57 protein-coding genes and 1 pseudogene are annotated in these 51,093 nt (G+C 60.2%); 31 read left to right on the top strand and 27 right to left on the bottom strand.

Annotation, left to right across the window (positions count from 1 at the left end):
* From ACLTXB_RS09345 to ACLTXB_RS09325, 5 genes are all read right to left on the bottom strand, one after another.
* Window positions 1–196 (bottom strand): hypothetical protein (locus ACLTXB_RS09345; protein ID WP_428226769.1); only part of this gene is annotated, 196 nt, incomplete at its 3' end.
* A 280-nt stretch (window positions 197–476) separates the two neighbouring features.
* Entirely contained in the window at window positions 477–1,679 is a 1,203-nt protein-coding gene (locus tag ACLTXB_RS09340) for a zinc-ribbon domain-containing protein (RefSeq protein ID WP_428226768.1), read from the bottom strand.
* Window positions 1,680–1,895: 216 nt separating this feature from the next.
* Window positions 1,896–2,687 carry a tyrosine-type recombinase/integrase gene (locus ACLTXB_RS09335; protein WP_428226771.1) on the bottom strand — a complete coding sequence of 264 codons (792 nt, stop codon included), beginning with the start codon at window positions 2,685–2,687 and terminating at the stop codon, window positions 1,896–1,898.
* A complete protein-coding gene (locus tag ACLTXB_RS09330) occupies window positions 2,614–2,889 on the bottom strand; it encodes a hypothetical protein (protein ID WP_298734076.1) in 276 nt (91 codons plus the stop codon). Before ACLTXB_RS09330 ends, ACLTXB_RS09335 begins: the two co-directional genes overlap by 74 nt.
* A gap of 434 nt (window positions 2,890–3,323) precedes the next feature.
* Window positions 3,324–3,563: a hypothetical protein gene (locus tag ACLTXB_RS09325; RefSeq protein ID WP_298734070.1), complete on the bottom strand. Its 240-nt coding sequence runs from the start codon at window positions 3,561–3,563 to the stop codon at window positions 3,324–3,326.
* A gap of 362 nt (window positions 3,564–3,925) precedes the next feature.
* Here ACLTXB_RS09325 and ACLTXB_RS09320 point away from each other — a divergent pair, with 362 nt between their 5' ends.
* Window positions 3,926–4,168 carry a hypothetical protein gene (locus ACLTXB_RS09320; protein WP_428226767.1) on the top strand — a complete coding sequence of 81 codons (243 nt, stop codon included), beginning with the start codon at window positions 3,926–3,928 and terminating at the stop codon, window positions 4,166–4,168.
* Window positions 4,169–4,176: 8 nt separating this feature from the next.
* Here the strand turns inward: ACLTXB_RS09320 and ACLTXB_RS09315 are convergent, their stop codons facing one another.
* From ACLTXB_RS09315 to ACLTXB_RS09280, 8 genes are all read right to left on the bottom strand, one after another.
* Window positions 4,177–4,494 carry a YbjQ family protein gene (locus tag ACLTXB_RS09315; RefSeq protein WP_110441905.1) on the bottom strand — a complete coding sequence of 106 codons (318 nt, stop codon included), beginning with the start codon at window positions 4,492–4,494 and terminating at the stop codon, window positions 4,177–4,179.
* Window positions 4,475–4,741, bottom strand: coding sequence for a hypothetical protein (locus ACLTXB_RS09310; RefSeq protein WP_428226766.1), 267 nt, complete (start codon window positions 4,739–4,741; stop codon window positions 4,475–4,477). Before ACLTXB_RS09310 ends, ACLTXB_RS09315 begins: the two co-directional genes overlap by 20 nt.
* The gene (locus tag ACLTXB_RS09305) at window positions 4,722–4,970 is read right to left on the bottom strand and encodes a hypothetical protein (RefSeq protein WP_428226765.1); all 249 of its coding nucleotides are present in this window, start codon (window positions 4,968–4,970) and stop codon (window positions 4,722–4,724) included. Before ACLTXB_RS09305 ends, ACLTXB_RS09310 begins: the two co-directional genes overlap by 20 nt.
* The gene (locus ACLTXB_RS09300; RefSeq protein WP_428226764.1) at window positions 4,954–5,607 is read right to left on the bottom strand and encodes a MerR family transcriptional regulator; all 654 of its coding nucleotides are present in this window, start codon (window positions 5,605–5,607) and stop codon (window positions 4,954–4,956) included. The genes ACLTXB_RS09305 and ACLTXB_RS09300 overlap by 17 nt, the downstream gene beginning before the upstream one ends.
* Before the next feature lie 115 nt (window positions 5,608–5,722).
* A complete protein-coding gene (locus ACLTXB_RS09295; RefSeq protein WP_428226763.1) occupies window positions 5,723–6,415 on the bottom strand; it encodes a hypothetical protein in 693 nt (230 codons plus the stop codon).
* A 39-nt stretch (window positions 6,416–6,454) separates the two neighbouring features.
* The gene (locus ACLTXB_RS09290; protein ID WP_428226762.1) at window positions 6,455–6,655 is read right to left on the bottom strand and encodes a helix-turn-helix transcriptional regulator; all 201 of its coding nucleotides are present in this window, start codon (window positions 6,653–6,655) and stop codon (window positions 6,455–6,457) included.
* Between the two features lie 121 nt (window positions 6,656–6,776).
* On the bottom strand, window positions 6,777–7,781 hold the full coding sequence (locus ACLTXB_RS09285) for an ATP-binding protein (RefSeq protein ID WP_428226761.1): 1,005 nt from the start codon (window positions 7,779–7,781) through the stop codon (window positions 6,777–6,779).
* A gap of 3 nt (window positions 7,782–7,784) precedes the next feature.
* A complete protein-coding gene (locus ACLTXB_RS09280) occupies window positions 7,785–8,729 on the bottom strand; it encodes a DnaD domain protein (RefSeq protein WP_428226760.1) in 945 nt (314 codons plus the stop codon).
* A 355-nt stretch (window positions 8,730–9,084) separates the two neighbouring features.
* Between ACLTXB_RS09280 and ACLTXB_RS09275 the strand changes: the two genes are divergently transcribed.
* From ACLTXB_RS09275 to ACLTXB_RS09255, 5 genes are all read left to right on the top strand, one after another.
* On the top strand, window positions 9,085–10,260 hold the full coding sequence (locus tag ACLTXB_RS09275) for a DEAD/DEAH box helicase (RefSeq protein WP_428226759.1): 1,176 nt from the start codon (window positions 9,085–9,087) through the stop codon (window positions 10,258–10,260).
* A 100-nt stretch (window positions 10,261–10,360) separates the two neighbouring features.
* Window positions 10,361–10,567: a PspC domain-containing protein gene (locus ACLTXB_RS09270; protein WP_008981260.1), complete on the top strand. Its 207-nt coding sequence runs from the start codon at window positions 10,361–10,363 to the stop codon at window positions 10,565–10,567.
* Between the two features lie 74 nt (window positions 10,568–10,641).
* Window positions 10,642–11,499: a GNAT family N-acetyltransferase gene (locus ACLTXB_RS09265; RefSeq protein WP_428226758.1), complete on the top strand. Its 858-nt coding sequence runs from the start codon at window positions 10,642–10,644 to the stop codon at window positions 11,497–11,499.
* Between the two features lie 338 nt (window positions 11,500–11,837).
* Complete coding sequence (gene gdhA / locus ACLTXB_RS09260; RefSeq protein WP_008981262.1) at window positions 11,838–13,190, top strand: NADP-specific glutamate dehydrogenase; 1,353 nt, start codon at window positions 11,838–11,840, stop codon at window positions 13,188–13,190.
* Window positions 13,191–13,430: 240 nt separating this feature from the next.
* Window positions 13,431–13,766 (top strand): DUF6465 family protein, encoded by a 336-nt coding sequence (locus tag ACLTXB_RS09255; RefSeq protein WP_008981263.1) that lies wholly within the window; start codon window positions 13,431–13,433, stop codon window positions 13,764–13,766.
* Between the two features lie 82 nt (window positions 13,767–13,848).
* Here the strand turns inward: ACLTXB_RS09255 and ACLTXB_RS09250 are convergent, their stop codons facing one another.
* The 14 genes and pseudogenes from ACLTXB_RS09250 to rpoN form a co-directional block, all read right to left on the bottom strand.
* Complete coding sequence (locus ACLTXB_RS09250) at window positions 13,849–14,658, bottom strand: Mrp/NBP35 family ATP-binding protein (protein WP_110441913.1); 810 nt, start codon at window positions 14,656–14,658, stop codon at window positions 13,849–13,851.
* A gap of 88 nt (window positions 14,659–14,746) precedes the next feature.
* Window positions 14,747–17,032, bottom strand: coding sequence for a penicillin-binding transpeptidase domain-containing protein (locus tag ACLTXB_RS09245; protein WP_428226757.1), 2,286 nt, complete (start codon window positions 17,030–17,032; stop codon window positions 14,747–14,749).
* A gap of 24 nt (window positions 17,033–17,056) precedes the next feature.
* Window positions 17,057–17,569 carry a rod shape-determining protein MreD gene (mreD, locus tag ACLTXB_RS09240; RefSeq protein WP_428226756.1) on the bottom strand — a complete coding sequence of 171 codons (513 nt, stop codon included), beginning with the start codon at window positions 17,567–17,569 and terminating at the stop codon, window positions 17,057–17,059.
* A 33-nt stretch (window positions 17,570–17,602) separates the two neighbouring features.
* Window positions 17,603–18,445, bottom strand: coding sequence for a rod shape-determining protein MreC (mreC, locus tag ACLTXB_RS09235; protein ID WP_428226755.1), 843 nt, complete (start codon window positions 18,443–18,445; stop codon window positions 17,603–17,605).
* Window positions 18,446–18,461: 16 nt separating this feature from the next.
* Entirely contained in the window at window positions 18,462–19,043 is a 582-nt protein-coding gene (locus ACLTXB_RS09230) for a Maf family protein (RefSeq protein ID WP_374736578.1), read from the bottom strand.
* Between the two features lie 15 nt (window positions 19,044–19,058).
* On the bottom strand, window positions 19,059–19,508 hold the full coding sequence (gene dut / locus ACLTXB_RS09225) for a dUTP diphosphatase (RefSeq protein WP_428226754.1): 450 nt from the start codon (window positions 19,506–19,508) through the stop codon (window positions 19,059–19,061).
* Between the two features lie 168 nt (window positions 19,509–19,676).
* Window positions 19,677–20,894: a DUF3656 domain-containing U32 family peptidase gene (locus tag ACLTXB_RS09220; protein ID WP_428226770.1), complete on the bottom strand. Its 1,218-nt coding sequence runs from the start codon at window positions 20,892–20,894 to the stop codon at window positions 19,677–19,679.
* 69 nt (window positions 20,895–20,963) lie between these two features.
* Window positions 20,964–21,505, bottom strand: a pseudogene (locus tag ACLTXB_RS09215) (peptidase U32 family protein); the annotation flags it as partial.
* 318 nt (window positions 21,506–21,823) lie between these two features.
* Window positions 21,824–22,144, bottom strand: a complete 321-nt coding sequence (locus tag ACLTXB_RS09210; protein ID WP_008981272.1) for a cell division protein ZapA — start codon at window positions 22,142–22,144, stop codon at window positions 21,824–21,826.
* Between the two features lie 266 nt (window positions 22,145–22,410).
* Window positions 22,411–23,043, bottom strand: a complete 633-nt coding sequence (locus ACLTXB_RS09205; RefSeq protein WP_428226753.1) for a DUF4230 domain-containing protein — start codon at window positions 23,041–23,043, stop codon at window positions 22,411–22,413.
* Between the two features lie 15 nt (window positions 23,044–23,058).
* Window positions 23,059–24,429: a magnesium transporter gene (gene mgtE / locus ACLTXB_RS09200; protein ID WP_110441918.1), complete on the bottom strand. Its 1,371-nt coding sequence runs from the start codon at window positions 24,427–24,429 to the stop codon at window positions 23,059–23,061.
* A 307-nt stretch (window positions 24,430–24,736) separates the two neighbouring features.
* Window positions 24,737–25,711, bottom strand: coding sequence for a tRNA dihydrouridine synthase (locus ACLTXB_RS09195; RefSeq protein ID WP_428226752.1), 975 nt, complete (start codon window positions 25,709–25,711; stop codon window positions 24,737–24,739).
* Window positions 25,708–26,367 carry an HAD family hydrolase gene (locus tag ACLTXB_RS09190; RefSeq protein WP_428226751.1) on the bottom strand — a complete coding sequence of 220 codons (660 nt, stop codon included), beginning with the start codon at window positions 26,365–26,367 and terminating at the stop codon, window positions 25,708–25,710. Before ACLTXB_RS09190 ends, ACLTXB_RS09195 begins: the two co-directional genes overlap by 4 nt.
* Window positions 26,368–26,376: 9 nt before the next feature.
* Window positions 26,377–27,723 (bottom strand): RNA polymerase factor sigma-54, encoded by a 1,347-nt coding sequence (rpoN, locus tag ACLTXB_RS09185; RefSeq protein ID WP_428226750.1) that lies wholly within the window; start codon window positions 27,721–27,723, stop codon window positions 26,377–26,379.
* Window positions 27,724–28,029: 306 nt separating this feature from the next.
* Between rpoN and ACLTXB_RS09180 the strand changes: the two genes are divergently transcribed.
* The 25 genes from ACLTXB_RS09180 to ACLTXB_RS09060 form a co-directional block, all read left to right on the top strand.
* Window positions 28,030–28,422, top strand: a complete 393-nt coding sequence (locus ACLTXB_RS09180; protein WP_008981279.1) for a zinc ribbon domain-containing protein — start codon at window positions 28,030–28,032, stop codon at window positions 28,420–28,422.
* Between the two features lie 10 nt (window positions 28,423–28,432).
* Window positions 28,433–29,257 carry a purine-nucleoside phosphorylase gene (locus ACLTXB_RS09175; RefSeq protein ID WP_110441921.1) on the top strand — a complete coding sequence of 275 codons (825 nt, stop codon included), beginning with the start codon at window positions 28,433–28,435 and terminating at the stop codon, window positions 29,255–29,257.
* A 33-nt stretch (window positions 29,258–29,290) separates the two neighbouring features.
* The gene (locus ACLTXB_RS09170) at window positions 29,291–30,598 is read left to right on the top strand and encodes an amidohydrolase family protein (protein WP_428226749.1); all 1,308 of its coding nucleotides are present in this window, start codon (window positions 29,291–29,293) and stop codon (window positions 30,596–30,598) included.
* Window positions 30,599–30,654: 56 nt separating this feature from the next.
* The gene (locus ACLTXB_RS09165; RefSeq protein WP_428226748.1) at window positions 30,655–32,457 is read left to right on the top strand and encodes a putative polysaccharide biosynthesis protein; all 1,803 of its coding nucleotides are present in this window, start codon (window positions 30,655–30,657) and stop codon (window positions 32,455–32,457) included.
* Between the two features lie 66 nt (window positions 32,458–32,523).
* Complete coding sequence (gene mazG / locus ACLTXB_RS09160) at window positions 32,524–33,285, top strand: nucleoside triphosphate pyrophosphohydrolase (RefSeq protein ID WP_428226747.1); 762 nt, start codon at window positions 32,524–32,526, stop codon at window positions 33,283–33,285.
* A 42-nt stretch (window positions 33,286–33,327) separates the two neighbouring features.
* Window positions 33,328–33,624, top strand: coding sequence for an HU family DNA-binding protein (locus ACLTXB_RS09155; RefSeq protein WP_289519162.1), 297 nt, complete (start codon window positions 33,328–33,330; stop codon window positions 33,622–33,624).
* 89 nt (window positions 33,625–33,713) lie between these two features.
* Window positions 33,714–33,956 (top strand): RNA-binding S4 domain-containing protein, encoded by a 243-nt coding sequence (locus ACLTXB_RS09150; RefSeq protein WP_008981285.1) that lies wholly within the window; start codon window positions 33,714–33,716, stop codon window positions 33,954–33,956.
* Window positions 33,953–35,002 (top strand): FAD:protein FMN transferase, encoded by a 1,050-nt coding sequence (locus ACLTXB_RS09145; protein WP_428226746.1) that lies wholly within the window; start codon window positions 33,953–33,955, stop codon window positions 35,000–35,002. Before ACLTXB_RS09150 ends, ACLTXB_RS09145 begins: the two co-directional genes overlap by 4 nt.
* On the top strand, window positions 34,999–35,379 hold the full coding sequence (locus ACLTXB_RS09140; RefSeq protein ID WP_428226745.1) for a NusG domain II-containing protein: 381 nt from the start codon (window positions 34,999–35,001) through the stop codon (window positions 35,377–35,379). Before ACLTXB_RS09145 ends, ACLTXB_RS09140 begins: the two co-directional genes overlap by 4 nt.
* Complete coding sequence (locus tag ACLTXB_RS09135) at window positions 35,360–35,911, top strand: Gx transporter family protein (protein ID WP_428226744.1); 552 nt, start codon at window positions 35,360–35,362, stop codon at window positions 35,909–35,911. Before ACLTXB_RS09140 ends, ACLTXB_RS09135 begins: the two co-directional genes overlap by 20 nt.
* Window positions 35,892–36,098, top strand: a complete 207-nt coding sequence (locus ACLTXB_RS09130; RefSeq protein WP_428226743.1) for a DUF896 domain-containing protein — start codon at window positions 35,892–35,894, stop codon at window positions 36,096–36,098. The genes ACLTXB_RS09135 and ACLTXB_RS09130 overlap by 20 nt, the downstream gene beginning before the upstream one ends.
* A 105-nt stretch (window positions 36,099–36,203) precedes the next feature.
* Window positions 36,204–37,070, top strand: coding sequence for a DegV family protein (locus tag ACLTXB_RS09125; RefSeq protein ID WP_428226742.1), 867 nt, complete (start codon window positions 36,204–36,206; stop codon window positions 37,068–37,070).
* Between the two features lie 81 nt (window positions 37,071–37,151).
* Window positions 37,152–38,312: a sporulation integral membrane protein YtvI gene (gene ytvI / locus ACLTXB_RS09120; RefSeq protein WP_428226741.1), complete on the top strand. Its 1,161-nt coding sequence runs from the start codon at window positions 37,152–37,154 to the stop codon at window positions 38,310–38,312.
* 142 nt (window positions 38,313–38,454) lie between these two features.
* Entirely contained in the window at window positions 38,455–39,831 is a 1,377-nt protein-coding gene (locus ACLTXB_RS09115; RefSeq protein ID WP_428226740.1) for a S1C family serine protease, read from the top strand.
* Window positions 39,832–40,268: 437 nt separating this feature from the next.
* Window positions 40,269–41,285 carry a 3-deoxy-7-phosphoheptulonate synthase gene (gene aroF, locus ACLTXB_RS09110; protein ID WP_020989816.1) on the top strand — a complete coding sequence of 339 codons (1,017 nt, stop codon included), beginning with the start codon at window positions 40,269–40,271 and terminating at the stop codon, window positions 41,283–41,285.
* A gap of 10 nt (window positions 41,286–41,295) precedes the next feature.
* Complete coding sequence (locus ACLTXB_RS09105) at window positions 41,296–42,129, top strand: prephenate dehydrogenase (RefSeq protein WP_008981294.1); 834 nt, start codon at window positions 41,296–41,298, stop codon at window positions 42,127–42,129.
* On the top strand, window positions 42,126–43,211 hold the full coding sequence (gene aroB / locus ACLTXB_RS09100) for a 3-dehydroquinate synthase (RefSeq protein ID WP_428226739.1): 1,086 nt from the start codon (window positions 42,126–42,128) through the stop codon (window positions 43,209–43,211). The genes ACLTXB_RS09105 and aroB overlap by 4 nt, the downstream gene beginning before the upstream one ends.
* A 1-nt stretch (window position 43,212) precedes the next feature.
* Window positions 43,213–44,397 carry a 3-phosphoshikimate 1-carboxyvinyltransferase gene (locus ACLTXB_RS09095; protein ID WP_428226738.1) on the top strand — a complete coding sequence of 395 codons (1,185 nt, stop codon included), beginning with the start codon at window positions 43,213–43,215 and terminating at the stop codon, window positions 44,395–44,397.
* Window positions 44,378–45,463: a chorismate synthase gene (gene aroC / locus ACLTXB_RS09090; protein ID WP_428226737.1), complete on the top strand. Its 1,086-nt coding sequence runs from the start codon at window positions 44,378–44,380 to the stop codon at window positions 45,461–45,463. The genes ACLTXB_RS09095 and aroC overlap by 20 nt, the downstream gene beginning before the upstream one ends.
* A gap of 263 nt (window positions 45,464–45,726) precedes the next feature.
* On the top strand, window positions 45,727–46,875 hold the full coding sequence (gene pheA / locus ACLTXB_RS09085) for a prephenate dehydratase (protein ID WP_428226736.1): 1,149 nt from the start codon (window positions 45,727–45,729) through the stop codon (window positions 46,873–46,875).
* Window positions 46,875–48,098, top strand: coding sequence for a shikimate kinase (locus ACLTXB_RS09080; protein ID WP_428226735.1), 1,224 nt, complete (start codon window positions 46,875–46,877; stop codon window positions 48,096–48,098). The genes pheA and ACLTXB_RS09080 overlap by 1 nt, the downstream gene beginning before the upstream one ends.
* On the top strand, window positions 48,095–48,526 hold the full coding sequence (gene aroQ, locus ACLTXB_RS09075; RefSeq protein ID WP_428226734.1) for a type II 3-dehydroquinate dehydratase: 432 nt from the start codon (window positions 48,095–48,097) through the stop codon (window positions 48,524–48,526). The genes ACLTXB_RS09080 and aroQ overlap by 4 nt, the downstream gene beginning before the upstream one ends.
* Window positions 48,527–48,694: 168 nt before the next feature.
* Window positions 48,695–49,756, top strand: a complete 1,062-nt coding sequence (gene hrcA, locus ACLTXB_RS09070) for a heat-inducible transcriptional repressor HrcA (protein ID WP_428226733.1) — start codon at window positions 48,695–48,697, stop codon at window positions 49,754–49,756.
* 15 nt (window positions 49,757–49,771) lie between these two features.
* Complete coding sequence (gene grpE / locus ACLTXB_RS09065; protein WP_008981302.1) at window positions 49,772–50,356, top strand: nucleotide exchange factor GrpE; 585 nt, start codon at window positions 49,772–49,774, stop codon at window positions 50,354–50,356.
* 196 nt (window positions 50,357–50,552) lie between these two features.
* Window positions 50,553–51,093 (top strand): Hsp70 family protein (locus tag ACLTXB_RS09060; RefSeq protein ID WP_428226732.1); only part of this gene is annotated, 541 nt, incomplete at its 3' end.

Below are 51,093 nucleotides of genomic sequence, written 5' to 3'. Positions count from 1 at the left end.
GGTTCTCGATGTCGTAGATGTTCAGGGTGATTTCCTTGGTCGCGGCGACAGGCTTCACGCCGACATACACATAACCATCAGGGTGGAACTCAGTGTCGTTGACACGCCGTGCTTCCGGTGCGGCAAACGCCGACGCAGGCATCAGTCCGATGACCAGGCAGAGCATCAGCAAAACTGCTGACAATCTTCTTTTCATCAATGTTTCCTCCTTTATAGAATTACGCTTACGCGCGCACGGAAACCCTCGGGCGGCTCTCTCAAACCTGGTACATGGAGATCCGCAGTCCTTGCGCTTCCGCAAATTTGCCATACGCCGGAGTAAACGCTCCTGACCCCACGGCGTTTCACCTTGCTGCAGGTGGCCTGTCCTGTCTGGCCGACAGAGGCAGGGCTGGATATGTTCCTGTACCTCCTCACCCTTTCCTGTTTCATTTGATATACAGATATATGATGCCCTGCTGATCGCAGGGCAGGGGTCACAATACGGGTCGTCCCGCGCCTTGATGAAGGGGCTTTGACGCGGGCAATTCCAGGTTCGCATGCCGCCGTTTTGCCACACCGGCGCAGACGGGGCAGCCGCATTTTTGCGATCCTGCCCGGGCATAAACGACGGCTTTCCACACATGGCCATAATCACACTGCCACCACGCTCTCCGGTGAGAACCGGTCGTGACCATCTGAGGAGTCAAGGCGCCATTGAGATTAGGATGCCATTGAGCGGCAACTTTTGGTTCCAGGGTCGCCAGATCGTTGAATCCTGGCAGCACCTTTTTTCCGGTACAATACGGACATTCGCTTCCACGGGTACGCGCTGCTACAGCAGCCTCATAATCATGGCCCTTTTCACACCGCCACCAGACTTTACGGTTGGAATTTGGCGTGACCTGTTGTGGTGATAGCTTGCCGTTTTTTTCCGAATTCCACTGGGCCGCAATAACAGGAAATTGACTTGCCAAATCATTTTCACCCGGCAGCACTGTTTTTCCGCTGCACACCGGGCAACCGCTTCCGGATACCCGGGATGCTACCGTAGCCTGCCACTTATGGCCTTTCTTACAGATCCACCACACCTTTCGTCTGGTACCCGGCACGACGGAATCAGGAGTAAGGTTTCCGTTTTTATCCATATCCCACTGAGCAGCGAGCACGGGGTACTGTGATGCCAGATCGTTTTCATTGGAGTGGATCTCTCGGTTCGCACACACCGGGCAACCACAGCCGACCACACGGGATTTGACCTGTGCTCGCCACTCGTGTCCCTTTTCGCATATCCACCAGACCATCCGATGGCTGCCGGGCAAAACCCGGGCTGGATCAATGTTACTGTTTCGCGTTGGGTGCCACTGGCAAATCAGGTCAGGAAATAGTGTGGCCATATCGTTTTCTCCTGACTGCGCAACCTTACCGGTGCAGACCGGACAGCCGGTTCCGCCGCCCGTTCTGGTGTATACTGCGGCCTGCCAGCGATGGCCTTTTTCGCACTGCCACCAGACTTTGCGTTTGCTGCCGCGGCAGATGCAGGTCGGCGTGATGGGCAAATTTGTATCTACTACCCATTGCTCCAGCAGTTCTTGCCGTCTTTCCCGTATGCAGAAGTCGTACAGGCTCTCACGCATGGCCAGTCCCCCTTTTAGGCAGAATCGACATTCTGAATAGTTCCTTGCGTCTTTTCGCTTCAAATAAAAAGATGGGCACAAAAAATTGCCCGTCTTTCTCGTAGAAAGCGGGCAAAAGAACGCAGAAATCCAGGCCGCAAATGCAAATTATGCCTGCGACCTATATTTTTGTGCTCAAAATCTTGAATATACCTTGCTTTTGATTTTCACACCTGCTATAATAACGGCGTATATATTCCGGTATGTAGTCGACAGTGGGACAGAATGTCGATTCTGTGACTATGACACCAGCCCCAGTCGGTCAATCTGTTGCCGATGCTCCACGCCAGAGGAAACTAGGTAGATGCGTGTGGTTTCGATGTTGCTGTGGCCCAGCAGGTCGGCCAGCTTGGCAATATCCCGGCAGGCACGGTAGAAAACTGTGGCAAACAGGTGCCGCAGGTTATGAGGGAATACTTTTCCCGGCTCCACACCCGCATACTTGCACAGCCCTTTCAGTTCCGCCCATATCTGTCGGCGGCCAAGTTCTTTTCCGCTTTTGGTGCGAAAGATTGCGCCGGAAGCGGTTTTCTGTTTTTTCGCGTACTTCAGCAGTTTGCGGCAGAGTTTTCCGGGGAGCAGGATGGTGCGGATCTTACCTTTGAGGGCGATTTCTGCCTTGCCCTGTTGAACAGCTTCCACCGTGATATATGGTACTTCGCTGACCCGGATACCGGTGGCTCCAATGGTTTCCACCAGAAGGCCCAGCCGTTCCCGCCCTAATTGATAGGCCGTGTTCAAAAGTCGCTGGTAGTCTTCCTTCGTCAGTTCACGGTTGGCATCCCGAAACAGGCGGCGCTGTATTTTCAGGAACTTTACCCGGCACTCCTGCAGGTCGAGAAACTCCAGTAAACTGTTCAGGGCAGAGAGCATAGCATTGACTGTGGTCGGGGCATAGTCTTGAGACACAAGGTGGGACTTCCACTCTGAGGCTAACTCCTTGCTGATATCACGACCATCAAGCCAGCAGGCAAATGACCGGATGTCCCGGAGATATTTCTCCACGGTTGCGCCGCTCTTTTCCTCCGCCAGAAGGTAATGAGCATACGCTTGGATTTGATGTTGCGTTAACTGATAATTTTTCATAGCGATCCTCCCATTGTATACTGCTATTGTACAGGAAGCCGTGGATAACAAAGCCCACAGCGGCAAATATCGCTGTGGGCTTTGCACACCATATTGATAGGATTGCCACTGGCACAGGAAAGATATGCGCTTCCGATACTTTCTTCATCGCATTCCCTCCTCCTGCACTCTAAGGTTATCTTCTTACTTGTGGGAAACGGTGAGGTTCTGCTACACACTGGTACAGTACCGCTCCGCAGCGGCGGCAAATCAGGTATTTCAAGCGATTTCCCAGAAGTCCGTGATACTTGAATGTAACCAGGGCTACACTGTGCTGCCAGCCTTCACCGATATCCTGTGATCCGCAGTACTGGCATCTGGTAACGGGAACTTGTGCCATAGTGTTCTTCTCCTCTCTGTTTTGTTGGCTGTAAACACACAATACCGAGAGACGATCCAGAAGTCCAGAGAATGTTGCTGCTCAAAATGGAGAAGATCAGAGATGAAAAAAAGGCAATACGCCCAAAAGCATTGTACGCCTGACCGCATAAAAATCAGGCATCTCTCTCCGCTTCTTCCGCTGGAAAGAGATGCCTGTCCGTTTCAAAGTGATTCAGTTCGTATGCCAATTCCCATGCCAATTTGACCCACAGAAGAAACTATCCACGGAGATCTCTTCGCAATCAAGCTCAGGGCATCCATGATCCGCAGCACCAGTTTTCTCTCTGATTTTTCCAATTGCTCGATGAACTGCTTGTGACAAGCTTTAATTTCCTGCTCAGCTTCCACCATAGGCAGTGGCGTGTAAAATCTGTTGTAGAGCTGTTTCAGAGCGTCGTTCATGTGTCCTACCTCCTTGCAGCAAGACACCATACCACAGGTCATCTGAAAAGCCACTACAATATTTGCTTTTTTGTCATTATCCAAACTCGAAGCTTTGTTCGTTATCTAAAAATGCATTATGAGCAAAAAACAGGGGATGTGGTGTTCCACATCCCCTGTTTTCCCCATACACAGCATTAAGCCCCATAGGTCCACATTGTGTACCTATGGGGCTTATCAGTTGGCAGTCTCCTTTTTTCTTCTCAACAAAGTGACAAGCACTTTGTTGAGAAAATTGCACCCAAGACAGGCCTCGATTCCTTGCGGAAAAGTCAGCCTGCCTTGGGCGAGAAGTATCATTTCCGAGGTACACGCCCCCGGAAATGATGGGATTTTATTTTATTCCGCCGCTGCGGCGGCGGAACTCCTTGCAGGAGGGCTGGGGCAGTATCAACGAGGCGAAACGAAGTTTCGCAGGAAGTTCTTTGCCAAGCTTTCTTTCAAGAAAGCGGCAGTATCAACGGGGCAAAACGAAGTTTCGCGGGAAGTTCTTTGCCAAGCTTTCTTTCAAGAAAGCGGCAGTATCAACGGGGCGAAACGAAGTTTCGCAGGAAGTTCTTTGCTAAGCTTTCTTTCAAGAAAGCGTGTAACGGACGGCGGTGCCGTAGGCGATGACCTCGGCGGCGCCCTGCATCACAGAAGAGGAGCCGTAGCGGATGTTAATGATAGCGTCAGCACCCAGGGCCTCGGCCTCATCCACCATGCGCTTGACCGCGATCTGACGGGCCTCGTTGAGCATTTCAGTGTAGCCGGTAATCTCGCCGCCCACCAAGGTTTTCATGCCAGCCATGAAGTCTTTGCCAAAGTTCTTGGACTGGACCACGGTGCCCTTTACAATACCAAGCACCTCGAATTCCTTTCCGGGAATGTAATCAATATTTACCAGCAGCATCTAATTCTCCTCCTTCGATTTCTTTGAATCTGCTTTTTAACACAAACAGGGCGGGGATAATCAGGGCCAGACACAGGATGGCCAGGACCAGACACAATATGATGGCCCACCGGGGCATGCCGGGAATAAAGCACAGAGAGGCGCAGGCTACCGAGGTAATGATCTGCAGCATGGCAAAAAACAAGATCCCACGCACCGCGTCCCGCTTGCGCCGGGCCTGACGGGCCTCAGTACTTTCGCGCTTCATCTTCCTCGCCTCCTTGAATCTCCCGCAGACGCTGCACCATGGCGTACAGCACACCCGCTACAATGGCCACGGCCAGCAGGCCGTACACGACCATGATCCCGATGACAGCGGGGATGGGTTCCTCCTCCAGCATGACCCAGAGAAGGGAGCCGAAAAACAGCAGCGCCACCACAACGGTTCCCAACGCCGCGACAATGACCGGGCCGCGGCCCTTAGTACTTTTTCGCATCGTCCACCTCTCCTTTCTCAATTTCCTGCACCCGCTGGATGAGAGCCAGCAGGACGCCCAGAATGATCACGCCGGGAATAGCCACCAGAACTACCACCAGGGGCAGGGGCGGAGCTTCCTCCGCGTCAATGGTAAAGCCCCAGATCATCAGGGCCATAAGCCCTGCCATCAGAGCCACCGTGAGTACCGTGACTACCGCCGGGGCGATATACCGCAGACGCTTGGTGTCCTCCACCTGTTTGTTGAGGAAGGTGGTGCCCTCCCGCTCCAGACGGTCCATCTGTTCCAGCAGCGCGGCGGCGTCCAGGTCGTCCAGCCGCTCGTTCCGGTCGCTGAGAGTGCGGCAGAGCTGGATGGACTGCTCCAGATTTTTCTTATCCCGCTCCAAGGTGACCAGATGGCGGCGCATGCCATCGCCCACGGTGTGGGTACCCGACTGCATCTTCCGAATCTCCTCCAGAGGGACGCCCAGCTTGCGCAGCAGCTTTACCTGCCGCAGCTGGTCCACCTCCCGAGGGCCGTACTCCCGGTAGCCATTTTCGCTGTTGCGCCGGGGGGCGATGAGTCCCTGCTCCTCGTAGAAGCGAATGTTCTTTTTGGTGATGCCCACCTGGGCTTCCACCTCATTGATTTTCACAGGTTGTTCCCCCTTTGCTCCTTCAGTGTATACCTTCCACAAGGGGGAAGGTCAAGATTTTTTTGCGTTTTTTCAGAAAAAGGAAGCCCTCCACCTGGTGGAGGGCTTCCTGCCTTTATTCTTCTTCATCCCCATTATCCATGAGATGGCTGACCAGGGCACACAGCACTCCGGCGATAGGGTAGACGATCCAGCCCCAGCGCCAGCCGAGGTAGTTTTTATAATCGTTGACCAGGGCCATCCAACCAAAACCGACGGCCAGAAAGAGAATGGTGGCTACCAGCATAATGGCCCCGCAGATTCGGTCAATTTTCTTACGCCGGGCCTTGGCCTGGGGCCTGGGGTCATGCTCCCGGTTCCAGTTTTCAATCTCATACTTCTCCATGCGCATGCCTGCCCATACCAGCACCGAGACAGACAGGGCAAGGTCCAGCAGGAAGACAGAGACCAAGGCGGCCTCCCGGCGGTCGCCGCCCGCCTCGGCCCAGGAGGAGAGAAGCATCAGCCACACCACACCGATGATAATAGCGGCAATGGGCAGGGCTATGAGGTAGGGAAAGCGGCGGGCGTAGACCTCCCACTGGGCGGGGGTATAGATCTGGGGCAGGGTGGGATGCTGCTGGGCAAAGTGGTCGTGATTTATAAAGGCCACCACCAGGATAGCCACTGCCACGGCAATGGCGGACAGGATTACTGCCCCGCACCAGGTATCGGGTATGCCAGCCAAACCATATAGACTCAGAGCCGCGGCGACCCCCAGGAGAATCAACCCTACTCCTATGGCCACTGCATTGGAAAAGGCATTCATGTGTCGGTCGTAGCCGACGGTGTCCTCCTGGCATGCCGCCTAAGCGTCTCCCCGCACCAGGGTGTCCAGATCGGTCTGGAATAGGCTGCATAGGGTCATCAGCTTCTCCATTTCGGGAAAGCTGGTATTAGATTCCCACTTGCTCACTGACTGGCGGGATACCTCCAGCCGCTCGGCTAGCTCCTCCTGGGTCAGGCCCTCCCGGGCGCGGTAGAATTGCAGGTTTTCACCAAAGCTCATGGCGAGATCCTCCTTTCAAGGTGGCTCCAGCTTACCAGAACAGCGGCGCAACCGGAACCAAATTGAGGTTGCATTTGCCGATCTCGTCGTAAACTTTCGGTTGCATGGAGGTTTTTGGGCCTTAAAACTGGTTTTTCTTCAGCAGACGGATGTCATCGCCGAAGAAGTGGAGTACGTGGTACTCTCCCATCAGGCGGGATGCGATCTGGGGGGAGTAGCGCCGGGCGGCCTCCTCCATAGTGAGGTTGGAGGAGATGACGGTATGCTTCTCGCCCACCAGGCGGGTGTTGAGCAGCTCGTAGAGAGCGGACTGGACAAACTGGGTGGTGAGCTCGCTGCCCAGGTCGTCCAAAATCAGCAGGTCGCAGGTGAGGTAGCGCCGGGTCTCGTCCCGGGCCTCCTGCACCCCCTGGGTGTCCCGCTGGAACTTGCGGGTCTCAAACTGGGAAAAGATATTGCCCGCCGTGTCGTAGACCACCGAGAACCCCTGCTCCGAGACGCTGCGGGCGATGCAGGCGGACAGGAAGGTCTTGCCCAGGCCGGGCGCTCCGGTGAGAAACAGGTTTTTGATGGCAAAGCGGCCAAACTTCTGAGCGTAGTTGAGACAGACCTCGTATACCAAATCCATGTTGGAACGGGGAGAGGTGCCCCGACCGGGCCAGGGGGTCTGGCTGTAATAGTCCAGACGGAAGGTGTCAAAGGACTGCTCCCCCAGGTCCAGCAGTTTGGACAGCTCCTGGATCTGCTCCTGGGTGCACAGCTCCTTTAAGCACTGGCACATCTGTGCTCCACGCCAGCCGGTGTCATTGCACAAAGGACAGGCGGGCTTGGGGTCCAGGGCGTCCTCGGGCAGGCCCATAGCGCCCAGCAGGACCGCCCGCTCCTGCTGGATGTCCAGGTTTTTGTCCCGGATGGCCCGCACCGCAGCTCCCGCGTCCTCTCCCTTGCGTAAAGAGGCGGCCACCAGCTGGGCCATGGTGCCCTGGAGCTGGCGGTCCAGCTTGGCCAGACGGGGCTCACGGGCGTAGAGCTGCTGCCGCAGCTGCTCCCGCTGGTCCTCCCGGCGGCGCTTGTTCTCCTCCAGCCGGGCGGTGGCCCGGTGCAGCACGTTGGCGTCGTATGCCATTTACTAGCCCTCCTTTTTCATCTGCTCCATCAGGCGGCGCATGCGCTCCATGTCCTCCCGGGCCTGCTGGGCCTCCCGGTCGGCCTGAGCCGGGGAGGGAGCGGGAGCGGCCTGCACCGGCCGGGGATCCCGGTCTCCCGCCTGGATGGCGGCCAGGGTGTGCAGCCCCTTCTCGTGCCAGCGGCGAAGGATACCGTTCATGTAGCTCCAGTCCATGGACTGCTTTTTCATGATGGTGCGCTCGTAGGCCGCACGCAGAGCGCCGTCGTCGAAGCCCATGGCGTCCCAGGCGGCGATGTAGTTCTTCTCCCGCTCCACCAGAGGCCGGGGCGGGATGTCCAGCAGCCGCAGTACCTCGGCGCCGCGGCCGCGAAGCCGGGCCAGGGTCTGGAGGTGACGCTCGGCGGCCTCCACCGTGTCGATGCCCTGCCGGGCCCAGGCAAACCCCTCTTTGCGGATCTGGGAGAGGAAGGGGCGGCGGCCGGGGCCGTACTTGCGCTCCATCTCCTCAATGCACCAGCCCACCAGCAGGAAGATGACCTCGGTGGGCAGGGCCAGATAGTCGTAGAGGGTGTAGAGGATTTTCAGATCGTTGGCGGTGAGCTTCTTGCCCAGCCGCCGCTCCACCTCGTCGCACAGGGCGGGGAAGGTGGAGGCCTTGTCGCTGAGAGCGGTGGTGATGTCCTCCAGGGCGTACTCCGGGGGCGCGGGCTCGGGGATGGGAGCGGCGGGGACGGAGGAGAGTTCCCGGGGGGCCATGCCCTGACTTTGAAGAGCCTCCAGGGCGGCCTGTTTGCGCTCCACCGGCCAGGGGAGCCCCTCCAGGCCGTTGCGGCGCAGCAGATGTAAGTACAGCAGGGCGGCGTCGCCGTTATCCAATTTGATCAGTCGCTGGACCGCCTGGTCGGGCAGGGCCAGCACACTGCCGGGCAGCAGGCTCTGAGTCATGGGTGCTCCTCCTCTCCCGGCCCTGCAGGGCCGTTTTACGTAGCTTACATTGTACCGCAAAACGCTCCGGGAGTAAAGAAGACAGTTGTGGAACGAAAGGATTTCCTGTGGAAAGTAGGAAAATTGGGGATAAGCGGGTGTATTTGGGTAAAATATTGGTGGACAAGGGGGAAAAGGGCGACTATAATAAAATGTAATGCCGCTTCTTAAGGGAAGCGGTAAGAGTGAAAAAGTAAGAGGTGGGGAGCGTGCTCCCTGCCGGATTCGGGGCCGCGCCGGAACACGGGCGTTTCCGCACAGACTGTGTGGGTTGGGAGGGCCTTGGATCACCACACGGAAAGAAAGGAAACAGACCATGGAAATTAACGGCGAGATCGTAAACGACCAGGTTCGCTATGCCGACCTGGGGCTCAGCCCGGAGCTGATGCGGGCCATTGACAAGAAGGGCTATGTACAGGCCACCCCGGTACAGGGTGGCTCCATTCCTTATTTTATGGAGTATAAGGATGTGATCGCCAAGGCGCCCACCGGAACCGGCAAGACCTTTGCCTTCGGCATCCCCATGGTGGAGCACATCGACCCGGAGAGCCGGGACGTGCAGGGCCTGGTGCTGGCCCCCACCCGGGAGCTGGCCATCCAGATCCGGGACGAGCTGCGGGACCTGTGCGCCTTCAAGGAGGGCGTGCGTACCGTGTGCCTGTACGGCGGCCAGCCCATCGACAAGCAGATCACCCAGCTGAAGAAGGACCCCCAGATCGTGGTGGCCACTCCGGGACGGCTGATGGACCACGTGAAGCGGCGCACCGTCCGCCTGGATAAGGTGCAGACCGTGGTGCTGGACGAGGCCGACCGGATGCTGGACATGGGCTTTATCAAGGACGTGACCCGCATCCTGGATCTGATGCCCAAGCGGCGCAACCTGGGACTCTTTTCCGCCACCATCTCCCGGGAGGTCATGGATATCTCCTGGGTGTACCAGCGTGACCCGGTGGAGATCACCGTCCGGGCCGACGAGGAGAACAAGCCCGACATCACCCAGTACCGCCTGGATGTGGAGCGCAACGAGAAGGTGGACACCATGGTGTGCCTGATGGAGATGGGCGGCTATGACCGGGTCATCGCTTTCTGCAACACCAAAAATATGACCGACCGCCTGGCCGGTCTGCTGCGGATGCGCCACATCACCTGCGAGGCCATCCACGGTGACATCCAGCAGCGGGTGCGGGAGAAGACCCTCCAGAAATTCCGGGAGGGACAGCTGCGGGTGCTGGCGGCCACCGATGTGGCGGCCCGGGGTCTGGACATCGACGATGTAGACGCGGTGTTCAACTACGATGTGCCCGACGAGAATGAGTACTATATCCACCGCATTGGCCGTACCGGTCGTGCCAAGCGCCACGGCGTGGCCTTCTCTCTGGTGTCCAACATCACCGAGGGCATCCGCCTGGACGATATCCAGAAGAACACCGGAAACAACATCCAGTATGTCCACCTCAACGCCCAGGGGGAGCTGGAGCCGGGTAAGAAATAAAACTTAATGCTTTTTTCATCTTGTCCCCATCACTTTTTTATCCTTCCCGTCGTATGATATAGGAGAACAGAGTACAAATCGTACGGAAGGAGAATTGGTTATGGATAAACGGCTTTATAAGACCGAGAATGGCGATAAGATGATCTGCGGTGTATGCGGCGGAATGGCGGAGTACTTCGGCATCGACCCCACCCTGGTGCGGGTGGGCTGGGTGATCGCCGGGTGCATGGCCTCCTTTGGGCTGTGGGCGTATATCCTGTGCGCCATCGTGATGCCCCGGAAGAGCGACGTATACCCCCAGCTGTAACAACACATCCTGATTTGGGCGGCAGAAATCTGCCGCCCGTTTTTATACCATTATATAATAAGGAGGAAGAGGCGATGGAGAGACTGCGCTGTTCTGTGGTCCAGGATATCCCCCGGCTGCGTGAGCTGTGGTATTTGGCCTTTGGAGATGACGGGGCCTACGTGGACAACTTTTTTGATACCTATTATAAACCGGAGCGGATGCTGGTGCTGGAGGAGGACGGTGTGGTCCAGGCCATGACCGCCTGGTTTGATACCGCCTTTGTGGTGCCGGAGGAAGGCAGCTTCCGGGCGGCCTACCTCTACGCTGTGGCTACCCACCCCGACTGCCGGGGGAAGGGGATGGCCGGGCGGCTGCTTGCCTGGGCGGACGACCATTTCCGCGCCTTGGGGATCCCGGCGGTGACCACGGTGCCTGCTGAGCCCTCCCTGCACAACTTTTTTGGTTCCAACGGCTTTCGGGAGTGCTTTACCCATACGGAGCACCGTACCCAGCCCGGTCCGGGACCGGAGGGAGAGCCGCCCTTTGCTCTGGGCAAGCTGACACCTTTCCACTATCAGGGGATGCGGGAGTCCATTCTGGCCGGAAAACCCCATATTGATCTGGGGGAGGAGGCGGTGGCCTATCAGGCCGGAGCCTGTGCCTTGACGCCGGGGGGCGGTCTGTACGCCGCGGATACGGGAGCGGGAGTGGCTCTGCTGTGCGCCGAGGGGATGGAGGACGGCTCGCTGCTGGCCAAGGAGGTGCTGGGCGAGGCGGAGGCAGCGGAGCGGCTGCTGGCCTGGCTGCCCCGTCTGCTGCCTGCCTGGTCCGGAATTTGGCGCTGCCCCGGGGACGACTTGCAGTTTGGTATGCTCAAATGGCTGGATCCGGCCCGGGCAGAACGCTGGAACTGGGAGCGCCGCGCCTACCTGGGACTGGCCTTTGATTGACAGAGAAACGTCATTCAAAACGGGACGAGTTCTATGACATTTACAAATGGTTGAATTTCACTTTTGGAATTCAACCATTTTTTGTTTAAAATTACGGTCAAATTGTTTGATTACCGTAAAATTGAGCGAAAATCAAAACTAGCCACAGCTATTTTGTTGTGGTAACATCCACAAAAAATTTGCTTTACTTCCCAGCGTTTTATGTTATGCTATACATAAGGATAAGTGATAGGTTTCCTTTTCCGGACGTTTGTTCCAAACGTGATCGAAGAAATGAAGGGAATCTGTCAGTTTTCAAGGTATAAGCCACAAATTTTTATCGTAGGAGGAATGTAGCGATGAACAAGTACATTGAGAGAGTTCTGGCCGACACCAAGGCGAAGAACGCCAACGAGCCTGAGTTCCTGCAGACTGTGGAAGAGGTCCTGAGCTCTCTGGAGCCCGTTATCAACGCTCACCCCGAGTATGAGAAGGTCGCTCTGCTGGAGCGCATGGTGGAGCCCGAGCGCGCCATCGAGTTCCGCGTGACCTGGGAGGATGACAACCACGAGTGGCATGTCAACCGCGGCTACCGCGTGCAGTACAACGCGGCTCTTGGCCCCTTCAAGGGCGGCATCCGCTTCGACCCCTCCGTTAACCTGTCCATCATCAAGTTCCTGGGCTTTGAGCAGGTCTTTAAGGATGCTATGACCGGTCTGCCCATCGGCGGTGCCAAGGGCGGCTCCGACTTCGATCCTCGCGGCAAGAGCGACGCCGAGGTCATGCGTTTCTGCCAGGCCTTCATCACCGAGCTGTATCGCCACATCGGCCAGGACATCGACTGCCCCGCCGGCGACCTGGGCTGCGGCGGCCGTGAGATCGGCTACATGTATGGCCAGTATCGCCGCATCGTGGGCGCTTCCGAGTTCGGCGCTCTGTCCGGCAAGGCTGTTTCCACCGGCGGTTCCATCCTGCGTCCCGAGGCTACCGGCTACGGCGCTGTGTACTATCTGGTCGAAGCTCTGGCTCACGACGGCGAGTCCATCGAGGGCAAGCGCATCGCCATGTCCGGCTACGGCAACGTGGGCTGGGGCATCATGAAGAAGGCCGCTGAGCTGGGCGCCAAGGTCACCTACTTCGCCGGCCCCGACGGCTACATCCACGATCCCGATGGCGTGTGCACCGAGGAGAAGCTGAACTACATCCTGGAGATGCGTGCTAAGGATCCCATGCACTGCAAGCCCTACGCTGAGAAGTTCGACTGCGAGTTCGTTCCCGGTGAGAAGTGCTGGGGCGTCAAGGACGTGGACATCTATATGCCCGCTGCCACCCAGAACGACGTCAACCTGGATTGGGCCAAGAAGATCGCTGAGTCCGGCGTGAAGTACTACATCGAGGTCGCTAACATGCCCACCACCAACGAGGCTCTGGAGTTCCTGAAGGAGCAGAAGCACATGGTCGTTGCTCCCTCCAAGGCTGTTAACGCCGGTGGCGTGTCCGTGTCCGAGCTGGAGATGGCTCAGAACGCCGAGCGTCTGTACTGGACCGCTGAGGAAGTCGACGCCAAGCTGAAGGGCATCATGAAGAACATCTATCACTCCTCTGTTGAGGTCGCTGAGCGCTATGGCCTGGGCTATGACCTGGTCGCCGGCGCCAACATCGTGGGCTTCCAGAAGGTTGCTGACGCCATGATGGCTCAGGGTATCTTCTAATCCAGATCCCCACTGATTAAATCCGCTCGAACCCGGCTCCTCCCATCTGGGAGGGGCCGGGTTTTTATACTTTCAAAAAAATGTAATAAAATTCACTTTAAATGTACAAATAGCAGTAAGAACTTTCTGGAATATGGAAAAGAATCGTCGTTTTTGCTCTTTCGTTCCTTCCAAATCCTGATAAAATAGTAATTGTAATCTGAGACGGCCCTGGTCGTCTGAGTAAGGAGTGTAAGAAACATGGCGATTCTCAATAAGGGCACCAAGGCCGCCAAGGCTGAGACCGCCCCCAAGACCGAGGCTGTGAAGGCTGAGGCTCCCAAGGCCGAGAAGGCTCCCGCCAAGAAGCCCGCTGCCCGCAAGGCTCCCGCTAAGAAGGCTGCCGCCCCCGCTGCTCCCGTTGTTACCCTGACCGTGCAGTACATGGGCAAGGAGATGACTCAGCAGGCTATGGTGGAGGCCGTTAAGGCTCAGGTCGAGGCGGAGATCAAGACCCTGGACCTGTACGCCAAGCCCGAGGAGGCCGCTGTCTACTACGTGGTCAACGGCGACATCACCGGCAAGGTGGAGTTCTGAGCAAATATCCATAAAAAAACACCGTGGAGTGATCCACGGTGTTTTTTTATGCACCGGGCAGGGTTTGCCCGGTGCAATGTTGTTATACGTCCAGCTTGGCAGCCACTTCGGCCAGGTAGTTGGTCTCCAGAGACTCGATCTTGCCTGCGTCGAAGGCAGCAGCCACCTTGGGGTCGATGGGCAGCTTGGCCAGCAGGGGCAGACCCAGCTTCATAGCTTCCTGCTCCAGGTGGCTCTCACCAAAGATGGTGTGCTTGGCGCCGCAGTCGGGGCACTGGAAGTAGCTGTAGTTCTCAATGAGACCCAGCAGAGGCACCGACATCATCTGAGCCATGTGTACCGCCTTGGTGACGATCATAGACACCAGATCCTGGGGAGAAGTGACCACGATCACGCCGTCCACGGGCAGAGACTGGAACACGGTCAGGGGCACGTCGCCGGTTCCCGGAGGCATGTCCACAAACATATAGTCCACGTCGCCCCACACCACGTCGCTCCAGAACTGGGTGACCACGCCGGCGATGACAGGACCGCGCCAGATGACGGGGTCAGTCTCGTTGGCGGTGAGCAGGTTCAGGGACATGACCTTGATGCCGCTGGGGGTAACGGCGGGGAAGAGAGCGGTATCATCTCCGGTAGCCCGCTCGTGGATACCGAAGGCGGTGGGGATGGAGGGACCGGTGATGTCGGCGTCCAGAACGGCGACCTTGTGGCCGCGCTGGGCCATAGCCACCGCCAGGGAAGCGGTGACGGTGCTTTTACCGACGCCGCCCTTGCCGCTGACTACGGCAATGACCCGCTTGATGCTGGAACGGGAATTGGCGGGAGCCCGCAGGTCCCGAGAGCCGCAGTCGGCGCTGCAGGAAGAACAGTCGTGCGTACATTCAGACATTTTCTTGTGTCTCCTTTCTGCCCCGCATACAGGGAGGGGCAAACACATCATATTTCAAAACCGCCGGGCGGTTGTGAACGGGAAAAACTCAGGGTACCAGGGTATTTTCCTGAGTAATGGTGCCCTGCTCCCCCTGGACGGAGAAGTAGGCGGTGACGATCTGGGCAGCGATCTTGCCCAGCTCCGAGCCGCTGCCGCCGTGCTCTACCGCGATGGCCACGGCGATCTGGGGATCGTCGTAGGGGGCAAAGCACACAAAAACGGCGTTGGAGTTGGTCTGAGAGCTGACCTGAGCGGAACCGGTCTTGGCACCTACCGAGACGGGGACGTCCTTAAAAGCGGAGGATACGGAACCTTCCGTGGTAAGCATAAGCATGCCCTCCATAACGGCCTCTCGGTTTTCCTCCTCCATCTCCACTTGGCTGAGCACCTTGGGCTCATAGTTGTAGGTGACCTGGGAGAAGTCGTTGGACTTCACCGTTTTCAGCAGGTGAGTGGAGTAGCGGGTACCGCCGTTGACCAGGGTGGCAATATAGTTAGCCAACTGGATGGGGGTGACCTGGGTGCTCTCCTGACCGATTGCCACGGAGAGGATGTTGCCCTCATGCCAGGTGCCGCCCAGAGATTCGGTAAATTCCGGACTGGCCACCACGCCGGCTTGCTCAGTGAGTTCGATGCCGGTCTTCTGTCCCAGACCAAACATGGTGGCATACTGATCCAACAGATCGATGCCTACCAGACGGCCTACTTCATAGAAGTAATAGTTGCAGGAGTTCATAATAGCCTGGCTTACATTTTGCAAGCCGTGGGTGCGTCTATACTGCCGGTAGTACCAGCACTGAGGCTGAGGACTGGAGTAGAACGTATAGACACCCTTATCATCGATCTGGGTGTCAGGTTCCACGATCCCTGACTCCAGTGCCGCAATGGCAGTAATCATCTTAAAGGTGGAGCCGGGGGGATACAGGCCCTGGAGAGCACGGTTCAGCAGCGGCTTAAGGGGATCTTCCGCCAGGCTGTTGTAGTCCTGGGAGAAGGTAGTCAGAGAATAGGTGGGGTAAGAGGCGGAGGCCAGCACATCGCCGGAGTTTACGTCCAGTACTACGCAGGCCGCACCCTCCGTCTCTTTACTTTGCAGGCCGGCTACGCCGCTGGCCAGAATCTCTTCCACCTGCTGCTGCAGGTCAATGTCAATGGTGAGGAAGACGTTTTGGCCGGGCTGCGGGGCAAGGCTTTCTCCGGTTTCCGCGTCGGTGAGCCACTGGGAGGAGATGATCTTACCGCTCTCATTGCGCTTGATGGCACGGGTACCTGAGGTGCCCTTGAGATAGGACTCGAAGGCGGACTCCGCACCGGTGATGCCCACGTAGTCGTTCATAGTGTACCCGCCCTTTTCCTTGTAGGTGGGCCACGTTTCGCTGGTAATGGCGCCGGTGTAGCCCAGCAGATGGGCGGCGTACTCGGTGTTATACTTGCGCACACTGGTGGTCTCGATCTCTACACCGGGCAGATTCAACTCCTTCACCCGGGTGATGAAGTCGATGCTCACATCGGTGGCGAAGGTGTAGGGAGGCCAGCTGTTGATGCGGGCGCGGTAGTACAGTTCATAGAGAATACCGGCGATGGTGCGGGCGTCGGTGGGGTCCATGTCCCCGATATTCAGGGTGGGCACGGTCTCCCCGTTGGCCTTGGCTTGCTTTTCGTCCACCTTGCCGTTGCCGGCAATGTCAAAGCTCTTGCACATTTTGCCCAGCAGTTCCTCCGCTGTGGGCAGGCGGTAGGGCTCTTCCTCCTCGGTTTCCTCCTGACTGCCGCCCATGCCGAAGAAGGCTTTGATCTTGTCCATCAGACCGGTTTTCTCCTCGGTGCTGCTGTCCGAGGCGTTCTGCTTTGAGGGATCTTCGATCCACTTCTGGTTGACGGCCAGCTTGCCCAGGGAGGTGAGATTGTACTCTGTCTCGCCCTCCTCGTTGACGGAAGTGGTATAGAAGGGATCTTCCGTGGTGTATACAAAGGGAGGCTGGGTGGTAATGGGGAGGGTGTCTGTCCAGGTCACACCCTGCTCTGTGGCGGTCTGGGTGAGGGCTAGAATGGTGTCGCACCGATTCTTTTCCTCGTTACCCAACAGGTTCAGATCCAAGGTGACGTTGTAGCTGACCTGGTTGGAAACCAGCACTTTGCCGTTGCGGTCGAGAATGTTGCCCCGGCTGGCGGCTACGGTCTCCGTTTCCGAAACCTGGGATACCGACTGCTCGGCATATTCCGCCCCGTTGGTATATTGGATGGTGTACAGGTTGGAGCACAGGAAGGTAAGCAATAGGGCCAGCATGACCACCACGCCCACCACCCGGCGGGAAAATTGCTTGTGATCCATGGAAACCTCCTCTCACAAGAGGGTCTAAGCCAGTTTGGTGCCGCCCACCCGGCGAAACACCATGCGGAACAAAAGATAGATGAAGGGAGTAAAGCACAAAGAGACAGCGATCTCGGAGGCAACCACCTGGAGCAGCACGTCCAGGGTCTCCGCCTGGACAAAGAGGTAGCGGACGATGCGGGCACCGTCAATCATGGCCAGCACCCCCGCGGAGCACAGCAGGCAGCTGACAAAGGACTGGCTCAGGGCGTACTGGGCGATGGAGCCGGTGAGCATTCCGGCCAAAGTCATGCCAAAGACCAGAATGCCGGAGCCGCCGGGATAGGCCAGCTCCCACAGCAGGCCAACTGCCATGCCGAAGCCCGCTCCGGCCACCGAACCCTCCAGCACGGCCACCGCCACCACCGTCAAAGGCAGCAGCATGGGGACCACGCCGAAGAGGGGAACGCGGTTGAGGACAAATTCGTCCAGCAGCCACACCGGCACCAGAGCCAGCGCATAGACGAACCATTTGTGTATCTGGTCCCGACGGGTCATGGGGACCTCCTTTCCAACAGCGCGGGGTCTCTATCACTCCACGATGTCAAATTCCTTGATGATAAAGACCTCCACCAGCTGGTCCAGCTTTACCTCGGGGGTGACGATGGCGTAGCGGGTAAGGCCGGAGGCGTCAGTGAAGACGCTCTCTACCTGGCCTACCACAAGACCGGCGGGGTACACATCCCCGTTGCCTGAGGTGAGCACCTCGTCACCGGCCACCAGCTGGGCCTCGTCGGGCAGGTAGCTCAGGCGGAGTTTGCCCTCCTGCATGAGGGCCAAATCGCCCTCCAGCACGCCGGCGGAGTTGGTGCGGGTGATGATGCCGCCCATTTCGGTGCCGGTATCGATCAGCGTGTTGACGATGGAGTAGTTGGTGCCCACACTGCTGACCACGCCCACCAGAAGGCCGGTCTCGGTGATGACGCAGTCCCCCTTCTCCACGCCGGCGTTGCTGCCTTTGCTGAGGGTGAGAGTGGAGCGCCAGTTGTCGGTGGAGCGGGCTGTCACCTTGGCCGACTCAAAGACAAAGTCCTCCCGCTTGGCATGGAGATTCAAGAGCTCCCGAAGCTGCTCGTTTTCCTGAGAGGCAGCTTCGCCCTGGCGGATCTTTTTGCGCAGTTCCGCGTTCTCCTGCTCCAGCTCCTCCATCTGCTGCTGGATCTCGCCGTAGTGGAACACGTAGGAATAGACGCCCTCCGCCCAGTCCGCGGCAGCGGCAATGCCGCTGCGGACGGGAGCGGTGACGGTATTGACCAGGTTGGACAGGGGATCGGCGTTGCCCCCCATAAAGGCGGAGGTCAGGCCGATGAGGATGCTCAGCAGCAGGGCGATGACCAGAAGCCAAACGCCGTTGTGGCGAAAAAAGTCCTTCACGACGCTCCTCCTTTCCTTACATTCCCGTCAGGGGATCCACCCCAAACTGGGTCAGCATGCGGCCCAGCCGGCACACCGGCAGGCCAACTACATTAAAATAGTCTCCGGAGATGCCCTCCACCAGCAGAGCACCCCGGCCCTGGATGCCGTAGGAGCCCGCCTTGTCCATGGGCTCGCCGGTGGCGATGTAGGCGTCGATCTCCTGGGCGGTGAGGGGACGAAAACGCACCGCAGTGGCCTCGTGCTGGGTGAGGATCTGTCCGCCCCGGCACACGGTTACGCCGGTGTAGACGGTGTGCTCCCGGCCGGAGAGGGCGGAGAGCATCTCGTGGGCCTGTTGGATGCTGTGGGGTTTGCCCAGCACCTGGCCGTCCACCGCCACCACCGTGTCGGCGGCAATGATCAGATCCTCCGGATCGGCCGAGGCAGAGATCTCCAGCGCCTTTTGACGGGAGAGAGCCTCCACCAGCCCGCCGGGGTCCAGATTGGGGTCGGCAAGCTCTTCGCCCTGGGCGGGCCGAATCAGAAAATCAGTAAAACCCATCTGCTCCAGCAGCTGCCGCCGCCGGGGAGACTGGGAAGCGAGAATGATGGCCATACCTGCGCCTCTTTCTTACCGCCCGGTGGAGCCGAAGCCGCCGGCGCCCCGGTCGGTGTCGTCCAGCTCGTCCACCAGCTCCACCTGGGCCTGAACCACGGGGGTGATCATCAGCTGGGCGATGCGGTCAGCGGGCTGGATGGTATAATCCGATTCCCCAGAGTTTTGAAGACCCACCATGATTTCACCTCTGTAATCGCTGTCGATGACACCCACGCAGTTAGCGGGAGCCACGCCGTGCTTGATGCCCAGGCCGCTGCGGGCAAAGACCAGGGCCACATACTGGGCCGAGGGCAGGGCGATGGCGATGCCGGTGGGGATGACGGCCCGGCCGCCGGCGGGGATGGTGATGGGCTCGTCCACGCAGGCGTGCAGGTCCATGGCGGCAGCGCCGGCGCTGGCGTAGAAGGGGGCGGGGATCTCCTTGCCGATTTTGGGGGAGAGGGCTTTGACTTTCAGGTTCATAGGGTACTCCTCATAGTTATATATCAAATTGAAATTACAAGAATAGCGATAAAAGATAGGTTAGAAGGGAAGCCTTGCAGCACAAGGAATCCTTCCCAAAGAGCGTAGAAGGAAAACGAAGTTTTCCGCTAAAGTTCTTTTGCCCACTTTTCTTTCAAGAAAAGTGGGTCACTCCACGTCGCGGTAGTAGAGGCCACGGGTAAAGTCGAAGGGCTTATAGCGACCCTGGCCGCGGTAGCGCTCCAGCACCTGGACGCACTGCTCCGGCTTCTCGGTGGTAAACATCAGCCGCACCGCCCACAGGCCCAGCCGCTGATAGTCGGCGGCCTTGTCGGCCAAAAACAAGGTCTTGCCGTTCAAAATTTCGTTCCGGCAGCCCCAGGCCTTGACCACAGGGAACTTCTCGCCCCGGCGGTCGGTGAGCTGATTGACCCCGGTACAGCTATGCTGTCCGGTGTGGTTGTGGATGATGCAGTTTTCCATGATCATCAGGGGCAGCCGTCCGTAGACAATGGCCTCCAGAGGGATGGCCTTAGACAGGTCCCGGATCTGGGGCAGTTTCAGCTCAAAGGAGGCGGTGGCCGCCGACACCCCCAGACGCTTGAGCTCCTTGAGGGTCTGGCTGTTGTAGACGCCGATGCCGAAGTCGCTGTTCACGGTGAAGCCCAGATCCAGTGCCCGCTGCACCCCGTCCAGAGTACCGGCCAGAGCCTGGGTGACGCCCAGATCCTGGAATACCTTCAGTTCCTGCTCCAGCTTGTTCTTTTCCCGGTCCCAGCAGATGCGGGGCAGCAGGACGGCCACCTCCACGCCGGCCTCCTGGCAGGCGCGGATGGCGTCAGGGCAGGCGGCTCCCTCGTCGCTGGGAAGGTAGATGCGGGCGGGCTGCAGAGCCAGCAGGGCAGGGGTGATCTGCTGGGCGCTGCGCACCGACAGGGTGATCTGAGGCGCGCCCTTGGGATTTTCATAGCGCACGCCGGGGTGGAATTCCCCTTTCTCCCGCTGGGGAGGCAGACCACGCTGGCGGCTGAGCTCCTCCAGGGCCTGGCGGCGCAGAGCATTGAGGGCGGACAGGGGCAGGCTGAGCCCCTCATCCACATAGGCGGTGACCTTCTCACACTCGTAGGGAGTGCCGCCGGTGCGCTTGAGCTGTCCCTCCACCTTCTCAGCGGTAAGAGGTACGTTGACGGCCGCCTCAGGGACGGCTCCCTCCACCCGGGCCACGTTGCCCAGCAAATCCTGGGCGGCTACCTGGGCAGGTTCGCCGGTGCGGATCATGGCGTACATGCGGATGAGCTCCTTGCGGTTCTCTCCGCTTTCATAGGTAGTGCGAGCCTGGGCGTACAGCTCCCGGGGAGGCTCGCTCTCCTGGCGCACGCCGAACATATCGGGGCCCTTCTTGTCCAGATAGTACCCCTGGGTAAAGCCCTGGCGGGAGAAGGCGGCCTCCAGCTGCTCCAGCTCCTCGGGGGTGGGAGAGCGGCCCTCCCTGATGGCCCGGGCATAGATGCCGGTGACGATGGCCACGTACTCCGGACGCTTCATACGTCCCTCGATCTTGAGACAGCATACCCCATCTCCTCCAGCTCCTGGAGATAGTCGGCCAGAGACATGTCCTTGAGGGACAGGGGGTACTCGTTGGCCCGGTTGCCCCAGCCGTATTTGAGGCGGCAGGGCTGAGCGCACAGGCCGCGGTTGCCGCTGCGGCCGCCGATGACGGAGGACAGGTAGCACTGTCCCGAATAGCACATGCACAGGGCGCCGTGGGCAAAGGTCTCGATCTCAATGGGAGAGTTCTGGCAGATGTAGCGGATCTGATCCCGGCTCAGTTCCCGGGAGAGGACCGCCCGGGTAAAGCCCAGCTTGGCGCACTCCTTCACGCCATCCAGACTGTGCACCGTCATCTGGGTGGAGGCGTGCAGGGCGAGCTGAGGAGCCACCTGGTGGAGCATCCGGGCCACGCCCAGGTCCTGGACGATGACGGCGTCCACTCCCATTTCGTTGATCTCCCCGGCCACCTGGGCGGCGGCGGGCAGTTCCCGGTCGGTGAGCAGGGTGTTTAAGGTGAGATGCACTTTGGTTCCCCGGGTATGACAATAAGAAACCGCCGCCGCAACTTCCTCCCGGGTAAAGTTCTTCGCGTTGCGGCGGGCGTTAAAGTCGCCGTAGCCCAGATAGACGGCGTTTGCGCCGTTCTGGACCGCGGCAGTCACCGACTCCATAGAGCCGGCGGGCGACAGCAATTCCAGCATGGATAACCCTCTTCCGATTTCATGGTAAGCGCCTCCCGCCCTTGGACAGGAGGCGCGGGGCAATTAGGATTTGTGAGCGTTCTGCAGTTTGAAGATCTCCCGCTTGGCCTCGGAGAGCTCCATCTTCAGCCGGGCGTTCTCATCCAGACCGTCTTTGATCTGGCGGCGGAGATTTTCGCTGGCCTCCTGCTCCCGGAAGAACTGGTCGGCGATGTTCATAGCGGCCAGCACTGCCGCATCGGAGCGGCCCAGACGGGCACCATCCATCACATCCCGCACCTGGCTGTCCACCAGGGTGGCACAGCGGTGTACGTAGTTTTCGTCTTCCTCGGCTACCATCGTGTACTCCTGGCCCGCGATGGCGACGGTAATCTTGTTTTTCATCCGGAAGCCCTCCCAATCAGTTCTCTATTTTCACCGCATTTCGGCCCAGAATCCGGAAATGACGGCAGAATGGTGGTATTATGGACATTATAGCATAGTTGCCCCCGTTTGAAAAATAAATTTACCATGAATTTTTTATGTCTATCCATCTTTTTTGCACGGAACACACAACCGCAGAAAGGGTTGGAAAATAAGAAAGACCCGCCCCTTCCGCCGCTCTTTCTCAGAGGGCGCGGGGCGGGTCATTTTTTCCAGCTCAGAGAGGGTCACTCGGGATCGGCCACGGCGATCTCCAGGGCCTGCCCCTCCTGGAGCAGAGGGGTGATGAGTCCGCCGATGGCGGTCTCGGCCTGGTTCTTGGCCTGGGTGAGCAGACCGCTCTGGATGGCCTTTTCCTCCATGACGCCCTGCTGGTCGGCCTGGAAGCCGGTGTAGTCCTCAATGGTGATGGGGTTGAAGATGCTGGTGGTCTCGTCAAAGACCTCCAGACTGTTGGGGTCCACCTCGTGGGAGAGGATCTGGGGCGCAGGCAGAGAGATGGTCACCTTCTGGTCGGTGACGGACACCTTGGCCTGGGTCAGATCCACACCGGCAATGATCGTGCCGTCATAGGCCACGATGAAGCTCTTGGTGGTAAAGGGAAGCTTGATGCCGTAAAATTCGTTGCTGTTTTCAAACTGCCCCATGTTGGTGTAGGAGTAGCGCACCGTGGCCAGCTGGCTGATCTGCTGGAGCTGGTTCTCCACGGTGATGGAGGAGAGAACCGGTGCTTTCTCCTGCCGCCCGCCGCTGAAAAAGCCCACGGCGAAGCAGATAATGGCCAGCAGCACGCCAAAAATAATAAGTTTTCCTTGCTTGAAAAGAGCCAGGGGATAAAATCCCCGCTTGACTTCGGCCATAAAATATTCCTTTCTTTAAATCCCCAAAAGGCGGGTAGCGATAAAGAAGTAGATGAGCAGGGACAGGGCGTCCACGATGGTGGTGATGAAGGGGGAGGCCATAACAGCCGGGTCGATGCCGATCTTCTCCGCGCACATGGGGAGGGTACAGCCCACCACCTTGGCGCAGATGACGGTGAATACCAGGGTGAGGCATACCACCAGAGCCACCAGAGGAGTGACCTCCGGGTTGTGCATGAGCCAGCGGTCCACGATCATCATTTTCACAAAGTTGGCGCAGGCCAGACACACGCCGCACAGCACCGCCACCCGGATCTCCTTCCATACCACCAGAACCATGTCGGAAAAGTCGATTTCGTCCAGTGATAAGGCACGTATCACGGCCACCGATGACTGGGAGCCGGAGTTGCCGCCGGTACCTGAGAGCATGGGAATGAAGGAGGTGAGCACCACGCAGGCGGCCAGGGCGCTTTCAAAGCTGGTGATGATGATGCCGGTGAAGGTGGCCGAGAGCATCAGCAGCAGCAGCCACGGGATGCGGGCCTTCCAGGTCTCCAGCACGCCGGTCTTTAAATAGGGCTTGTCGGAGGGGAGGATAGCGGCCATCTTTTCGAAGTCCTCGGTGGTCTCCTCCTCGATAACGTCCATGGCGTCGTCGAAGGTGATGATGCCCACCAGCCGGTCCTCGCCGTCCACCACGGGCAGAGCGTACAGGTCGTACTTGTTCAGCAGCTGGGCCACGTCCTCCTTGTCCTCATGGGTGTTTACCGAGAGGACGTTGGTCTCCATGATGTCGCCGATGCGGGTGTCGTAGGAGGACAGGAGCATCCGGCGCACCGTGACCACGCCCAGCAGCACCCGGCGCTGGGTGACGTAACAGGTGTATACCGTCTCCTTGTCCATGCCGACCTTGCGGATGCGGGCAAAGGACTCCTCCACGGTGGCGTTGGGGTGGAGGTAGACGTACTCGGTGGTCATGATGGAGCCGGCGGAATCCTTGGGATAGTTAAGCAGCTGGTTAATTTGGGTGCGGGTGGTGGCGTCGGTGTTGCGCAGGATACGGCTGACCACGTTGGCGGGCATGTCCTCGATGAGGTCCACGGTATCGTCCAGGTACAGCTCGTCCAGCACCTCCCGCAGCTCCTTATCGCTCAGGGCGTTGATGAGCCGCTCCTGATCGTCGGAGTCTTCCAGCTCGGTGAACACCTCGGCGGCGACCTCCTTGGGCAGCAGACGGAAGACCAGAATGGTCTCCTCCGGACCCAGCTCGTCCAGAAATTCGGCGATGTCCACCTCATTCATATCGTCCAGCAGCTCCCGCAGGCGGCGGAACTGCTTGGTGCGGACCAGCTCCAGCAGCTGGTCCAGATCATAATTCTCGTGCATATGGTTTCCCCCTCTGAAGTCACGGAGTATCCGGGACGGAAAACAGCCACAGGATCACTCCTGCGGCTGTTACGAATTGGTCAGGGGACGGTGCGGCTATTCCGCATGCCGGCCCCGGAGCGGCGGATCAAGAGGATGCGGCCCCGCGTCCTCCGCCGTTCGTGACAGCGCATGTACGGTGTCCCGGTGGCGACTTCGACTTTTCATGGGGCTTCACAACCTTTCCGCGCCCAATTGGGGCCTGACTGCCAGACCGCGGCGCACAAAATTCTACATTTTAGAGTATAGCATATTCCAAACGGGCGATTCAAGAAAAATCTATGTTAGAAGTTTCCTCCCACAGGGCGTCCCGGCGCAGAGGCCGGGCGAACATCTCCTCCACTGCCGCTTCGTAGGGGGCGGAGCGGTCAGCCTTGCGGATTTTCTTCAGGGGGCGGGCGCTGTCCTCAAACAGGCGGGAGAGGTAGCTCCACAGCTCCTTCATGTGAAACACGGTGCTCCGCTCTCCCGAGAAGAGGGAGAGATAGGTGCGGTAGAGCAGGTCGTGGAAGGTACGCAGCTCGTCCACCGTGGCGGCGCTTCCGCCCTTGGCCTTCCGGGTCAGGGCAGGGTCGGCCAGCAGACCCTGTCCGATCATCACGTGCTCCACCTGGGGAAAGCGGGCGTGAAATGCCTTGCAATCTTCGGGCGTGACCAGACCGCCGTTGAAGCAAACCGGCCCGGGGTAGACCTCCAGCGCCTGGGCAAAGGCGTCCAGGCGGACCTTCTCGCGGTAGAAGTCCTGGCGCACCCGGGGGTGAATGATGAGCAGGGAGACAGGGTAGCGGGAGAAGAGCTCCAGCAGGGGGCCGAACTCCACGGGGTCCTCCCAGCCCAGCCTGGTTTTTATGGATAGCTTGACCGGAGTTTTGGCGAAGATACCTTCTAACAACTCCTCCAGGGTGTCCCGGCGCTGGAGAAGTCCCGCGCCCTTGCCCTTGGCGGTGACGGTGCCCGAGGGGCAGCCCAGGTTCAGGTTCACCTCGTCATAGCCCATGGCCGCCAGCTCTCCCGCGGCCCAGAGGAAATCTTCCACATTCCGGGTGAGCAGCTGGGGTACGGCGCGAAAACCAGGGTTGTTTTCCGGCAAAATCCCCCGCAGCTCCCGGGGTGTGAACACGTGGTCCTGGGTGGGGGAGAGGAAGGGCATGTAGTAGGCGTCCACGCCGCCGAACACCTGGTGGTGGGCGCGGCGGAACTCCGCCCCGGTGACTCCCTCCATGGGGGCAAAATAGTACTTCACGCTCTGCCCTCCAGCCACTGGGCCAGCTCGGTGAGGTCGGGAGCGATATGGACACAGGGGTAGGGGGCAAAGGCCGGGGCCTGGGTGGTGCCGTTGAGAACGGCGGCAAAGTCCACCCCCGCTCCCTGGGCGGCCTGGGCGTCCAGAATGGTGTCTCCGCAGTAGAGCAACTCCTCCGGAGCCACACCCATCTGGTCCAGAGCCTTCAAAATGCCCTCCGGGTGGGGCTTGTGGTGGGTGACGTCGTAGCTGCCCAGAATGAGCTCCAGGGTGTCCCGCAGGCCAAAGCGCTCCATAATGCGGGAGATGGTCTCGCCCGTCTTGGTGCTTACGATGCCAAGGCGTACGCCCCAGCTGTGAAGGCCTTGCAGCAGCTCCGCCGTGCCGGGAAACAGGGTGGTCTCCTCCACCTGGCGGGGACGGGCCACCTCCAGAAAGTAGGCGCGGAACTGGGCGCGGTGCTCCTTGTCGCTGTCTCCGGTGAGCATCTCATAGGCGTCCTCCAGCAGATAGCCCACCGTGCCCCGCACCGTGTCACGGTCGGGAATGGGCAGGCCCATGCGTTCAAAGGCGTACTGGAAACCGCCCACGATGGAGTCGGTGGAGTCGCCCAGGGTATAGTCAAAGTCAAAACAGATGGCGCGATAGTGTTTCATATAAACTCCTTAGTGGATCTCTTTTCTCCCCGAGGCGCTGGGGATGCCCAGCTCGTCCCGGTATTTGGCCACGGTGCGCCGGGAGATGGCGCAGCCCTCCGCCTCCAGCTGTTCACACAGCTTCTGGTCGGAGAGGGGGTGCTTCTTGTTCTCCTGGTCTACCAGCTGCCGCAGCCGCTCCTTGATCTGGTGTACCGAGGTGCCCTCGGTGCCTCCCTCCCGGGAGAAGAAAAAGCTCAGCGGGTACACGCCCCGGCTGCACTGCAGGTATTTCTCCCGGATGGCCCGGCTGACGGTGGACTCGTGGATGGACAGCTCCTGGGCCACATCGGCCAGGCGCAGAGGGGACAGGTGTCCCCCGGGGCGGAAGAAACTCTCCTGCCGGCGCACAATGACCTGGGCGCAGGATAATAGGGTGGAGCGGCGCTGCTCCACCGCCTGAATGGCCCACTGGGCCTGTTTAATTTTGTCGGTGAGGTACTGCTTGACCTCCGGGTCGGCGCTCTGCTTTTGCAGCTTACAGTAGTAGCCGCTGAGATGAAGGCCGGGGAGGTAGGAGTCCTGATAGGCCACGGTGAGACCCTGCTCGTCCTGGATGACCACCAGGTCGGGGACCAGATAGGAGGTCTCGTCCCGGCTGGCAAAGGCGGCGCCGGGGCGTGGGTCCAGCTCCTGGATGAGACTCTGAGCCCGCAGGACCTCCTTCTGGGAAATGCCCATCTCCTGGGCAATGGCGTGGTACTGTTTGCGGCCCAGCCGCTCCAGGTGGTGGAGAACAATTTCCAGAGCGGGGCCGGTCTCGCCCCGGCGCTGCAGCTGCAGGGCCAGGCACTGGGACAGATCCCGGGCGCCCACCCCAGCGGGGTCCAGGCTCTGGATCAGATGAAGGCCCTGCTCCAGGGCGCTCAAGGGCAGGCGGGAGGCCTGGGACAGGTCCTCCAGCTCATCCCGGAGATAGCCGTTCTCATCCAGGCAGGCACATAGAAACTGGGCGGCCCGCAGCACCAGGGTGGAGGTGTGGCTGCGCTCCAGCTGGCGGGTGAGGTGGAGCACCAGGGTCTCGCTCAGGCCGCCGTCGGTGCCTACCCGGGCCAAGGGGTCCAGCTCCTCCCGGTCGGGAGAGAGATATTGGCGGTTTTGGTGATCGGCATCGGCCAGGGACTGCAGGCGCCGCCACATCTCCTCGCTCTCGTCGCTCTGGGCGGCGGGCTCGGTGAGCTCGGCGGCGGGGTTCATCTGGACCAGGTCCTGAATGTAGTCCGCCAGTTCCTGGGTGCTCATCTGCAGCACCTCCATGGACTGGAGCATCTGCGGGGTCAATTTCAAGGTTTGTTTCAGTGACAGCTCCAGATTCACGCGCGTCCCTCCTTAAGCTCCCGGACGTCCCTGCCAGGCAAACAGGGACAGTCACCTCCCCGGGCGATCTGCCCCCGTGTGCATCTTCATGCAATCTTCCCAGAGCCGGCTTGCAGGGCGGGCCCCAGGCGCATGAAATTGTCAAAAGAAGTATATCATAAATTCCACCCCGGGGCAATCGGCAGATAGAGTGGGAAGACAGGCCTTTTCCGTTGATTTTTCCTATCCAATGGTGTAAAATAGTGAAAACTAATGAAACAAACAAAAAAATACCAGGGGTTGTGACACGGAAAGGAGCACGTGGATATGGACGACAAGGTGAAGGAACTGCTGGACCGAATCCGGAGCACGGCGGCCGATGCAGCCGACGCCGCGGCAGGCACCGCACGGGTGGCGGGCAAGCGTGCCGGCCAGATGGTGGACGTGGCCAAGCTGAATGTGCAGCTGTTTGACCTGAGCGGAGAGTATAACGACGTGCTGCGCCAGCTGGGCGAAGTGATGTATCAGACCCACAAGGGGGAGAGCCAGGACGAGGAGAAGATCGCAGGCCTGCTCACCCAGGCCGACGAGCTCTCCGGAAAGATCGCCGAGCTCAGAGAGCGCATCGCTGCCCTGCGCCAGTCCCGCACCTGCCCCAACTGCGGCGCGGTGTGCGGCAAGGACGACCAGTTCTGCCGCCGGTGCGGCGGAAGCCTGTAAGGAGGCTGCCATGTCCTATACCATAGAGCATTACCGGGCGAGCGCGGACTTTTTACGCGCCCGCCTGGGCAGTTTTGTCCCTAAGGTGGCTATGATTTTGGGTTCCGGCTTGGGTTATCTGGGTGATCAGGTGGAAAACCCCATCGCCGTGGATTACAAAGACATCCCCAATTTCAAGGCCTCCACCGCACCGGGCCACAAGGGCCGTCTGGTGTTCGGCACCCTGGAGGGCCAGAAGGTGGCGGTGATGCAGGGCCGGATGCACCACTACGAGGGCTACTCCTATGAGGAGGTCACCTACGCGGTGCGGGTGCTGCGCCTGCTGGGGTGCGACACCCTGGTGGTCACCAACGCCGCCGGCTGTGTGAATACCGACTGGAAGGCCGGAGAGCTGATGCTCATTACCGACCACATTAAAATGTTCTCCGAGTCTCCCCTGCGGGGCGAGAACCTGCCCGAGTTCGGGGTGCGCTTCCCCGACGCCTCCAAGCTGTATACCCCCCGCCTGCGCCAGGTGGCCCGGGACTGCGCCCAGAAGCTGGGCCTCACCCTGCGGGAGGGCGTCTACTTCTACTGCTACGGTCCCCAGTACGAGACCCCGGCGGAGATCCGGGCCGCCCGGATCCTGGGCGGCGACGCGGTGGGCATGTCCACCGCCCCCGAGGTCATTGTGGCAGGCCACTGCGGCATGGAGGTGCTGGGCTTTACCCTGCTTAGCAACATGGCCGCCGGTATTCTGGACCAGCCCCTCAGCGAGGAGGAGGTCCTCATCGCCGGGGAGCACGCCCGGGAGGATTTCTCCGCCCTGGTGCGGGCCTGCCTGCGGGAGATGTGACGGAGTTCTTGATTTGTAAGGAGTAAACCACAGATGTCTGTTTTATTTGCCAACGTCACCGCTGTGACCATGGACCCCGCCCAGCCGGTGCTGGAGAACGCCTTTGTGGCGGTGGAGGGAACAAAAATCGTCTCCGTGGGGACGGTGCGCCCGGAGGGAACCTTTGACCGGGTGGTGGAGGGCAAGGGCAAGGTGCTCATGCCCGGCCTTGTAAACTGCCACACCCATGTGCCTATGACCCTGATGCGGGGTTACGGCGGGGGTCACGATTTGCAGCACTGGCTCAATGACTTCATTTTCCCCGCCGAGGCCAAACTGGACGACCGGGCCGTGGCCGCCGGAGCAGCTCTGGGCCTGGCTGAGATGATCGCCGGCGGCACCACCTGTATTGCGGATATGTATATGCACACCGGCACCATCGCCCAGGAAATCATGAAGGCGGGCATCTCTGCCAACCTGTCCTGCGGCGGAGTGTACTTCGGCGCGCCCGAAGATTTTTCCCCCGAAAAGTGTAACGACTGCCGCAACCAGCAGGAGCTGACTGAGCAGTGGCACGGGGCCGGAGACGGACAGATTCTGGTGGATGCCTCCATCCACGCGGAGTATACCTCCAACCCGCCCCTTTGGCAGTGGATGGCCGACTACGCCGCCCAGCACAATTTGGGCATGCAGGTGCACATCTCTGAAACCAAACTGGAGCATGAGAGCTGCCTGGAGAAATACGGAAAGACCCCCATCGCTCTGCTGGACCAGTACGGCGTGTGGGAGCGGGGCGGCACCGCCGCCCACTGCGTATGGGTCACCGACGAGGACATGGCCCTTATGGCCCAAAAGCATATTACCGCTGTCCACAACCCGGTGTCCAACCTGAAGCTGGGCTCCGGTGTGGCCCGGGTGCCCCAGCTGCTGAAGGCTGGGGTCAACGTGACCCTGGGCACCGACGGCGTGTCCTCCAACAACAATACCGACCTGTTTGAGGAGATCAAGCTGGCCGCCATCCTCCACAAGGGAGTCCAGTATGACCCCATGGCGGTCACCGCCCACGAGGCGCTTGCCATGGCCACCGTCAACGGAGCCGAGGCTCTGGGCCGGGACACCGGCGTTATTGCACCGGGGAAGATGGCCGACCTCATTTTGGTGGACTTCAGCGCCCCCAACCTGATGCCCTGCCACGACGTGGAGGAAAATCTGGTCTACGCCGCCCGTGGCTCCAATGTGGAGATGAATATGGCCCGGGGACAGGTCATATATGAGAAGGGGGAGTTCTTCACCCTGGACCTGGAGCGCATCCGCTATGAGGTGGAGCACTACGCCCTGCCGAAAAATTTCCCCCAAGCCTGAGATCATCCGGGCGGCAGCGCCGCCTGACTCTCCAAAATACAAGGAGGACCTAACGAATGGCCCAACACAGTCATGCACCCCGCCGGGTGGCCCGGCCGGAAAAACAAAACACCTTCTTCGGCGGAGCCGCCATCCTGGCCGTGGGTATCATGGTGGTCAAACTCATCGGCATGTTCTACAAGATCCCGCTGATCAACATCATCGGGGAGCAGGGCAGCGCCGACTTCGGCAACGCCTACAACATCTACGCCGTGCTGCTCACCATCTCCACCGCGGGCCTGCCCGTGGCCGTGTCCAAGCTGGTCAGCGAGGCGAACGCCACCGGACGGCAAAACCAGGTGCGCCGGGTGTTCCGGCTGTCCCTGGCCCTGTTTCTTACCCTGGGTGTGCTGTCCTTCCTCATCATGTCCTTTGGCTCGGCACAGCTGGCCGCCCTGATGAACGACGACCAGGCCGCCCCCGGCATCCGCGCCCTGGCTCCGGCGGTTATCTGCGTGGGTTGTCTGTCCGCCTTCCGGGGCTATGCCCAGGGTCACGGGAACATGACGCCCACCGCCGTCTCCCAGATCATCGAGGCCCTGTGTAAGCTGGTGGTAGGCCTGGGACTGGCCTACTGGCTGGTAAAGGCAGGAGCCGACCAGAGCCACGCCGCCGCCGGCGCCATCACCGGCGTGACGGTGGGTACCATCGTGGCCCTGGCCTACATGCTGCTCAACTATCTCATGGGCCGCAGCCGGGAGGGCCTGGCCAAGGACACCCCCGACTCCAACGCCACCATCATCCGCAATCTGCTGATGATCGCCGTGCCCATTACCATCAGCTCCTCCATGGTGGGTATCGTCACTGTCATCGACTCCTCTCTGGTCCAGGGCCAGCTCCAGCGGGCCCTGCTGGAAAATACCGACTGCTGGGCCCTGTACAAGGACTTTATGGACTTTGATACGCTGGAGAGCGCCCTGAAGGCCTGGCAGGCCACCCTGCCGGAGGGAACGGCCGTCTCCATGTCCCTGCTGTCTGACCAGCTGGCGGATGGAAGTAAGACCGCCGGGGCTCTCCACGACGCCCTGGAGGCGGCCAGCCGCACCCTCTACGGCAACTACAACGGAGCCCTGAACATCTATAACCTGCCCACCTCCCTCATGGCGGCCATTACCGCTGCGGTCATCCCCGCGGTCTCCGGTACCCTGGCCCGCCGGGACCGGAAGGGCGCCAGCCGGGTGGCAGGTTCCGCCCTGCGCATCTCTGCCCTGCTGGCCTTCCCCATGGGTGTGGGCCTGTACGTACTGGGCAAGCCCATCATGGCTTTGATTTTCCCCAGCCTCACCGCGGAGCTGGCCGGTCCTCTGCTGTCCACCCTGGGCCTGGCCACGGTGTTCGTGTGTATGATGCTGGTATGCAACTCCATTTTGCAGGCCTACGGCTTTGTGAATCTGCCGGTCATTATCATGCTGGCCGGAGGCGTCATCAAGATCGTGCTCAACTACAATGTAGTGGTGCTGCCCCAGGTGGGCATCTACGGCGCGCCCCTGGGCAACATCTTCTGCTTTGCCCTGTGTCTCATTCTGGACCTCATTGTCATGGCCCGGGTCATTCACGGCTGTCCCAAGTATATCCCCCTGTTTGCCAAGCCCGCCGCCGCCGCCGCGGTGATGGGCCTGGGAGCCTGGGCGGTCCACGGTCTGCTGGCCAAGCTGCTTGCCGCAGGCAGAATGGGCAACGCCGTGTCCACGCTGGCCGCCATTTTGGTGGCGGTGGTCATCTACGGCGTGCTGGTGATCGTGCTGCGGGCCATCACCAAGGAGGACCTGGCGCTCATGCCAAAGGGAGAGAAAATTGCCCGGATTCTGCATCTTTCTTAACAGATGCGTAAAAAATACCTTGCGAAGGAAGCGAAGTTGTGGTAAATTTTGAGTGCATGGACTCCTATGGCATGGAGGATCTGGAGCGGATCGTGGCTCTGCTGCGCGCACCCGGGGGGGTGCCCCTGGGACCGGGAGCAGACCCACGAGAGCATCCGGCGCAACATGCTGGAGGAGGCCTACGAGGCCGCAGAGGCCATTGACAAAAAGAACCCGGAGCACCTGAAAGAGGAGCTCGGGGACGTGTTGCTCCAGGTGGTGTTCCACGCCCAGATGGCCAAGGAGGAAGGTCTGTTTACCTTCCAGGATGTGGTGGACGGCGTGGCCAAGAAGATGGTCTTCCGCCACCCCCACGTGTTTGGCACCGTGCAGGCGGAGGACAGCGACCAGGCTCTGGAGACCTGGGACGCCCAGAAACGCCAGGAGAAGCACCAGCGCACCGCCGGCGACACGCTGGATGCGGTGGCGCGCTCTCTGCCCGCCCTGATCCGGGCAGAAAAATTGCAGGACAAGGCCCGCAAAGCGGGTTTTGACTGGCCGGACCTGGCTCCCGCCCTGGACAAGCTGGACGAGGAGGTGGGGGAGCTGCGCCGCGCCGCTCAGGGCGACGGAGACCCCCAGGAGGAGCTGGGCGACCTGCTGTTTGCCGCGGTGAAGGCGGGACGCTTTCTCCACGTGGACAGCGAGCAGGCGCTGACTCAGGCCTGCGAAAAGTTTATCCGCCGCTTTCGCGCTGTGGAGCGGCTGGCCCAGGGAGAGAGCCTGGACCAGATGGAGCTGGCCCAGCTGGAGGAGCTTTGGGCCCGCGCCAAGCAACAGGAGGGCTGAAACGCCCCACGCAAAGGACAGGCCTTTCCCAAGGCCGCGCAAATTCTTAGGAGGAGACACGCTATGAACAAGACCGAACTCATCAACGCCGTGGCCGATAAGACCCAGCTGTCCAAGAAGGACGCTGAGGCTGCCATTACTGCCACCGTGGAGGCCATTGCCGAAGCGCTGACCCGGGAGGAGAAGGTGCAGCTGGTGGGCTTTGGCTCCTTTGAGGTGAAGACCCGCGCTGCTCGGGTGGGCCGCAATCCCAAGACCGGCACCGAGATCGAGATCCCCCAGACCAAGACCCCTGTCTTCAAGGCCGGCAAGGCTCTGAAGGACGCGGTGGCGGGCTGAAGCACTGCAACGCTGACCCTTGGGGGCGCCGCGGAAGGCGGCGCCCCTTTTTCTTGGAAATTATCTTTTGCTTTGGAAAGGACAATGCAATGCGACTGGATAAATGGCTGAAGGTATCCCGGCTCATCAAGCGGCGCACGGTGGCCAATGAGGCCTGCGACAACCAGCGGGTCACCGCCAACGGCCGGCCGGTGAAGGCCAGCTACGACGTAAAGGCCGGAGACGTGCTGGAGCTGCGCTTTGGCGAGCGGGTGGTAAAGGTAGAGGTGCTGCTGGTGGCCGACAACGTGGGCAAGGCCGACGCGGCGGCCATGTACCGGGAGCTGCTGTGAAGGGGCGGCTGAGTTTGCTGCTGGCCGGCGTGCTGGCGGCGGGAGCGGTGCTGACGGGCTGCGGGGGAGAGAAGGAAGTTTCCTCCCAGAGCAGCCAGGTATTTGCCATGGATACGGTGATGCTGCTCACCGTCTACGGCGATCAGGCCCAGCAGGGGCTGGATCAGGCGGAGCAGACCATTCAGAAGCTGGAAAAGCTGTGGTCGGCCACCGATGAAACGAGCGAAATCTGGGCGCTGAACCACAGCGGCGGAAACTGGGTGGAGCTGTCTGAGGATACCCGGGAGATTTTGAGCCGCGGTCTGGAGCTGTGTGCCCTCACCGACGGAGCGCTGGATCTCACTGCATACTCCGCCGTGCAGGCCTGGGGCTTTCCCACCGGGGCGTACCGGGTGCCTGATGAGACAGAGCTGGAGCAGCTGGTGGGGACCATCGACTACACCCAGGTGGAGCTGGATGAGCAGACCGGCCAGGCCCGTCTGCCGGGCGGCATGTCCCTGGACCTGGGCGCCGTGGCCAAGGGCCGCCTGGGGGAGGTGCTCTCTCAGGACCTGAAGGAGCTAGGGGTGACCTCCGCTCTGCTGGAGCTGGGAGGCAACATTCAGACGGTGGGGACCAAGCCGGACGGCTCCCGCTGGCGGGTAGGCATCCAGGACCCCAACTCCCAGGAGGGGGGCTATCTGGCCATTGTGGAGGTGGCTGACCAGGCGGTGGTTACCTCCGGAGATTACCAGCGCTACTTTGAGCAGGACGGCCAGACCTACTGCCACATCATGGACCCTGCCACCGCCGCTCCCGCCGACAGCGGGGTGGACTCGGTGAGCATTGTAGGCTCCGACGGGACGGTGTGTGACGCTCTGTCCACCGCCTTATTCGTCATGGGGGAGGAGAAGGGCGCCCAGTTCTGGAAGGACCACCCGGAGCTGGACTTTGAGGCCATCTTTGTCTCCCAGGACGGTACCATCGCGGTGACCGAAGGCCTGGAGGAGCACTTTACCCTGGCTGACGGCTACCAGGACCGGGAAGTGACGGTGATCCACCGATGAACAAACAGACCAAGATCCTTGCCGGCGTGCTGGCGGCCGTGGTGCTTTTGTCGGCGGGCGTGCTGGTATGGCGCAAGCTGAACCCCAAGGAGGCCCAGATCGCCAAGATCACCCAGAAGGGGCAGGTGCTCCGGGAGATCGACCTGACCCAGGTGAAGGAGCCCTACTCCTTTGTCATCGAGGGGGAGAACGGGGCGCTCAATACCGTGCAGGTGGAGCCGGGGCGCATCTGCATCAGTGAGGCCTCCTGCCCGGACCAGATCTGTGTCCACCAGGGGTGGATCGGCGACGGCAGCGAGCCCATCGTCTGCCTGCCCAATCAGGTCATCATCCAGATCACGGGAGGAGGGAGCCAGGTTGACGCAGCGGCCGGTTAAAGGGGCGCGGCGGGTGACCCGGCTGGCTCTGCTCACCGCCATTGCCCTGACCATCTTTATGGTGGAGGCCCAGATCCCGGTGGCGGTGCCTATCCCGGGGGTCAAGCTGGGCCTTGCCAATATCGTAACGGTGTACACCGTCTTTGCCCTGGGGGCGGGAGACGCCCTGCTGGTGCTGGTGAGCCGGGTGTTTCTGGGCGCGGTGTTCTCCGGACAGATGATGACCCTGCTGTACAGCCTGGGCGGCGGACTTCTGTGCTGGCTGGCCATGGTGGGGCTGCGCCGCCTGCTCACCGTGAAGCAGCTGTGGCTGTGCAGCCCCCTGACCGCCATCTGCCACAACCTGGGCCAGCTGCTGGTGGCCGCCGGGGTGATGAAGACCTGGGCGGTGCTGGCCTACCTGCCCTACCTGGTGATCGCCGGAGCGGGGGCAGGACTGTTTACCGGGCTGTGCGCCCAATTTTTGATGCAGCGCCTGGACCGGCTGGCGTCCGGGCGGAAGGAGGAAAACCATGGAGCAAAAGGACATTGACCGCATCAATGAGCTGGCCCGGCTGGCCAAGAAGCGGGAACTGACCGAGGAGGAGAAAGAGGAGCGGGGCAAGCTGCGCCGGGCCTATATCGACTCGGTGAAGGCCAACCTGGAGGGACAGCTGAACAACACCTGGCTGCAGAAGCCGGACGGCTCCCGGGTCAAATTAGAAAAACGCAAAGATTGACTCCCTTTTCTTGACAAGCCTTGCCCTTTCTGCAATAATGGCCCCAGACAGCCCCTATGCAAGGCTGTCGCGAGGACACATAAGATTTTGATTTAGGAGGCCGCTATGGCTTACGTAAAAATGGTTACCGATTCTGCCGCCGACATCCCCCGCGCCCTGCGGGAGGAGCTGGATATTCAGGTGCTCCCCTTCCCCATCGCCATGGGGGACAAGGAGTATGAAGACGGCTACGATTTTACTCCGGAGGAGTTTTACGGGATGCTGCTCAGCGCCCCGCAGATCCCCACCCATGCCCAGCTCAATCCCTATGTCTTTGAGCAGTGCTTTGAGCAGGCTTACGATAACGGCTATACCCACCTCATCTATACCTCCATCAACTCCAAGGGATCGGCCACCCATCAGAACGCCGTCCAGGCCCGGGAGGAGTTTTATGAGGAGCATCCCGAGGCCCGGGAGAATTTCCAGATCACCATCATCGACTCCCGCAACTACACCATGACCTACGGCTGGGCTGTGGTTCAGGGAGCCAAGATGGCTGCGGTGGGCACCGATCCGGACAAGGTAGTGGCCTATATTCAGGACTGGCTGGACCACGTGCGGGTGCTCTTTGCCCCGCTGGACCTGCGCTTTGCCAAGAAGTCGGGCCGTGTGTCGGCGGCCGCCGCCTTTGTGGGCGACGCCCTGGGACTCAAGCCCATCATGACTTTTGAAAACGGCGAGTCCAAGATCCTCTCCAAGGTACGTGGAGAGAAAAACATCATCCCCGCCATTATGGAGCGCTGCCGCAAGACCCGTCAGGCGGCCAGCCACTACATGGTCATCAAGGCGGACAACGCCCCCATGGCCGATGCTCTGATTCGGGCCTGCGAGGAGGAGTTCGGCGCTCCTGCCGATATGGTCTATCCTATCGGCGGCGTCATCGCCATCAATGCCGGTCCCAACCTCATCGGTGTGGTATACCGGGAACAGTGATCTTCTTTGCGGCCCCGCTCCGGAAACTCCGGTGCGGGGCCGCTGTGTCCATTTTGGCGTGGAAACAAGGAGTGACATGAGATGAAAGAACAAAAGCTGACCTGGCGGGCCAGAGGAAGACTGTGGTTCCGGATCGGCATTCGGCTGGTGCTGCTGCTGGCGGGACTGTGGCTGCTGTGGAAGGTGGGGCTGCCTCTGCTGTCCCTGCTGGCCCCCTTTGTGGCCGCCCTCATCACCGCCGCCATTCTCCATCCGGTGGTGCGGTGGCTGAGGAGCACTCTGGGAGGCTCCCGAAAGCTATGGTCGCTGCTGGTGCTGGTGCTACTGTTCGGGCTGATGGGCGCGGCGTTGGGCGGCCTCATTTATGCCGCTGGAGCCCAGCTGATCTCCCTGGTGCAGAGCTGGGACGACCTGCTGGCCAATCTGGAAGGGATCTTCCAGCAGCTGGAGCAGATTTTTGCTCGCTTCTGGGACCTGGTGCCTCCGGCTCTCAACGAGACGGTAGATTCGGTGTGGGACAGCGTGCTGGAGTGGCTGAAAAACACCCTGCCAGGGATGCTGGAGGGGCTGGTGAACTATGCCAAGGATAAGGCACTGAGCCTGCCCTCCTTTGGCCTGGCGCTGATCATCTATATTATGGCCTCCTATCTGCTCACCGCTGACTACCCCGACCTGCGCACCGCAGCGGCCCGGCGCACCGACCGGCGGCTGCTGGCCTTTCTGATCCAGGTGCGGGATACTGCCCTGGCGGCCTTCGGAGGATATCTGAAGGCAGAGTTTCTCCTGTCGGTGGGTGTGTTCTTTATCCTGCTGGGCGGCTTCTTTCTCATCCATCAGCCCTACGGCCTGCTGTTGGCCCTGGTGCTGGCGGTGATGGACTTTATCCCCATCATCGGCGCCGGGACCGTCATGGTGCCCTGGGCGGTCATTGACCTGTTTACCGGAAATCTGGGGGGCGCCATCCGTCTGATGGTGATCTGGGGACTGATCGCCCTGTTTCGCCGGGTGGGCGAGCCCAAATTTGTGGGCGACCAGACCGGTCTGTCTCCCATTTTGTCCCTGGTGAGCATCTATGTAGGTATGCGTCTGGGCGGCGTGCTGGGGATGATTTTTGGCCCAACTGTCCTGCTGATTGCCCTGAATCTGGTGAAATTGGGCCTGTTTGACGGGGTTCGGGCAGACGCGGAGGCTGCTGTGGAGGATGTGATCGCCATTTTGCGGGAGCGCCCCGAGAGCGAATAGCTGGATAAGCTGTCAAAATTTGTTTTGGGAAAATTCAAAAAACGCATGCTTTTTCTTCATGGTTTCTTCATATTTTTCCTTTATACTTGCCCCAGTCGAACGGAGGAGGACCTCTAAGAGACCATAGAGGAGTGAAGCAGTTATGGAAAACAACGAGTTCAACTTTTATAATAGCGAGAATGACGGCTACCGGGGAAGCTTTGGAGAATATGTTGATCCCACCCCCGCGGTTCCCAATCCGGAAGGACCCGAGAACCGGAAGAAGCCGGGCAGAGGTTTTTCCAAGAAGGTCGTAGCCCTGGTGCTGGCCTGTGCCATCGTGGGCGGCGGCGCCGGCGTGGGCGGTGCAGCCCTGTATCAGAATTTGAGCCGGGGCGGAACCGTGATCTATGAGGGAAATCGCCCCACCGTACAGACGATGGTCAACAACAATAACGGGGAGCCTATGACTCCCGAGCAGCTCTACGCGGCCAACCTGGCCTCCTGCGTGGGCATTACTGTGAACACCACGGTGAATATCTTCGGCCAGACCACCACCTCTGCCGCTACCGGTTCCGGCTTTGTGCTGACCCAGGATGGCTACATCGTCACCAACTACCATGTCATTGAGGACGCAGCCAACGATTCCTCCGTCAGTATTGAGGTCTCCTTTGCCGACGGCACCAAGTACACCGCCCAGCTGGTGGGCGGCGAGCAGGATAACGACATTGCTGTGCTGAAAATCGATGCCACCGGCCTGCAGCACGTCACCCTGGGCAACAGCAGCCAGCTGGTGGTGGGCGAAAGCGTCTACGCCATCGGCAACCCCCTGGGCGAGCTGACCTATACCCTTACCGACGGCATCGTCTCCGCTCTGGACCGGCTCATCACCACCTCCAGCCAGGATGCCAACGGCAACACCGTTTCTACCACCCTCAACGTGCTGCAGACCAACTGTGCCATCAACCCCGGCAACTCCGGCGGCCCCCTGTTTGACAGCTACGGCAATGTGGTGGGTGTGGTTTCCGCCAAGATGACCGAGTCCTCCTCCGGTGTGTCTGCTGAGGGTCTGGGCTTCGCTATTCCCATCAACGATGTCAAGGATATCATCGAAGATCTCATCGAGCACGGCTACGTTACCGGCAAGCCCTATATGGGTGTTCAGGTCTCCTCCGTGCCTGAGTACGCGCAGCGCTACGGCATCAGCGCCGGCGCCTATGTGGAGAGCGTGGCGGACGGATCCTGCGCCCAGAAGGCTGGCCTGCAGCAGGGCGATATCATCACCGCCATTGACGAAACCGCCATCGACTCCAGCTCCGCCCTCACTGCCGCCCTGTCCAGCAACTACAAGGCCGGCGACACCGCCACTCTGACGGTTCTGCGGGGCAGCGATAAGATCACCCTCTCCATTACCTTCGACGAGAAGAATGAGCAGACTGAGGCTGCCAATCAGGTCCAGCAGGAGTCCAATCAGCAGCAACAGCAACAGCAGCAGTCCGGCGGCTCCTATGGCTGGCCCTTCAGCGGATACAGCTGGTAATATTACGTTCTACCGATTTCTCATCGGTTTTCCTCTCCCCTCTCTTTTACCCCGGGTCTGGCAAGACCCGGGGGTTTTTATGTCTGGAAATGGCGGCAAAATAACAAAAGCATGAGGCTTGGCAAGAATATAATTTTGTGAAAATATCCTATTGTTTTATGATTGACAGGGAGAAAAGCCGGTGCTACCATAAAAACAACCCAACGCGAGAACGAGGAAAGGAGCCAAATTTCATGATGAAGCAGTTTGCGGCTTACTTTTTTGGCTACTTTTACTTTTTTGGCTTTTGGTTCAAAAAGGTAAGAGTGTTTTTTGCTGCAAACAATGGGCTCCCCAGTTTCGCGTAAGCGGGGAATAGGGAAGTTTTAGGCCTGCGGTGAATGACACTTCACCGCAGGCTTTTTCATTTGCCCGGTGAAGCAAGGAGGAGAACAGCTATGATTATCATTGTAAAACAGGACGCCAAGGAAGAGCGGGTACGGGATCTGATCCAGTGGATCGAGGCCCAGAACCTGCGTACCCACGTTTCCAAGGGAGACTACGCCACCATCATCGGCGTCATCGGCGACATCAGCAAGCTGGATGACGACCTGATCACCGGACTGGATATTGTAGAGGGGGTCAAGCATATTTCTGAGCCGTTTAAAAGTGCCAACCGGAAGTTCCATCCCAAGGACTCCATCATCGAAGTTGGCGAGCAGAAGCTGAAAGTGGGCCACGGAAACTTCGCCCTGATCGCCGGGCCCTGTTCCGTGGAGAGCGAGGAGCAGATCATTTCGGTGGCCAAGAGCGTCAAGGCCGCCGGAGCCACTATGCTCCGGGGCGGTGCGTTCAAGCCCCGCACCTCCCCCTATGACTTCCAGGGCCTGAAGGCCGACGGCATCGAGCTGCTGCTGGAGGCCAAGCGGGAGACCGGACTGCCCATCGTCACCGAGATCATGAACGCCAACCACCTGCCTCTCTTCGAGGACGTGGATGTCATCCAGGTGGGCGCCCGGAATATGCAGAACTTTGAGCTTTTGAAGGAGCTGGGAAAGACAAGAAAACCCATCCTCATCAAGCGCGGCCTGGCCAACACCCTCAAGGAGCTGCTGATGAGCGCGGAGTACATCATGGCCGGCGGCAACGAGAACGTTATCCTCTGCGAGCGGGGCATCCGTACCTTTGAGACTGCCACCCGCAACACCCTGGATCTGTCCGCCGTTACCGTTCTCCATGAGCTCACCCATCTGCCCGTGGTGGTGGACCCCAGCCACGCCACCGGCGTGGCCCGGTATGTCAAGCCCATGGCCATGGCGGCCGCCGCCTGCGGCGCCGACGGCCTCATCATCGAGGTCCACAACGATCCGCCCCACGCCCTGTGCGACGGCGCCCAGTCCCTGCGGCCCGAGCAGTTTGAGGACGTGGCCAAGGCGGTGCGCCGGGTGCGTGCCGCCGCCCTGAGCGAGGAGTAAGGAGGCAGGCATGGTAGTTGGAATTGCAGGTCTGGGCCTCATCGGAGGCTCCCTGGCCAAGGCCTACGAGCGCAGCGGCGCCACCGTCTACGGCTACGACGGAAACCGGGTCGTCCAGGACTTTGCCAAGCTCCAGGGGGTGCTGGCGGGCGACCTGGACGAGAACACCATCGGGGAGTGCGAGCTGCTGCTGGTGGCCCTGTACCCCGAGGTGACCATGGAGTATCTGGAGCGCATGGCTCCTTACATCCCCGGCACCACTTTGGTGATGGACTGCTGCGGCGTCAAGCAGGAGGTTTGCAAGGTGGGCTTCCGCCTGGCGGAGCAGTATGGCTTCACCTTTGTGGGCGGCCACCCCATGGCGGGCACCCAGTTCTCCGGCTTTGCCAACAGCAAGGCGGATATGTTTGACGGGGCGCCTATGGTAGTGGTCCCACCCCAGGCCGACGATATTTTACTGCTGGACCGGGTGAAAAAGCTCCTCACCCCCGCCGGCTTTGCCCACCTGACGGTGACCACCGCGGAGCACCACGACGAGATGATCGCCTATACCTCCCAGATGTGCCACGTCATCTCCAACGCCTATGTCAAAAGCCCCCGAGCCCAGATGCACAAGGGCTACTCGGCGGGCAGCTACATGGATTTGACCCGGGTGGCCTGGCTCAACGAGCACATGTGGACCGACCTGTTTCTGGAGAACCGGACCTTCCTGCTCCAGGAGCTGGACCAGATGATCAGCAGTCTTCAGGAGTACCGGGAAGCTCTGGAGCAGGGCAACGGCGACCGGCTTTGTACCCTCCTGGCGGAGGGCCGGATCTGCAAAGAGAAGGTGGATGGACAATGAGTAAAATCCTGACGGTAGACCTGCCTGGGCGGGCCTACGACATTGAAATTGAGCGTGGCCTTCTGGATAAGGTAGGCGAGCGGTGCAAGGCGGTGCTGCCCCGGGCCAAGGCCCTCTTTGTGGTTACCGACAGCACGGTAGGTCCCCTCTACGCACAAAGGGTGCTGGACAGCCTGGAGAAGGCCGGCTTTACCGCTGTGCTCCACACGGTTCCCGCCGGGGAAGAGAGCAAGTGCGTGGAGCGGCTCCAGGAGCTGTGGGAGGCCATGATGGCCGCCCGCCTGACCCGCACCGACGCCGTGGTCGCCCTGGGCGGCGGCGTGGTGGGCGACCTGGCGGGCTTTGCCGCCGCCACCGTGCTGCGGGGTGTAGATTACATCCAGATCCCCACCACCCTCCTGGCTCAGGTGGACTCCTCTGTGGGCGGCAAGGTGGCCATCGACCTGCACGCAGGCAAGAACCTGGCCGGGGCCTTCTGGCAGCCCAAGGGTGTGCTCATTGACCCGGAAGTGCTCACCACCCTCACTGACCGTACCTTCTCCGATGGTATGGCCGAGGTCATCAAGTACGGCTGTATCCGGGACCAGGCTTTCTTTGACAAGCTGGCCGCCTGGGGCGGACGAGAGGGCGTGATGGAGCACATCGAGGAGGTCATCCACACCTGCTGCGACATCAAGCGCAAGGTGGTTCTCAACGATGAGCGGGACACCGGCGAGCGGATGGTCCTCAACTTCGGCCACACCATTGGTCACGCCTTTGAGCTGGCCGGCCACTACGAGACCTGGACCCACGGCCAGGGAGTGGCCGCAGGCATGTGTGTAGCTACCCGGCTGGGGGAACAGATGGGCATCACTCCCGCCGGAACCACCGAGACCATCCAGAATATATTAAAGGAGTACCAGCTGCCCCTCACCATTCCCTGTACCTGGGATACCCTGGTGGAGGCGGTGGGCCTGGACAAGAAGAACGCCGGCAGCGACATTCGCCTCATTGTATTGGAGGAGCTGGGAAAGGCCGTTCCCCACGCCATGCCCCGGGAGGCGCTGCTGGAGGCTTTGACCCCCATGTGGAAAGGAAACTGACATGAATGTGACCATTCTGCCGGGAACGCTGAAGGGAGCGGTCACCCCGCCCTCCAGCAAGTCCCAGACCCACCGGGCGGTGCTTGCCCTCATGCTGGCCCAAGGGGAGGGCAAGCTCTCCAACCTGGCGGTTTCCCAGGATATCCAGGCCACTCAGGACTGTGTAGCCGCCCTGAAAAGCGGGCAGCCCGCACAGGCGGATGGGCTGCCTTTGCTGGACTGCGGCGAGTCGGGCTCCACCCTGCGCTTTCTCATCCCGGTGGCTCTGGCTGTGCGGGGTGGAGGCCACTTTACCGGCCGGGGACGGCTGATGGAGCGGCCCCAAGGTCCCTACATCCGCCTGTTTGAGGAGAAGGGAATTTCATGGAACCAGGAGGGGGCCTGTCTGACTGTGGCGGGTCAGCTGGAGCCGGGCGTCTATGCCCTTCCCGGCAACGTGTCCAGCCAGTTTATCACTGGACTGCTCTATGCCCTGCCTCTGCTGCCTGGAGACAGCCGGATCGTCCTCACCACACCCCTGGAATCCCGGGGTTATGTGGATATGACGCTGGATATGCTCCGCCGGTTCGATATAAAGGTAGAGGAGCAGGAGGACGGCTTTCTGGTGCCGGGAAACCAGACCTATCAGGCCCGGGACCTGACCCTGGAGGCCGACTGGTCGGGCGCCGCTTTCTGGTACGCCGCCAACTTCCTGGGAGCTCAGGTAGACATACAGGGGCTCAATCCCGATTCCGTCCAGGGAGACCGGCAGATCGGCACCCTCTATTGGAAGCTGGCCAGGCCCGGGAATGTGGACATTGACCTGTCTCAGTGCCCCGACCTGGCGCCCCCGCTGGCCGTCATGGCGGCGGTGCGGAAGAGAACTACTCGGTTTGTAAACGCCGGGCGGCTGCGCATGAAGGAGAGCGACCGCCTGGAGACCATCGCCCGCACGTTAAATGCCCTGGGAGCCAAGGCTCAGGTGGGGGAGGACACCCTCATTCTGGAGGGGCTGGACCACCTGGAGGGCGGTACGGTGGACGGCTGCAACGACCACCGCATTGCCATGATGGCCGCCGTGGCCGCTGTGGCCTGCAAAGAGCCGGTGACCATCCTGGGGGCCGAGTGCGTGAAAAAATCTTACCCCCGGTTCTGGGAGGACTACACTGCGTTGGGAGGAGAAATACATGGCCTCATATCTGGGTGAACATATCCACGTGTCTGTCTTTGGACAGTCCCATTCCCCGGCCATTGGGGTAGTGGTGGACGGCCTGCCCGCCGGGGAGCGGGTGGACATGGAGGAGCTGGGGCGGTTTTTAAAGCGCCGGGCTCCGGGACAGAACGCCACCTCCACCCCCCGCAAGGAGGCCGACCTGCCCAAGTTTCTCAGCGGTCTGGTGGACGATGTGACCTGCGGGGCGCCCCTGGCCGCCCTCATTGAGAATACCAACACCCGCTCCCAGGACTATGCCCAACTCCGGGACAAACCCCGCCCCAGCCACGCCGACTTTACCGCCCAGGTGAAGTACGGCGGCTTCCAGGACGTGGCGGGGGGAGGACATTTCTCCGGCCGCCTCACTGCTCCTCTATGCATTGCGGGCGGCATCTGCCTCCAGATACTGAAGCGCCGGAGAATTGAGGTGGCCGCCCACATCGCCTCCATCGCCGGAGAGGCCGACCGGCCCTTCGACCCCATGGGGGAGAGTGTGGAGACGTTGGACGCCCTGAAGCGCGCGCCCTTCCCCGTCATGGACGAGAAGGCGGGGGAGCGCATGCGGAAAGTGATCCTCCAGGCCAAGGAGGAGGGCGACTCGGTGGGCGGCATTGTGGAGTGTCTGGTCACCGGGGTGCCCGCCGGACTGGGAGAGCCCATGTTCGGCGGGATGGAAAACCGCCTGGCCGCCGCCCTGTTTGGCATCCCGGCGGTGAAGGGCGTGGAGTTTGGCGCGGGTTTCGGAGTGGCCACTATGCGGGGCTCGGAGAACAACGACCCCTTTACCGTGAAGGACGGGAAGCTGGTCACCGAGACCAACCACGCCGGAGGCATTTTGGGGGGCATTACCAACGGCATGCCCCTGGTGTTCCGCCTGGCTGTGAAGCCCACCCCGTCCATTGCCAAGCAGCAGCAGACGGTGAGCCTGTCGAAAAAGCAGGTGGAGGAGCTGGTGGTCACCGGCCGCCATGACCCCTGCATCGTTCCCCGGGCGGTTCCCGTAGTAGAGGCGGTCACAGCCCTCGTTCTCACCGACTTACTTTTCTCGAGAGAAAAGTAAGCAAAAGAGCTTGGTGCGAAACTTCGTTTCGCTTCTGAGAAGCAAGAGGTTTCGGAGGGAGGGATAGTGTGAAAGGGAACCGTCAGGGTGCTCTTTCACGTGCAATCACTACAAATTTGAATTGGAAAAGCCAATTCAAATTTGCCGCGTGAGGCGAAACTGCGGTTTTGACTCACGCGCGCAAAAGAGCTTTGTGCGAAACTTCGTTTCGCCACCTTATTAAGTCATAGAATATTGCACCCATAGGTAAGGAGTGATTGAAGATGGAAGAACTGAAGGATCTGAGAGAGAAAATTGACGCCATCGACCAGCAGATGGTGGACCTGTTTAAGCAGCGCATGGAGGTTTCCAAAGAGGTGGCCGCCTATAAGCAGGCAAACGGCCTGCCCACCCTGGACGCGGGCCGGGAGCGCGCCCTGCTGGGCAAGGTAGGCGAGCAGGCGGGGGAGGAGCTGGCCGACTACACCCAGTCGGTGTACCGCACCATCCTGGCCGCCGGACGCTCCTACCAGAACGCCTGCTCCGGTGTGACCTCCAAGGTGTATGAGACCATCCGCAAGGCCCTGGACACCACCCCCGACCTCTTCCCCCAGCGGGCTACCGTGGCCTGCCAGGGTGTGGAGGGTGCTTACTCCCAGATCGCCTGCGACAGCATCTTCAAGGCTCCTACCGTCCTCTACTTCAATACCTTTGAGCACGTATTCAAAGCGGTGGAGAGCGGCATGTGCCAGTACGGCGTGCTGCCCATCGAGAACAGTACCGCCGGTTCCGTCAACGCCATCTACGACCTGATGACCAAGCACAACTTCTCCATCGTCCGCTCCGCCCGCCTGAAGGTGAGCCACAACCTGCTGTGCAAGCACGGGGTGAAAAAGGAGGACATCAAGGAGATCTTCTCCCACCAGCAGGCCATCAGCCAGTGCGCCGGATATCTGTCCACCCTGAAGGGCGTGAAGGTCACCGTGGTGGAGAATACCGCCCTGGCCGCCCAGATGGTGGCCCAGTCGGAGCGCCGGGACGTGGCCGCCCTGTCCTCCCGCTTCTGCGGCGAGCTCTATGGGCTCAACCTCCTGGAGCAGAACGTCCAGGACCAGGACAACAACTACACCCGCTTCATCTGCATCTCCAAGAATCCCGAGATCTACCCCGGGGCCGACCGCACCTCTCTGATGATGACCCTGCCCCACAAGCCTGGCGCCCTTTACAATGTACTGTCCAAGTTCTACGCCCTGGGCATCAACCTGCGCAAGCTGGAGAGCCGTCCTCTCCCTGACCGGGAGTTCGAGTTCATGTTCTACTTCGACCTGGAGTGCTCCGTGTATGCCCCCGAGATGGAGCGTATCTTCCGGGACCTGGAGGAGGAGAGCGAGCACTTCCGCTATCTGGGCACTTACAATGAGGTGATCTGCTGATGGACTGCGGGCTCATCGGCCGCAAGCTGGGCCACAGCTTTTCCCCCAAAATCCACAGCCTGCTGGGGAACTACCCCTACCGGCTCATCCCTCTGGAGCCGGAGGAGGTGGGGGAGTTCCTGCGCAAGGGGGAGTTTCACGGCCTTAACGTCACCATCCCCTATAAAAAGACGGTGATGGAGTACTGTGCCGAACTCACCCCGGCCGCCCGGCGCATCGGCAGCGTGAACACCATCCTCCGCCGCCCCGACGGTACCTTGCTGGGAGACAACACCGATTATGATGGGTTTTTGTACCTGTTAAAGTCCGCCGGAGCCCAGGTGGAGGGCCGGAAAGCCCTGGTGCTGGGCAGCGGCGGGGCATCTCTCACGGTGCGGGCAGTGCTCTCCGAGCTGGGAGCCCGGGAGATCATCACCATCTCCCGTTCCGGAGAGAATAACTATCAGAATCTGGACCGCCACGCCGACGCCCAGATCATCGTCAACGCCACCCCCGTGGGTATGTACCCCAATAACGGAGTTTCCCCCGTGGATTTGGACCAGTTCCCCCAGTGTGAGGGTGTCTTTGACCTCATTTATAACCCCTCGAAAACCCAGCTGCTCCTCCAGGCTCAGCGCCGGGGGCTCATCTGGGGCAACGGCCTGGGGATGCTGGTGGCCCAGGCCAAAGCGGCCTCGGAGCGGTTCCAGGGCAAAAAGCTGCCCGACGAACTGGTGGCCGACATTACCGCCAAGCTGGAGCGGGAGACGAAAAACATCCTCCTTATCGGAATGCCCGGCTGCGGCAAGACCACGGTGGGCAAGGCACTGGCTGAAAAGCTGGGCCGCCCTCTGGCCGATGTGGACGAGAAGATCATAGAAGAGGTGGGCTGCTCCATCCCACACATCTTTGCCACCGAAGGGGAGGAGGGGTTCCGGGTTCGGGAGCACCGGGCCTTGGCCCAGATTGCCAAGGAGTCCGGCCAGGTCATCTCCGCGGGAGGGGGCATCGTTACCCGGACGGAGAACCGGGACAGAATGGAGGAAAATTCCGTGGTGGTCTGGCTGCGGCGGGACCTTGACAAGCTGCCCACCGATGGCCGGCCTGTCTCCCAGAGCGTGCCCCGGGAGGAGCTCTACCGCCGCCGGGCTCCCCTCTATGAGGCCATGGCCCAGGTGACGGTGGACAACAACGGCACGGTGGAGGACACCGTGGACGAAATTATCAAGAGGGTGATGGAATGAAGCTGTTGGTGATTAACGGCCCAAACCTGAACATGCTGGGCATTCGGGAGCCCGATATCTATGGCAAGCAGGACTTTGCTGCCCTGGAGGCCTTTATCCGCCAGGCGGCAGACGAGTGCGGCGCTCAGGTGGAGCTGTTCCAGTCCAACCACGAGGGGGCCGTTGTGGACAAGATCCAGTGGGCCTACGGGAAGATGGACGGCATCGTCATCAACCCCGCCGCCTATACCCACACCAGCGTGGCCATTCTGGACGCCCTGAAGGCGGTGGGTCTGCCTGCGGTGGAGGTCCACCTGTCCGATGTAAATGCCCGGGAGGAATTCCGGCACATCTCCTATGCGGGGATGGCCTGTGAGAAGTCCTTTATCGGCATGGGCTTTGAGGGGTACCGGGTCGCCATTCAATATCTGACTGGGAAACAACGGTAAGTCAAATTAGCAGTATCCCGGCATTTCTGCAAAGAAATGCCGGGCTTTTTTTGTTTAAAATAAATTCATAAAGTACCTATTGACAATCTTGCAGGTGGGTGGTACATTATCTTTAGCACTCAGGGAGAATGAGTGCTAAAACATAGAATGAGAAATGGAGGCGAGAGTATGGAGCTGACCAATCGAAAAAAGCGAATCCTGCGGGCCATTGTTGAGATCTATATCTCCACCGCGGAACCGGTAGGTTCCAAGGCCGTGGCAGAGCAGGCCGGACTGGACATCTCCACCGCCACCATACGAAATGAGATGGCCGACCTCACCGAACTGGGCTATCTGGAGCAGCCCCACACCTCGGCCGGACGGATTCCGTCCCCCATGGGCTACCGGCTCTACGTCAACGAGCTCATGGGTGAGCACCAGCTGACCATGCAGGAGACCCAGCGCATCAACGACGCGCTGAACCTGAAAATGGAGGAGCTGGACCGGGTCATCGACCGGGCGGGCAAGGTGCTCTCCCAGATCAGCGACTACCCCGTCTTTACCATGGCCCAGCCCAAGCAGCGGGTGACGGTAAAGCGGTACGACCTGCTGATGGTAGAGGAAAACGCCTTTATCGCTGTGGTGATGACCGACAACTCGGTGGTGCGCAACAAGCTTATCCACCTGTCCGATGAGCTTTCCGACACCCAGCTGCAGCTGCTGTCCACCGTTTTGAACAGCTCCTTTGTAGGTCTGACCGTGGAGGAGATGGAACAGACTCTGGACAAGATGGAGACCCGTTCCGCACCCGGGGCATTCAACCTGATCTCCATGGTGGTGCAGTACGCCATCGAGGTGCTTCAGGAGCAGCGCCGCCAGACCATTCACACTTCGGGGATCACCCATCTGCTGGAACACCCTGAGTACCGCAGTCTGAACAAGGCCAAGCCTCTGATGACCTACCTGGCGGAAAACCAGGAGGGGTCCAAGCTGCCGGTATCCATGGAGAACGGCCAGAATATGAATATTCTCATCGGGCCGGAAAACGTCAGCGAGGCGCTGAAGGATACCAGCGTGGTCATGGCCAGCTATGACATTGGAGATAATATGCGGGGCGTCATCGGGGTGGTAGGACCCACCCGGATGGACTACGCCAAGGTGACCGCCCGCCTGTCCTATTTCGCCGACAGCCTGACCCGGATGTTCGGTAAGGGGGAACTTCCCCCCGGCGACGGGAACGACCAGGAATAGGAGGAACATTAGTTCATGAGCAAGAAAGAAAATAAGGCGGAGCAGACCGCTCCGGAGCAGCAGGAGCCGGTGGAGCAGCAGGCTGAGGTTCAGACCGAACCCCAGGCCGAGCAGACCCAGCCCCAGGGCGAGGCTCAGAGCGAGAGCGCCGATCCCCTCCTCACTGAGCTGGAGTCCCTGAAGGATCAGGTGGCCCAGCAGGAGGACAAATACCTGCGCCTGGCCGCCGAATACGACAACTACCGCCGCCGTACCGCCAAGGAGAAGGACTCCATCTGGAACGACGCCAAAGCGGATGCGGCTGTGGCCTTCCTGCCGGTGTACGACAATCTGGAGCGGGCACTCAAGCAGGAGACCGCCGACGAGGCCTTTAAGAAGGGCGTGGAGATGACCATGACCCAGCTTAAGACCGTGCTGGAAAAGCTGGGCATCACCGAGATCCCCGCTCTGGGCCAGACCTTTGATCCCAACCTGCACAATGCCGTGATGCATGTGGAGGATGAGAACTTCGGCGAGAACACCGTCTGCGACGTGTTCCAGGCCGGCTTCCAGCTGGGCGACAAGGTCATCCGGTTTGCCATGGTTAAGGTGGCTAACTGATACGAAGCGCGGAGGCGTGCGGAGCAGCGCGGATGGACCGGAGCGAGGGCGAGCGGAGGACCGCACAGCGGTCCGCAGACCAGCCCGAGACGGAGCGAAAGCGACCCGGCCGTGCGTCCAATCCGCAGCGTGACAATATAAAACCAAATTAATTTTGTAAACAACAATCTTTTCATATATTAGGAGGAAACACATTATGTCCAAGATCATTGGTATTGACTTAGGTACGACTAACAGCTGCGTGGCGGTTATGGAGGGCGGCGACGCCGTCGTCATCCCCAACGCCGAAGGCAACCGTACCACCCCCTCTGTGGTGGCTTTTTCCAAGGACGGCGAGCGTATGGTAGGCCAGGTGGCCAAGCGCCAGGCGATCACCAACCCCGACCGCACCGTTATTTCCATCAAGCGTGAGATGGGCACCGACTATAAGGTGGACATCGACGGCAAGAAGTACACTCCCCAGGAGATCAGCGCCATGATCCTTCAGAAGCTGAAGGCTGACGCCGAGGCCTATCTGGGCCAGACCGTCTCCGAGGCCGTCATCACCGTCCCCGCTTACTTCACCGATGCTCAGCGTCAGGCCACCAAGGACGCCGGCAAGATCGCCGGCCTGGAGGTCAAGCGTATCATCAACGAGCCCACCGCTGCCGCTCTGGCCTACGGTGTGGATAAGGAGACCGCTCAGAAGGTCATGGTGTACGACCTGGGCGGCGGCACCTTCGACGTGTCCATCCTGG

It is taken from the genome of Flintibacter sp. (assembly GCF_046973065.1).
This window is presented reverse-complemented; position numbering and strand designations above follow the sequence as displayed.

Bases quoted from the DNA above. Each gene is read 5' to 3' on its own strand.
- ACLTXB_RS09245 (WP_428226757.1), bottom strand. From the start codon at position 17,032: ATGGATCACAAGCAATTTTCCCGCCGGGTGGTGGGCGTGGTGGTCATG.
- ACLTXB_RS09170 (WP_428226749.1), top strand. From the start codon at position 29,291: ATGTCTGTTTTATTTGCCAACGTCACCGCTGTGACCATGGACCCCGCC.
- grpE (WP_008981302.1), top strand. From the start codon at position 49,772: ATGAGCAAGAAAGAAAATAAGGCGGAGCAGACCGCTCCGGAGCAGCAG.
- ACLTXB_RS09320 (WP_428226767.1), top strand. From the start codon at position 3,926: ATGATGGGATTTTATTTTATTCCGCCGCTGCGGCGGCGGAACTCCTTG.
- ACLTXB_RS09330 (WP_298734076.1), bottom strand. From the start codon at position 2,889: ATGAAGAAAGTATCGGAAGCGCATATCTTTCCTGTGCCAGTGGCAATC.
- ACLTXB_RS09175 (WP_110441921.1), top strand. From the start codon at position 28,433: ATGTCCTATACCATAGAGCATTACCGGGCGAGCGCGGACTTTTTACGC.
- mreD (WP_428226756.1), bottom strand. From the start codon at position 17,569: ATGACCCGTCGGGACCAGATACACAAATGGTTCGTCTATGCGCTGGCT.
- ACLTXB_RS09210 (WP_008981272.1), bottom strand. From the start codon at position 22,144: ATGAAAAACAAGATTACCGTCGCCATCGCGGGCCAGGAGTACACGATG.
- ACLTXB_RS09165 (WP_428226748.1), top strand. From the start codon at position 30,655: ATGGCCCAACACAGTCATGCACCCCGCCGGGTGGCCCGGCCGGAAAAA.
- aroF (WP_020989816.1), top strand. From the start codon at position 40,269: ATGATTATCATTGTAAAACAGGACGCCAAGGAAGAGCGGGTACGGGAT.
- ACLTXB_RS09205 (WP_428226753.1), bottom strand. From the start codon at position 23,043: ATGGCCGAAGTCAAGCGGGGATTTTATCCCCTGGCTCTTTTCAAGCAA.
- ACLTXB_RS09230 (WP_374736578.1), bottom strand. From the start codon at position 19,043: ATGGCCATCATTCTCGCTTCCCAGTCTCCCCGGCGGCGGCAGCTGCTG.
- ACLTXB_RS09295 (WP_428226763.1), bottom strand. From the start codon at position 6,415: ATGAATGCCTTTTCCAATGCAGTGGCCATAGGAGTAGGGTTGATTCTC.
- ACLTXB_RS09255 (WP_008981263.1), top strand. From the start codon at position 13,431: ATGGCGATTCTCAATAAGGGCACCAAGGCCGCCAAGGCTGAGACCGCC.
- hrcA (WP_428226733.1), top strand. From the start codon at position 48,695: ATGGAGCTGACCAATCGAAAAAAGCGAATCCTGCGGGCCATTGTTGAG.
- ACLTXB_RS09095 (WP_428226738.1), top strand. From the start codon at position 43,213: ATGAATGTGACCATTCTGCCGGGAACGCTGAAGGGAGCGGTCACCCCG.
- ACLTXB_RS09115 (WP_428226740.1), top strand. From the start codon at position 38,455: ATGGAAAACAACGAGTTCAACTTTTATAATAGCGAGAATGACGGCTAC.
- ACLTXB_RS09265 (WP_428226758.1), top strand. From the start codon at position 10,642: ATGGAGAGACTGCGCTGTTCTGTGGTCCAGGATATCCCCCGGCTGCGT.
- aroB (WP_428226739.1), top strand. From the start codon at position 42,126: ATGAGTAAAATCCTGACGGTAGACCTGCCTGGGCGGGCCTACGACATT.
- pheA (WP_428226736.1), top strand. From the start codon at position 45,727: ATGGAAGAACTGAAGGATCTGAGAGAGAAAATTGACGCCATCGACCAG.
- dut (WP_428226754.1), bottom strand. From the start codon at position 19,508: ATGAACCTGAAAGTCAAAGCCCTCTCCCCCAAAATCGGCAAGGAGATC.
- ACLTXB_RS09140 (WP_428226745.1), top strand. From the start codon at position 34,999: ATGAACAAACAGACCAAGATCCTTGCCGGCGTGCTGGCGGCCGTGGTG.
- ACLTXB_RS09310 (WP_428226766.1), bottom strand. From the start codon at position 4,741: ATGAAGCGCGAAAGTACTGAGGCCCGTCAGGCCCGGCGCAAGCGGGAC.
- ytvI (WP_428226741.1), top strand. From the start codon at position 37,152: ATGAAAGAACAAAAGCTGACCTGGCGGGCCAGAGGAAGACTGTGGTTC.
- ACLTXB_RS09275 (WP_428226759.1), top strand. From the start codon at position 9,085: ATGGAAATTAACGGCGAGATCGTAAACGACCAGGTTCGCTATGCCGAC.
- ACLTXB_RS09190 (WP_428226751.1), bottom strand. From the start codon at position 26,367: ATGAAACACTATCGCGCCATCTGTTTTGACTTTGACTATACCCTGGGC.
- ACLTXB_RS09305 (WP_428226765.1), bottom strand. From the start codon at position 4,970: ATGCGAAAAAGTACTAAGGGCCGCGGCCCGGTCATTGTCGCGGCGTTG.
- ACLTXB_RS09130 (WP_428226743.1), top strand. From the start codon at position 35,892: ATGGAGCAAAAGGACATTGACCGCATCAATGAGCTGGCCCGGCTGGCC.
- aroC (WP_428226737.1), top strand. From the start codon at position 44,378: ATGGCCTCATATCTGGGTGAACATATCCACGTGTCTGTCTTTGGACAG.
- ACLTXB_RS09125 (WP_428226742.1), top strand. From the start codon at position 36,204: ATGGCTTACGTAAAAATGGTTACCGATTCTGCCGCCGACATCCCCCGC.
- ACLTXB_RS09315 (WP_110441905.1), bottom strand. From the start codon at position 4,494: ATGCTGCTGGTAAATATTGATTACATTCCCGGAAAGGAATTCGAGGTG.
- ACLTXB_RS09180 (WP_008981279.1), top strand. From the start codon at position 28,030: ATGGACGACAAGGTGAAGGAACTGCTGGACCGAATCCGGAGCACGGCG.
- ACLTXB_RS09280 (WP_428226760.1), bottom strand. From the start codon at position 8,729: ATGACTCAGAGCCTGCTGCCCGGCAGTGTGCTGGCCCTGCCCGACCAG.
- ACLTXB_RS09250 (WP_110441913.1), bottom strand. From the start codon at position 14,658: ATGTCTGAATGTACGCACGACTGTTCTTCCTGCAGCGCCGACTGCGGC.
- gdhA (WP_008981262.1), top strand. From the start codon at position 11,838: ATGAACAAGTACATTGAGAGAGTTCTGGCCGACACCAAGGCGAAGAAC.
- ACLTXB_RS09220 (WP_428226770.1), bottom strand. From the start codon at position 20,894: ATGTTCGGCGTGCGCCAGGAGAGCGAGCCTCCCCGGGAGCTGTACGCC.
- ACLTXB_RS09080 (WP_428226735.1), top strand. From the start codon at position 46,875: ATGGACTGCGGGCTCATCGGCCGCAAGCTGGGCCACAGCTTTTCCCCC.
- ACLTXB_RS09105 (WP_008981294.1), top strand. From the start codon at position 41,296: ATGGTAGTTGGAATTGCAGGTCTGGGCCTCATCGGAGGCTCCCTGGCC.
- ACLTXB_RS09270 (WP_008981260.1), top strand. From the start codon at position 10,361: ATGGATAAACGGCTTTATAAGACCGAGAATGGCGATAAGATGATCTGC.
- ACLTXB_RS09285 (WP_428226761.1), bottom strand. From the start codon at position 7,781: ATGGCATACGACGCCAACGTGCTGCACCGGGCCACCGCCCGGCTGGAG.
- aroQ (WP_428226734.1), top strand. From the start codon at position 48,095: ATGAAGCTGTTGGTGATTAACGGCCCAAACCTGAACATGCTGGGCATT.
- mazG (WP_428226747.1), top strand. From the start codon at position 32,524: ATGGCATGGAGGATCTGGAGCGGATCGTGGCTCTGCTGCGCGCACCCG.
- ACLTXB_RS09150 (WP_008981285.1), top strand. From the start codon at position 33,714: ATGCGACTGGATAAATGGCTGAAGGTATCCCGGCTCATCAAGCGGCGC.
- ACLTXB_RS09290 (WP_428226762.1), bottom strand. From the start codon at position 6,655: ATGAGCTTTGGTGAAAACCTGCAATTCTACCGCGCCCGGGAGGGCCTG.
- mgtE (WP_110441918.1), bottom strand. From the start codon at position 24,429: ATGCACGAGAATTATGATCTGGACCAGCTGCTGGAGCTGGTCCGCACC.
- ACLTXB_RS09325 (WP_298734070.1), bottom strand. From the start codon at position 3,563: ATGAACGACGCTCTGAAACAGCTCTACAACAGATTTTACACGCCACTG.